Raw genomic sequence first — 45,504 nt, forward strand, 5'->3', positions numbered from 1 at the left:
GCGGCTGCGCCACGCGACGACGCGCCAACGGCACTGGCCACGGCCTCTTCCACAGCCTCGGCAGCCGGGGCGGCCTTGGCCCTGCCCGCCAAAAGTGGGCGTGCCTGCGGGCGGTTCGAATTACGCAAAAGCCCGCCCGAATCCCGGGCGGGCACAGCAGAACCGGCATTTGACTGAGCAGGAGGCGAATTGGCCGCGCGCAATGCCGCATCAACAGCGGTCGCATCAACATTGCCCCCGCCGCTTGCACGGCTACGTTCGGCCAATGCCGCGGGCGGACGCGCGGGGCGGGCTTCGGCAAATTGCGCGTTCCGCTCTTGCGGCACGAGATGGCGCGCTGTCACGTCAGCGCCAGGCAACTGGGCACGCAAATCGCGGATCAACCCGTCCAAGTGGCGCTGTTCGGCAGGGTCCAGCTGGCCGCCATCGTCACGCATATCCGGGGCAGATCCCTCGGGACGCGCGGGCGGGCGGTTCGAGCCACGCAACCCTGCCCCCGAAGCAGCCCGCGTCGTCGCCGCAGGAGCGGCTGACTGGCTTTGCTCGGCAGGCGCGGCACGCGAGGGCGCAGGGGTGGCAGCCGCCGGGGTTGCCTTGGGCGCGGGACGGTTGGGCGGACGCACGGCCGCCGGGCGCACGGGCTGACGCTGCGCTGCCTCATAGGGCAATGGGTTGCTGGGTACGCTTGGCGCTTTTTCCAGGCTTGGCTCGACAGCACGACGGCGCGGAGCCGTCGCGCTTTGCGGACGCGCCGAGCTGGACAAGGCGTTGCGACGCACAGGCTGTGGCTGCGCGACGGGCTTGGCAGCACTCGCCGTGGCCGCCGCAGGCTTAGAGGCGCCCGCCGCTACCGCAGGCTTATCGCCAGCGGGCTGCTGGCTTGGTGCGGGCCGCGAATCCACGGGTTTGGCAGTCACGGGCTTGACCACAGTCGCAGCCGCTTGCGAGGCGGTCTGGGACACGGCCTGTGCCGCAGCCTTTTCCGTAGCGCCTGCAGCATTGCCGGCCGAAGTCGCCTGCTCAGCAGGGGTCGGGGCAGCATTTACCACGGCTTCAGCCCCGGATCCTGCAGGCTGTTCAGTGGCAGGGGCCGTCGCAACGGCCTGCGCGGGCGCCTGACCCGCTGACGATCCATCCGCCGCGCCGTCCGCCGGACCGGTAGGGGTTGCCGCCGTTTGCGGGGCCGCAGTTGCAGGACGCGCCGCATCGACCGATTGTGCCAGAACCGCAGCCAATGGCCCGGTCGCAGCGGTGATCACGCTGGCTCGTTCTGCTGGCGACAGCGCCGATGCATCCGATGCCAAGGCGCCGTCAGCAGGGTTTGACGTGGTCGCGTTTCCTTGATCCGGTGCGCCCGCTGCCAAATCTGCCCCATCGGCCTGGGTGACACCGCTTGGCAAATCGCCATTCAGGCCTGTGCCGGTCGTGGTCAGGTCATTTGACGCCGTACCATTATCCGCGCCGGTTTGCGTGGCCACAGCCGGGCTTTGCGATCCATTGGACTCGACCGGCAAAGCGCCGCGTTCAGCGTCACGCAACGCGGTCAAAGCGGGGTTGTCGCGCGGCGACAGGAAAGCCCAAACCAGCAATAGGCCGACGACCAGCGCGCCGATCATCAACATCAGCTCGCTACGGTTGCTTTTGCTGCGGCTGAACTTGCGCGGCGCAGCCACTGGGCGGGAAACTTCACCGGGGTTACGACGCGCCTCGGCAGCGCGATCGCGCACGGCCTGCGCGCGCGCGTTCAGCCCCATCAAGGGCGGGGCGCCGTGGCGGACAACCTGCGGGCTGGCCCTTGCGGCATCTTCGGCCGCAGCGACTTCGGCAGCGGCCGCCGCCAAAGCGGCACGTTCCGCCTCGGTCAAATCATCATCTGCCAAATCATCATCTGCCAAATCATCAGCGGACATATCGCCTGCCAATTCACTTGCCGACAAATCATCTTCGATCTGCTCGACCTCGTCCAAAGCAGGATCGGTCAAGGACTGCGCCGGGACATCACCCTGCGACATATCCGAAACCGTCAGCTCTGCCTCGTCATCTGAGGCCTCGGCCACAGGTGCACCCGCGACGTCTGCAAGATCTTGGCTCAGGTCCTGAGGCACGGCTTCAGCCATCAGATCGCTGGTATCCAGCCCATCGGACGGGACCAGATCGGATGCGCCATCCTCTTCGCCGATAAGGTGATCTGCAAGGTGCTCTGCGGTTTCTGCCTGCTCTGTGGCCTCATTTTCGGGTTGGACCAAAGCCTCGGCGATAACCTCGTCCGAGGCCGATTGATCGAGGGCAGGAAATTCATCGGCTGCCGATTCCTCGACGCCCAGATCAGCGTGATCGCTAGATCCTGCGACGTGATCGCCTTGGGCGCCCTCGGTTGCGTCAGCATTGGGTGCGATGGTGGGGGTTGCGGCCAGATCGTGGGCGACGGCCTCGACCAAGTCTTGCCCCCCCTGCGCCGCAGCATCCCCGTCTTCTGCAGGCTCGATTTCTTCTGCGGACTGGGTCAGGCCCGCATCGGGTCGGGCATCTACCTGCTCGTTCGCGATTTCTGCGAAGCTGTCAGTGCTGTCATCGGCTGCAAGATCAGCATCGCTTGAAACATGTGAAACTGCGACCGCATCTGCTGAGGCCAAGGCTTGCTCGGCCTCATCGCTATGCGTCAGGGGCTCTGGCGTGACCTGATCGTGATCTTGGGTAACGGCAAGGTTGTCGTCGTCCGGGGTTGATGCCCCTTCTGCGGCTTCGGCAGCAGCAATGCCAAGCGGATCGTCTTGATCTAAGGGCAATGCCTCAGGCGCAGATGCAACGTCGGCCTCATCTGATGCCACATCGTCGGCCTGCGCGGTTTGGGCCGCATCTTGGTGATCTGGCTGGTGCTGATCGGAACCCTGCCCCTCGGCACCCAAGTGATCTTGATGCAAGTCGGGCGCGGCGGCGGGTGCCTCGTCCACAATATCGGCATCCAGATCCAGGTTCAGCTCTTCGTCGGAAAAGTCGAAATCGACATCGCCCAGGCTTTCATCGCTTGCCAGCTCATCCAAAGGCACAAGGCCAACATCGACGCCCTCATCTTCGGCAGCGCCGGCAAGGCCTGTGTCGGCAGCGCCTGCCTCGGCAGGGTCTTCGGGCGCGAGCCGGAAGACCGGAATGCCGGGATATTCGTCGCTGGTCGGGCGGGCCGAATATTCGACCCCCTCAAAGCCGTGCCGATTGGCGAATTCCTGCGCCTCAAGCAAGGTCTGGCGCGCGACGGCGGCCACACGGACCTCGTCACCCTCGCCGCGCCAATCATAGGCCAGCTGGTCAATCGAATAGGGCGTCAAACCGTCAAGAGCCTGACCGACCGCCTGGTCTCGCCCCCCCTCTGCCGGGATGTGCAGCTCGGTATACAGGATCTGATCATCTGGAATGACCAGAACCACCGGCAAGGGTGGCAATTCGTCTTGCGGCTGGACCGCATGGCGCAGCTCAGCCAGATCCTGACGAAAACTGGCCGAGGCGAACTCGGCAGAGCCCAGAACCTCCCAATCGGCATCGGGCTGCAATGTTGGCCTGCGACGCAGCAGATGGACCGCGTCAGCACTGAAGGATAGGGCGTGGTCAAGTCGGGATTCGGGCTGCATGTGACTGCTGATCGTCCGGATTTCTGAGTGCTGCTCTTATGATTAATTATCTTGGGAGTAGCGCAGAAATGAACGCGTGAAAAGCTATACACCAGATTGTTATGCAAACCTTGGCCTAGTTTTGGGTTCTTATCGTGAAAAAGCAGCTTTCCGCCGAAAATTACGGCGGTTTTTACCAAGGAGCTATTGATGAACCTTCATCCAAGCGCGCAGGCCAACAGCACCCAATTGTCATCCCGCAGCCCGTCGCAGGCCCAGGAGAGGGGCCTGAATCTGGGCCCGAACATGGCTTTGGGCATGGGCCGGTCCCGCGGCTTGCCCCAAGGTTTGACCCATCGTTTGACCGGGGGTCTAAGCGCTGCCGCAATGGCCTTGGCCCTGGTTGCATTTGGCCAAGCCGCCAGCGCCCAATCTGCGCCCCCAGCCAATGATGCCCCGACAGGAATGGGGGCAGGAATGGGCGCCCATCATCCTGGCCCTATGGCTCGGCTGACCGTCTCGGGCGAGGGCAGCGCCACTGCGCAACCCGATATGGCCTCGATCATGCTGGGCGTCTCGGTTCAGGCCGATACGGCCGCCAAGGCGATGTCCGAGAATGCCACACGCCAGCAAAGCGTGATCGACAAGCTGAAAGCCGAAGGGATCGAGGCTCGCGACATTCAGACCTCGGGTTTGAATCTGTCGCCGGTGCAAAGCTATTCGCAAGACGGCAAACCGCCGGTGATCACGGGCTATATGGCCCAAAACATGGTATCGGTGCGGGTGCGCGATCTGGGCAAGCTGGGTGCGGTTCTGGATATGCTGGTCGAAGCCGGTGCCAATGAAATCAACGGGATCAGCTTTACCCGAGAAGATGCCTCTGAGGCAGAGGATGCCGCCCGCGTTGCCGCGATCCAAGCCGCCCGTCGCAAGGCGGATATCATGGCCGAGGCAGCAGGCATGAAGCTGGGCCGGCTGATCTCGCTTTCAGACAGCATGATCGACAGCGGTCCGCGCCCGATGATGATGGCGATGGGGCGTGACGCCAAAGCCAGCTCGACCCCGATCGAGGCAGGCGAACTGGCGATTACGGCAAATGTCACCGCAACCTACGCGCTGATCCCAGCAAAAGATGAGGGTCAGCCTGAAGGCCTCGCCCCGAATGAAGATCCGCCCGCGCCAAATTGATCGAGCCTGAACCCTGCCGGAGAGGGCACAAGGCTCTTGTTCGGCAAGGTGGGCAGCGCGCTCGACTGGCATCAACGCAAAAGGGCAGGCATATCGCCTGCCCTTTCTGTTTTTGGTCACATCGTGATCCCGCGCTTATTGCGTGGCGGCGCTCAGAGCCTGATCCAGATCGGCAATTAGATCCTTGGGGTTTTCGATGCCGATCGACAAGCGCACCACATCAGGGCCTGCCCCGGCTGCGATCTGCTGGGCTTCGCTAAGCTGGCGATGCGTGGTCGAGGCCGAATGGATCACCAAAGAGCGCGTATCACCCAGATTGGCGACATGGCTGAAAAGTTTCAGGTTATCGACCAGCTTGACGCAAGCCTCGTAGCCGCCCTTGACCGCAAAGGTGAAAAGCGCGCCAGCGCCTTTGGGATAAACCCGTTGAGCGGTGGCATTCCAGGGCGAGGTTTCCAGACCGGCATAGGTGACTGCGCTGACCCGCGGATCGCGCTCAAGCCATTTGGCGACCTCGACGGCGTTTTCAACGTGCCGCTCCATCCGCAGACCTAGGGTTTCGATGCCCATAAGGGTGTAATGCGCCGCCTGCGGGTTCATGGTCATGCCCAGATCGCGCAGCCCAATGGCAATGCTGTGGAAGGTAAAGGCCAGCGCGCCAAAGGTCTCTTGGAACTTGAGGCCGTGATAAGCGGGCTCGGGTGCAGAAAGCGAGGGGAACTTGTCGCTGGCGGACCAGTCGAACTTGCCGCTGTCGATGACCGCACCGCCCGTCACCGTGCCATTGCCGGTGAGATATTTGGTCAAGCTATGCACCACCAGCGTCGCGCCCATCTCGATCGGCTTGCACAGATATGGCGTGGCAAGGGTATTATCGACGATCAAAGGCAGCCCGGCCGCATCCGCCACCGCAGCCACTGCGGGAATGTCGGTGACATAGCCGCCCGGGTTGGAGATCGATTCGCAGAAAATAGCGCGGGTGTCGTCGTCGATCGCCGCCTTCAGCGCATCCAGATCATCAAAGTCGACGAATTTCGCGCTCCAGCCAAAGCGGCGAATGGTTTGGCTGAACTGGGTGATGGTGCCACCGTAAAGCCGGGTCGAGGCGATGATATTGCGCCCCGGACCCATAAGCGGGAACAGCGCCATGATCTGGGCGGCATGGCCTGATGAGCAGCAAACGGCCCCTGCCCCACCCTCCATCGCGGCGATGCGGGATTGAAGCGCGCCAACGGTCGGGTTGGTCAGGCGCGAATAGATATAGCCAACCTCTTGCAGGTTGAACAAACGCGCAGCGTGATCGGCATCTTTGAACACATAGGCCGTGGTCTGATAGATCGGCACCTGGCGTGCACCCGTAGCCGGGTCCGGGGCCGAGCCCGCATGTATCGCCAGCGTGTCAAAGCCCCAAGCATCAGCGCCCGAATTCTCTGTCATAGTCCATCCCCCTAAACGGTTTGGCTCACCCTAGGGGGAGCGCCCTTGAGAGGCAATGCGGCTGTGCTGATCACGCCAAGAGGAGGCCTGAGCGCGGCGACAGACGAGACCATCAGCTCGGGGCGCTGCCCCGAACCCCGGGATATTTTTTCATGAAAGACAGGGCTCTGGCTGTTGGGCGCGGATCAAGGCTGCAAGGTGGCGCGTCGATGCGTCATGGCCGGGGATGTCCTTGCCTTCGAGCAGGGGCGCCACGTCAAGCGCCAGCTCTTTGCCAAGTTCAACGCCCCATTGATCGAAGCTGTTGATGCCCAAAATCACGCCCTCGACGAAGACCCGATGTTCGTAAAGCGCGACGATCTGACCAAGGGTATAGGGGGTCAGCTGGTGAATGAGCAGCGTCGTTGAGGGGCGGTTACCGGGAAAGACGCGATGACGGGCCTGACGTTCCAGCTCGTCCCCGCTTAAGCCTTTGGCGGCCATCAGCTCGCGCGCCTGAACCAGATTGCGGCCCCGCATCAAAGCCTCGGCCTGCGCGAGGCAGTTGGCGGTGAGGAGAAGGTGGTGATGGGCGAGCTCGGCCTCATGACCGCAGGCTGCAAGAATGAACTCGCAGGGGACAATTGCCGTGCCTTGATGGATGAGCTGATAGAAAGCGTGTTGGCCATTGGTGCCCGGCTCGCCCCAGACCACCGGGCCGGAGGGTAGGGTCAGATCCGATCCGTCCATGGCCACACGCTTGCCATTCGATTCCATCTCGAGCTGCTGGAGATAGGCGGGAAGGCGAGCGAGGCGGTTGTCATAGGGCAGCACAGCGCGCGTGGCATAACCGCAGATCTGATGGTGCCAGATGCCCACAAGCGCCAAAAGCGTCGGCAGGTTTTGCTGAGGTGGAGCATTTTGGAAATGTTGGTCCATTGCCGCCCCGCCGGCAAGAAAGCGGTCGAAATTCTCGGGGCCGATTGCGATCATCAGCGAAAGCCCGATCGGCCCCCAGACGGAATAGCGCCCCCCGACCCAATCCTCGAAACCAAAGACCCGATCCGCATCGATCCCCCATTGCGCGGTTTTTCCCTCGGCCGAGGACAGCGCCACGAATTGCGTTGCAGGGGCAGTGACCTGATCGGCCATCCAATCGCGCGCCGTCGCCGCATTGGTCATGGTTTCGATGGTGGTAAAGGTCTTTGAGGCCACGATTACCAGCGTCGTCGTTGGATCAAGTCCACGCAGGACATCGGCAATATCCGCCCCATCGACATTCGAGACGAAATGCACACGCGGGCCGTCGTGATAGGGCGAAAGGGCGCGCACAGCCATTGCCGGCCCCAGATCCGAGCCACCAATGCCGATATTCACCACATCGGTAATCGTCCCGCCTTGGCCCATATAGCGCCCGCTGCGGATGCGTCGTGCAAAATCGGCCATATGTGCATGGGTGTCGCGCACATTTGGCATTACATCGCGGCCATCGACAAGAACCTGACCATCCAGATTGCGCAAGGCCGTATGCAAGACGGCGCGATCCTCGGTCTCGTTGATCCTTTCGCCCGCGAACATCGCCTTGCGGCGGGCGGGCACGGCAGCTGCCAGCTCGAGCAAAAGATCACGCGCCTGAGCGTCGATCGTGGTCTTGGACCAGTCAAATACCAGCCCATCGGCCTGACAGGTGAATTCCACTACGCGCGCGTCATCATCTAAAAGGGTTTCGATGCGCAGATCGCCCTGAGATTGGCGATGGGCGGTCAGCCTGGTCCATAGGTCAGCGGAACTTGTCATGTCTGGCTTTCGTGTCACGCCGCCCAATGGACGGTAATATCACCCAAAAAGGCGCGGATAGGCGCATCGATCGGATCAAGCTTTTGCGCACGCTCAAAGGCATTGCGCTTGTCATTTCCTGTGATCAACAGATGCGAATGAATGACGGATTTCAACGCCGAGGCACTGAGTGAAATCCGTGGCTCCTCGCTTGCGCCCCGGATCGCAATCACGGGCGGCGCCTCGGGGGAAAGGCCCAGGATCGTATCGGAAAGGCCAGGAAACAGGCTCGCCGTGTGCATATCATTGCCCATGCCAAGCAGCAGAACTGTGATCGGTAGATGTGGGGCAATGCGCGCGCTAAGCCCAGGTGCAGCAAGATCTGGCGATTCATCCCCGGTATAAAGATCGATATATTGCGCAGCCTCGGCCCGATCGCGCAAAAGATGCCGATAAAGCAGGCGCGAGTTCGAACGCATATGCGTTCCATCCACCCAGCGCTCATCATTGAGAAAGACCGTCACCCGACCCCAGTCAAGCTCGGTGCCCGAAAGAATATCCAGGACTGGCGCGGGGGTCGTGCCGCCGGGCACGCAAAGCGAGGCCTGCTCGCTGACCCGCAACTGCTGGGCCAATTGACCCGCGATGATATTGGCCAGCGACAGCGACAGCATTTCACGATCGGGGTATTCGATGAACTCCAGCGTCATGATCGAATCTCCCTCCAGCGACGGTTGTCGCGGTGCAGCAGCCGCAGGGCCTCTTCAGGCCCGCTAGAGCCCGCATCGTAAGGCTCGGGCCGGCTGGGACCAACCTCCCAATCAGAAATGATCGGATCGGTCCAGGCCCAAGCCGCCTCCACCTCGTCACCGCGCATGAACAAGGTCTGATTGCCGCGAATCACATCCATGATCAGCCGCTCATAGGCATCGGGCATATCGCGGCCCTCCTGCCCCAAAGCATCGGCAAAACTCATATCTAAAGGAACCTGAACCAGACGCATCCCCCCTGGCCCCGGCTCTTTGATCATCACCGTCAGATGCATCCCCTCATTGGGCTGCAACTTGATCACCAGCTGATTGGCCTTGGGCGCATCTGCCTCGTCAAAAATCGAATGGGGCGGCTCTTTGAAAGTGACCACGATTTCGCTGGTGCGGGCGCGCAAACGCTTGCCTGTGCGCAGATAGAACGGCGTGCCCGTCCAGCGCCAATTTGCAATCGACAGCTTCAGCGCGACAAAGCTTTCTGTCCGCGAGCCCTGATTTTCTACATCATCCAAATACCCCGGCCCGTCCGGTCCCGCCAGATACTGACCACGAACAATATCGCTGGGTTTCAAGGGCTCAAGCGCGCGGATTACCTTCAGCTTTTCATCACGAACCGCATCGGGATCAAAATGATAGGGCGGCTCCATCGCTGTCAGACACAAAAGCTGCATCATGTGGTTCTGGATCATATCGCGGATCGCGCCCGAATGGTCGTAATATTCGCCCCGGCCGCCAACACCGACGGTTTCCGCCACGGTGATCTGAACGTGGTCGACATATTGTGCGTTCCACAACGGCTCAAACAAAATATTGGCGAAACGTACCGCCATCAGGTTCTGAACTGTCTCTTTGCCCAGGTAATGGTCGATGCGGTAAATCTGCCCCTCGTGGAAATAGCGCGCCAAAGTGGCGTTCAACTTGCGCGCACTTGCCAGATCGCGGCCAAAGGGTTTTTCAACGACGATGCGGCTGTTGTCATCGGCCATGCCATGGCCGGCCAGACGCTCGGCAATATCGCCAAAAAGCGCAGGCGCCACCGAAAAGTAAAAGGCGTGAACCGTGCCCGGACGGATCTTGGCCTTCAGCTCGTCCCAGCCAGCGGTGCCGCGTGCATCGATTGCCACATAGGACAGCAATTCGAGAAAGGCACTGATTTGGCTGGCGTCCGTGGTCTGGGGCAGGAATTCGCGAATGGCCGATGCCGCCTCAGCGCGAAAGGCCTCATCGTCTTGCTGGGTGCGTGCCGCACCAATGATACGTGCCGTGGCCGCGAATTGGCCGGCCACAAAGCGTCGATAAAGACTGGGCAAAATCTTGCGCCGCGCCAGATCTCCGGTGGCACCGAAAATGACGAGGTCGAAATCCTCGACCGGAATGACCCGCGAGACCATAGCTTCCTCCTGATTTGAAACCAAAGGTTTACCCATCGTTAGCGCTATCATCAAGCCTATCCTCCAAGATGCCGCTTTTACCCGGCCCCATTGCGATCCGTATCAGCGCCTTGTTTAGCCGCGGCAGCCGTGCCCGCGCCAGCATATCGCTTTGGCTCATGCTTGCGCCAGATGCCTGGGCACGCGCCAGCGCTGTGGCCACGGCAGCGCTGACCACCTGGCTGTGATCGCGCATAAGGCCTGTCAGGAACTCATCGGGGTGGACTGCCTGCACGCCAAATCGCGACAGGATACGTCGCGGAAAATCGCGCAGGTTCAGGGTGACGATGATCGGCGCGCGCCCATCCATTGCCGCACGAAGCACATGCAGATCCCCCGCATCAGGCAGATCGACAATCAACCCTGCCTCGTCTTGCGGTGCAATCATGGCGCGGGGAAACCGCAGCCGCATCAATGCAGCTTCGGCCCCCGCCACCGATTTTTGATCCGGGCCCAGTTTGGCACTGGAATGGACCCATTCCTCGATGATCCGCTCGGACCAAAGGGGTTCAAAGACACCTGCCTGCGCAACATCCAGCAGGATTTCGCGCAGGATCGTGGGAAAAATCACGCAGGCGTCAAGCAGCGCTTTCATCCATCCAACCGAAAGAACAGTGCCTTCAGATAGCCGGATTCGCTCAATTGCGGCAGCGTCGGATGGTCTGGTCCCGCCTGACCGCTGTGCAAAAGCTGCATTCGACGACCGCCCCGGCCGATGCCCCGGGCGCTTGAATTGCGGAACGAGGTCAGATCAGCAGCATGCGAGCAAGAGCACAGCCCCAGATAGCCCCCCGGCGCAACCAGTGCCGCCGCCAGTCGCGCCACGCGCTCATAAGCGCGCAGACCCGCATCCAGCGCCTGTTTGTTCGGTGCAAAAGCGGGCGGATCGCAAATGACCACGTCAAACTGCGCGCCCTCGGTCGCCAAGGCCTCCATCACGGCAAAGGCATCGCCCTGACGTGTTGTCAGTTTGGCCTCGGCGCCCATACGTTTGGCGCCTTCGCCCGCCAAGGCCAGCGCCGCGGCAGAGCCGTCAACGCAGGTCGCATGGCTTGCCCCGCCGGCCAAAGCCGCAAGACCAAAGCCACCGACATGCGAAAACACATCCAACACCCGTGCACCTTTGGACAGGCGTTGGCCAAAGGCATGATTGGGACGCTGATCATAGAAAAGGCCGGTTTTCTGGCCACCGATCAGATCGGCCATGTAGATCGCACCATTCATAGGCACGGCGATCGGCCCATCGATTGACCCTGCCAGCACCTCGGTACGCTCATCCAGCCCCTCAAGGCTGCGCGCGCGGCCCTGACCATTCAGCACGACATGACTGACGCCCACCACCTCGCGCACGGCATCAGCCAAGTCCTGGATCATCAATTCGGCCCAGGCCGCATTGGGCTGAATCACCGCGCAATCGCCAAAGCGATCAATCACGGTTCCGGGCAGACCATCCGCCTCGGCGTGAACCAGACGGTAGAATGGGGCATCAAACAGACGCTCGCGCAGCGCCAAGGCACGGGCGATTCGCGCGCGCAGCCAGGCGCCATCGATCACGGCCTGCGGATCGGCATCCATCATACGGCCGATAATTTTCGAGTTGGGATTGACCGTCACCACACCCAAGGGGCGACGCTCGCCATCCTCAAGCTGGGCAAAGCTACCCGGGGCAATGCCACGGGTGCGACGGTCCACCACCGCCTCATCAGCAAAAATCCAAGGAAAGCCGTGACGAATGGCACGGGCATTGGCCTTGGGGCGAAGTCGGATCGTGGGAAGTTCAGCGGACATTTTGGCCTCGGCTTTACTTGCAGAAGTGCCACGTGCGCGCCATGGCGGCAAGGGGCGAGAGGTTGCGTTGTTATCGCTAACGGACTAACAGTGACTTTAGCGAAAGGAAGGGTGCCATGATTTTGCATTCCACCATTGATCGCGTGACCGACCGGATCCGCAAAAGATCGGCAATCTCGCGTGCAGGCTATCTTGCAAAAATCGCGGCAGCCGCAGAAGACGGGCCGCGCCGCGCACATTTGTCTTGCGGCAATCAGGCCCATGCTTACGCGGCAATGGACCAAAAGCAAGATCTGGCCCAGACGCGCAAGCCCAATCTTGGCATTGTCACCGCCTATAATGACATGCTGTCCTCGCACCAGCCCTATGAGGTCTATCCCGAGCTGATCCGGCGCGCGGCTGCAAACGCTGGGGCAACCGCGCAGGTTGCGGGCGGCGTTCCGGCCATGTGCGACGGCGTGACGCAGGGGCGCGCGGGAATGGAGTTGTCGCTTTTCTCACGTGACGTCATTGCCCTTGCAGCGGCAGTGGCCTTGTCGCACGACACTTTCGACGCGGCGCTTTATCTCGGCGTCTGCGATAAAATCGTGCCGGGGCTGATGATCGCCGCCGCAACTTTTGGCCATCTGCCTGCGGTTTTTCTTCCGTCGGGGCCGATGGTCTCGGGCCTGCCCAATGATGAAAAATCCCGCGTCCGTCAGCAATTCGCCGCCGGAGAGGTCGACCGTAAGGCATTAATGGCCGCCGAAATGGAAAGCTATCACGCGCCAGGCACCTGCACATTTTACGGCACGGCCAATACCAATCAAATGCTGATGGAATTCATGGGCCTGCACCTGCCCGGTGCCAGCTTTGTCAATCCAGGCACCCCCTTGCGCGAGGCGCTGACCCAGGCAGCCGTCAGCCGTGCTGCAGAAATGACGCGGCTTGGGGCCAACTATCTGCCAGTCGGGCAGATCCTGGACGAGCGCGCCTTTGTAAATGGATTGGTTGGCCTGATGGCAACGGGCGGATCGACCAATCTGGTCATCCACCTGCCTGCGATGGCACGCGCCGCCGGCATCGTTCTCGACCTCGAAGATTTTCACGATATTTCCGAGGCGGTGCCCCTGCTGGCCCGCGTCTATCCCAACGGTCTTGCGGATGTGAACCATTTCCACGCTGCGGGCGGGCTGGGGTTCGTGATCCGTCAGCTGCTTGAAATGGGCCTGCTGCATGATGATGTCGCGACCATCGTTGGCAAAGGCTTAAATGATTACACCACCGAACCTCGCTTGAAATCCGACGGTCTGGCCTGGGTGGCTGGTCCCGAGGCCAGTCTGAACGAACGTGTCATCCGCCCACATAGTGACCCCTTTGCCCCGACAGGCGGCCTGAAACAGCTTGAGGGCAACCTTGGGCGAGGCGTGATCAAAGTCTCGGCCGTGGCCCCGGAGCGGCATATTATCGAAGCCCCTGCACGTATCTTTGACAATCAGGAGGCCGTTAAGACAGCCTTCAAAAATGGTGAATTCACGTCGGATTGTATTGTCGTCGTGCGCTTTCAAGGCCCCAGCGCAAATGGCATGCCCGAACTACATTCGCTGACCCCTACCCTGGCTGTACTTCAAGACCGCGGCCTGCGAGTCGCACTTGTGACGGATGGGCGCATGTCCGGAGCGTCAGGCAAAGTTCCGGCCGCGATTCACCTGTCACCAGAGGCTGCCCATGGCGGCCCCTTGGCACGGCTGCGTGATGGCGATCTGGTGCGTTTGGATGCAATCGCGGGGACGATTGAGTGTTTGACCGAGGGCTTCTCGGCACGTCCCCCAGCCCCATATGTCGAAACGGCTGATACGGCTCAGGGCATGGGGCGTGAGCTATTCGCGTCGTTTCGTCAGAACGTCTCGCAGGCGACTTCCGGCGCATCTGTCGTTGTGTGAAACCCACCCGCGTGCCCTTGAATACGGTTAAGCTGAAATTGAGCGTAAAAGCGATGCCGGATGATCTAGATGACATCCGGCATCGTGCATTTAACCGCCGGATCAACGCAGCACGCTGACCAAGCATCGCAAGCTTTGCCTTATGCGACCTGGCGGTTGCCCGGGCGAACTGCCGCACGGGCCAGCGGGGCCGATGCTTCTGCGCCGGTGTTAAAGCGATCCATCATCGCCCCCAGCTCTTCGACCTGAGAGGACAGCAATGCAGCCGCGCCTGCATATTGTTCAGACATCGAAAGGTTTGCCTGATTGACACTGTCGAGCTGTGACAAGGCCTGAGACACCTCGCGGACACCAGTTGCTTGCTCGGTGGTTGCATGGGCAATACCGGCGATATTTTCGACCATTCCGCTGACGGCCTCACGAATTTGGTTCAGCGAGTTGCCAGCATCACGCACCAATTTGACGCCCGCTTTTACCTCGGTCTCACTTTTACTGATCAGATCCGCAATGTTTTGAGAGGCTTTTGCGGATTGCTGAGCAAGGTTACGCACCTCATTGGCAACCACGGCAAAGCCACGGCCAACCTCGCCAGCGCGGGCAGCCTCGACAGCGGCATTGATCGACAAAAGGTTTGTCTGGAAAGCAAAGCCTTCGATCACTCGAGTAAACTCGCCCATCTGTTTCGTGTGCTCGTCAATGCGCTCAATGGCGGCAATCGCCTGCGCAACCACTTCGGCACCGCGCAAAACGACCTGCTGAGCATCACGTGCTGCCGCATCTGCCTCGTTTGCGGATTCGCTTGTCATCGCGATATTGCCCGAAATCTGTTCGACGGCCGAGGCGGTCTGCTCTAGCGAAGCTGCCTGGCTTTCGCCGCGCCGAGCCAGATCCCCTGCCCCTCGGGCAATTTCTCCGGCCTCGGTATTCATTGCTTCGGCTTGGCTGCGAATATCCTCGACCATCGAGGTGAAGGATTCGAGCGTCTGGTTGAAACTGTCGCGGACAGAAAGAAATTCCGAGCTGATACTTTCACTAATTCGCGGCGTCAGATCCCCATGCGCCAGCTTATCAAGGCCAACGATAAGTTCCGTCACCGCGCGCTTGCGAGGGGTCACGTCAGTTGCGTATTTGATAACGCTGGTCACATTCCCTTCTTCATCAAGAACGGGGTTATAGCTGGCGACGATCCAGACCTCGCGCCCCCCTTTTGCGATGCGGCGAAACTCGCCGGTTTGATAGCGCCCCCCTTCGAGTTCTTGCCAGAACTGACGATATTCGCTGGTCTGAGTGAAGGCAGGATCGCAGAACATGGAGTGGTGGCGCCCGACGATTTCAGGAAGCGTATAGCCAAGCGCGGTCAGGAAGTTTTCGTTCGCGCTCATGATCTCGCCGGTCGGCTTGAATTCGATGACCGCCTGCGATCGCGAAACCGCCGCCTGACGGGATTCAGCTTTTTCGAGCAGCGCCCGTTTGCGCGCCGTTACGTCAGCGGCATATTTGACCACACGCAGAACCTTGCCGCATTCGTCAACCACCGGGTTATAGCTGGCGACGATCCAGACCATCCGCCCACCTTTGGCGACGCGGCTGAATTCCCCGGCTTGGAAATATCCATTTTCAAGATCCGTCCAGAATTGGCGGTATTCCATCGAATTGGCAAAGGTCGAATCGCAAAACAGGCTGTGGTGGCGGCCTTTGATTTCGCCGGCCGTATAGCCAAATGTCTTAAGGAAATTCTCATTGGCGGACAGAATCTCACCGTTCGGCTTGAATTCGATCACCGCCTGCGAGCGCGATACCGCCCGTTGCAGCGCATCATGTTCTTTGGCGCGCAGGTTGGATTTCGTCTGATCCAGTGCAAAAATAATGACCTGTTCCAACTGGCCATCGGCATTCATCACCGGAACATGTGTCTCAAAAACCCAATAAGAGCTGCCGTCCTTGGCGATATGTTCGGCCTCTGTCTTTTGCGCAGCGCCGCGGCAGAGTGCGGACATGAAATCCGCAGGGGCAAGGCGGTCCGAGTCTTTGTTTTCATTTAGCAAAAACAAAGGCTGGCCGATCAGCTCTTCGCGGCGATAACCACAGATATCAAGGTAGCGTTGGTTCACATCGACGATGCGGCCATCAAGATCATAGACGAGAACGGCCTGCACCTTTTCCATCGTGGTCAAGGCCTGGCCTGGGTAGGGATGATTAATCGACATCGGCAACTCCTGTCCGGTTTCCCCCAGGATTTAGGCCTGAATGGATAAGATACCGTTAGCGATGCACGTGTCGGGCCGAACCAGCTATGCCAAAATAGCTAAAATGCTTTCAGGCGCCTGGGTCGTCAGGGGTGATCGGCGGGCCAAAACGCTCGATCATGCGGGTGCGGATTTGTTCACGGGTGACACGATAGGCCTCGAGTTTAGCCTCGCGCCCCTCGGCCAGGCCTGTCGGGTCCATGACCGGCCAGTACTCAACCTCAAGATGAAATAGCCTTGTCATTTCAAGCGCTTGACGCTGACTTCCTGGCGATAGGGCGACCACAAGATCAAAGCCGCCCAGATCATCGCCCCAGGCCTGCATCTCTTCGAAAGAGCGCGAGCGGTGCTGAGAAATTTCAACGCCAATCTCTTGGCTGACCGCGACAGCAAAGCCGTCGATTTCAAGATCATTCTTAACGCCGGCTGACTGCACATAGGCCGCCCGTCCGTAGAATTTCTTCATCATGCCCTCGGCCATCGGAGAGCGAATCGCATTATGGTCGCAGCAGAACAGAACCGAATGGGGTATCTGCCGCGCCACTTACTTCCCCGGTACCAAGGCGCAGATCAGGGTGAACAGACGCCGCGCAGTATCAATGTCGATCACCGCTTTGCCGTCTAGCCGGTCCTGCAAGGTACGCGCCCCCTCGTTATGGATGCCACGCCGCGCCATATCGATGACCTCGATCTGCGCCGGAGGCAGCTTTTTGACCGCATCATGATAGCTGGCACAGATCTGGAAGTAATCCTTCACCGTCTGGCGAAACGGCCCCAAAGATAGATGAAATTCAGCGATTTTGCGCCCCGGATCATCGGTGATGTCAAAGACAAGACGCCCTTCACGCAAAGCCAAAAGCAGCTGATAAGGGCCGGGCGGAACCTCGGCCCCGTCGCGACCGGGCAAGGCAAAGCTGTTATCCTCCAGCAGATCGAACACGGCGATGCGCCGCTCCTGCTCCATTTCAGGCGAGGGTGCTGAAAGCCCGTCCTCATCGATCTCGATCCGCGAGAGCCTGGCCGTCGTCTCGGTCATGCTGATTTTCCTGCCTCGTTCAGGGTCTCAAGCCGAGCCGAAACCGAAAGTCCGTGCGCGTCAAGCCCCTCTGAGGCGGCAAGGCGCACTGCCGCTGGCCCGATTGCCGCCAGAGCCCCCGGCGAAAGCTGGGCGATTGTCGTGCGCTTGAGGAAATCAAGCGTCGACAGCCCCGATGAAAACCGCGCCGAACGCGCTGTCGGCAAGACATGGTTCGGCCCCGAAACGTAATCTCCGACCGCCTCGGGCGTATAGCCACCCAGAAAAATCGCGCCGGCGTGGCGGACTTTTTGGGACAAGGCATCGGGATCGTCGACACACAGCTCTAGATGCTCGGGGGCGATACGATCCGAAAGAGCCGCAGCCTCATCCAGATCGCGGGTCACGATGACGGTGCCATAATCGCGCCAGCTGGCGGCCGCGATCGCCGCGCGTGGCAGGGTTGGCAAGATCCGCTCAAGCGAAGCCACGACCCGTGCGGCCAGCTCCGCATCCGGCGAGATCAGGATCGACTGCGCATCCGCGTCATGTTCCGCCTGCGCCAACAGATCAAGCGCCAGCCAATCGGGGTTTTGCTGGCCATCCGCAATGACCAGCACCTCGGAGGGGCCTGCAATCATATCAATGCCGACGCGGCCAAACACCTGACGTTTGGCGGCTGCGACATAGGCGTTGCCGGGGCCTGTGATCTTATCGACGCGGCGGATCGTATCCGTGCCATAGGCCAGCGCGGCAATTGCCTGCGCGCCACCGATACGGTAGATTTCATCAACACCCGCAAGCTGACAGGCCAGAATGACCAAAGGATTGACCACGCCATCGGGTGTGGGCACGCAAACCACCAAGCGCTCGACCCCGGCAACGCGGGCCGGAATGGCGTTCATCAAGACCGATGAGGGATAGCTGGCCTGCCCGCCGGGCACGTAAAGGCCCGCCGCCTCGACCGCGGTCCAGCGCCAGCCCAGCGTTGCGCCATCTGGATCGGTCCAGCGGGCATTTTCGGGCATCTGGCGTGCGTGATAGGCGCGAATGCGCCCGGCAGCCACCGTCAGCGCCGCGCGATCCTCGGCCGAGACACGGGCAATTTCGGTTGCAATTTCTTCGGGCGAGAAGGCCAGACTTTCCGGGGTCAGCGCCAGCCGGTCGAAACGCGCGGTCAGTTCGACCAGCGCAGCATCCCCCCTATGGCGCACCTCATGGATAATTCCCGCGACCACGTCATTCACATCGACGGAATCCTCACGCTTGGCGCTGAGCATTTCGGTGAAACGGTCTTCGAAGTCGCTTTGAGTCGTGGTCAGGGTGATGGGCATTCTCGGGCCTCCGGACAATTGGCCCTTTGTTAGCCCGTGGGACAGGTCGGCTCAACCCGCGAAGGCGCCTTTGCGCCCTCACGCCTTCAGTTAATGCCCCGCTGGCTTGTCCCCCGAAAGGTCAAGGATCATCTTGTATTCCGGATGGCCCATCCCGCTGACGATGCCGCTTTTGCCGCTGTCGACAAAGCCCAGCCGCTGATAAAGCCGCAAAGCCTGCGTATTTGTCGTCACTACATGCAGGCCCAGCGACGTCATTCCCTGCGCCGCTGCATCCTGAGCAATGTGCTGCATGACCCGATCGACATAACCGCGCCCGCGCGCCTCGGGCCGGGCATAGACGGACATGACCCAGCCGCAAAAAGGGTCCTCGCCGACCATTCCGGCCTGCCAGCAGCCGACCGCCAAGGGCTGTCCCTCGACCTCGCCTGCACCGAAATGGCGCGCATCACGAAGCCGCTGTTCAAAGCCCGCAGCCGGGACGTCGCACCAATCCTCGTAACGAGAGCCAAAGGCCTCGCTGTCAAGCCGCAGTGATTCCAAACGGATTTCGCGCCATTCCGCGGCGCGATCCGGGTCGATATGCCATAGCTTCATTCGGGGTGAACCGGCGCCTTACGTGACGGAGCAACATAGGGTCGCGTAACATCACGCAGATCAATATTCAGGCATTCGACATCGACCGACAGCGCACCATCGCCCGCGAACTGCAGCAGGATCTGACCGCTGCCATCCTCGGCGGGCAACCAGACGATATTGAGCAATTCAAGCACCAGATCCTGGTCCTTGCGATCAATGCCATCGCTGCGCACCCGCGTGACATCCGATAGAACCAGCAGGCTGCGCACGCGCTCATAGGGGCGCTGATCGCGCCGCGCCAGATCCGCATCCTCCCAGCGGAAGCGATTAAGCAGCAGCGCAAGAAAGCGCTGCTGGGAATCATAGCTGATTTCAGTCACGGGCAGGATGGCATCCTGCACCAAGGTCGACACGACCTGCAGATCCTCGGCATCCTGCGCCCGCAGGGCAAGCGGGCCCGGATCAGCATCCTCGAAACGTGCGTCACTCATCGTGGCTTGGCTCCTTGATCCGTTCGATCTGCGCACCGACACCGCGCAGCTTGCGCACGACCTTCTCATATCCGCGATCAAGGTGATAGACGCGGCTGACCACGGTTTCACCTTCGGCAGCAAGCCCGGCAAGAATCAGGCTGACCGAGGCGCGCAGATCGGTGGCCATGACGGGCGCACCTTTCAGCTTGGCAACACCAGTCACAGTAGCCCTGCCGCCGTGGACTTCGATATTGGCGCCCATGCGCGACAATTCCGGCGCATGCATGAAGCGGTTTTCGAAAATGCGCTCTTCCAGAACGGAAGTGCCCTCGGCCGTGCACATCAGCGCCATCATCTGCGCCTGCAGATCGGTCGGAAAGCCCGGGAAGGGTTCCGTCACCACATCAACCGCGCGGACCCGGCCATTCTTGCGAGACACCTTAAGACCACGTGCGGTTTCGACGACGTCGATCCCTGCCTCATCCAACTTTTCGCAGAAAGAAGCGACCAGGTCGATGCGACCGCCCAGGCATTCGACCTCGCCGCCGCAAATGGCCGGGGCAAGCATATAAGTGCCAAGTTCGATGCGATCGGTGACGACCGGATGGGTCGCGCCGCCAAGGCTGTCCACCCCCTGAATGGTAATGGTCGAGCTGCCCTCTCCCTCGATCTGGGCACCCATGCGACGCAGGCAGACCGCCAGATCGACGATCTCTGGCTCGCGGGCCGCGTTTTTGATCACGGTCGTGCCCTTTGCCAAAGCCGCGGCCATCAGCGCATTTTCCGTGGCCCCGACCGAGACAATGGGAAAGTCGATGACAGCGCCTTTCAGCCCGCCCGCAGGCGCCTTGGCCCAGACGTTGCCATCACGCAGATCAAGTTCAGCACCCATCGCCTCAAAGGCCTTCAGATGCAGATCAACCGGGCGCGCGCCAATCGCACATCCCCCCGGAAGCGAGACCACACCCTGACCATAGCGCGCCAAGAGCGGCCCCAGAACCAGGATCGAGGCCCGCATCTTGCGCACGATGTCATAATCGGCGGTCTGGCTGGTTAGGTCATGGCTCGACATGGCCAGAACCTGCCCCTCTTGCAGGCTGACGACCTCGGCCCCCAGCGATTGCAACAGCTGCGTCATCGTGCGGATATCCGACAGGCGCGGCGCATTGGTCAGCGTCAGCGGCTGGTCGGTCAGCAGGGTCAGCGGCATCAGCGTCAGACAGGCATTCTTCGCCCCGGCGATCGGAATTTCGCCATGGAGCGCACCGCCGCCCCGCACGATGATCTGGTCCATTTAATTCTCCTGACTGGGCTGCTCGGCCGAATCGTTTTCTGCGGCCTCATCCGCTTGCGCATCACCCTCGGCCGCACGCGCGCGCGTTTGCGCTTTGCGGCGGGCCAGGTTGGCACGCAAGGCTGCCCGCAACCGGTCGTCGCGGCTCGTGTTATTCGCGGGGGAATCCGGTCGTTTGCTCATGCCCTCTGATAAACACCTTGGTGCGAGCCGTAAAGCAGGCCTGCGCGAGTGGGCGGATCCTTGTAGCACACAGCGCGATAGCGTGGCCGGCAAGGAGATCGGGCACCGATCTTGTCAAATGCGTCAAAGAAGAGAAGGTTTTTGCAATTCCCCTCTTGCGCCCCCAGATCGTCCAGTCTAAATCGCCCTCATCGGCGCTGCAGTAGCTCAGTGGTAGAGCACTCCCTTGGTAAGGGAGAGGTCGAGAGTTCAATCCTCTCTTGCAGCACCATTTATCTCTTTAAATTGATTATGAAAAATCCCCAGCTTTCGCATGGGGATGATTTGGCATTTTCGGCGTATCGAATGTGGCGCAGGTTAGCCCTTGTGCTGTCCCCGCGCCCTCTGATGAACTGGTTACGGGCGGTTAACCTGACCCAGTTTGGGTTGAGATGGCACAGCCAGCAGCCCCGGCAGACGATAGGCCAACGCGCAATAGCTAAGATAGGCGACCAAGCCGCCCGCGCAGGTGTCGCTGAACCAATGCACTCCCAGCGCCATCCGGCTGATCGCAACCAGCGCAGCCGCCACAAGAAAGACGGGGCGAAATCTGGGCAAGGCCAGCCCCAAGGACAGCGCCAGCGCCACAGCCGTCGTCGTATGCCCCGACGGAAAGCTGGCCCAGGCCGAGGAATGGGTGAAGGGTGCAAAGGCAAGGTGATCGCCAAGCCCGACCGTGCCCGGACGCGCACGTCCGATCACCATCTTCAGCAAAACCGTGCTCAACCCCGAGACCATCAGATTCGCCAGCACGAAGAAGCTGGCATTGCGCCAGAAATGAACCTCGTCGTCATCGCTGAAGGTGCCAATGATCAGGCAAGCCAGCGCAATCGCGCCAAACAGCGCAAATGACCATGACGAATCCCCCAAATCGGTCAACCAGCGCATCACCATATGCAGCCCTGCAGGCAGTCCCTGCATCTGCTGGGCGATGGCCACGTCAAGAAAAGCCACGCCAGCCACGATTGCCGCAAGGAAAAGCCAAACCACCCGCCAGCTGAACGGGTTTGGTGTCGGGGTAATATCAGAAAAACGTGCCATGGCTTGATCCTCGAAGAAGAGGATCAAGCCCTAGTCCAGCAACCTTGCGAATAACTGAACAATGCTGACACCAAGCTGAACGCTCGCCGGTCGTCGACAAATGAAAAACGGCCGCCCTAGATCTGGCGGCCGCTTGCGGGTGGGTGTTCCAACATTCCTTGACCAAGCGCTTGTGCCAAAGGGTAAATTCCCTTTGGCGACACCCGCCCTGCCATCACGATCAATACAAAGGCACGCGGCGTCGGGGCGTGTGAAAAGCTTGGGTCAACGATCAGCTTTAGCTGGGTCGATGCAGGTCCGGCTCATGCCCCTTTGCAGGGTGCTGGACCTTGAAGCCCGCGCTATGTGCCGCATCCACAAAGGCGCTTCTGGCGGCCTGAATGGGCAACATGCATTCCATTGCACCCTCGATCTTGGACAAGGCGCGTTCGCAGGCTTTATCCGCTACAGGCCAATATTTGCGCAATGCGAATTTGGCTTGCTCGATGGTGGTGATTTTCCTTGTGTCGCCGTTTTCAGCGACGATTAACGTCAGGGGCTTTCCCCAATTTATTTCTATCATGACGTCAAGATGGTGGTGCAGCACACGAAATTCAAGATGCCGCCCTTGAACCGGCCTTGAGGTGCCAGCAGGCCGTCAGGACCAAGTCGCCGCGCGAGCTGTGAAAACCGGCGCAGCTTTTGGGTCCAAGACCACGGGTGACTATCCGAAAACAAAAGCTAGGGCCGTGATGCCAGCATCACAGCTGCCCTCGCCCGCGCTCGTCGGTCTTGCAGATTTCAAACGCCGTAGCTTGCGTTTTTTTCCACATCGGCGGCACGCTTGGCATCAAGCTGCATCTGCGCGCGCACCAAGAATCCGTCAAAACCTTACCGACATCGAAAACCGATTGATTACAATCGTCTCGAATATTCATGAGCAGTCGAACGATATGATGGTCAATTATCGTCACAAATCACCTGCAAATGACGCCTCAGAAGTTGATCACACCTACACGAACTCGCCAAGGTTGTAATCAGACATCGCTGCGTCGCGTGCGCATTTAGGCGCCAAGCCGCGTTCTCGACGAGATTTTGCCACGAAGGGCGGCTCAAGAGGTGACGAACAAGGGTGGGCCCAAACGCCGTCTGTCTATTTCGCCAGCTTCTCAAAACCTATACTTGTATAGTATCTCCAGGTTGTGGGCGTAGCATGCTCAGAGCTTTCCCGGGCTCTGACAACCAATCGGTAATCTGGCTTTGCTATTATACACGCTTGTGCTGACTGGTCAGGATGTGCTGTCGGAATTGACCGGTCAGCCAGGCGCAAGCGGCTGGCAGGCTCGCTCATCGCCGCAGCTATTGGATATATTGATGAACGACCGTCACCCGACCAGCGAGGCGGCGCACCTTATGGGCTCAGCGCAAATTGGCGGGCAGGCTCTCTGGCGCGCAATAGGTGAATTCACCCCGGATAGTGCCATCATAGAACCGAAACGACGTCGCGCTGAGCAGCGAGATGGTCCCCTCGTTCAGATAATCCAGTCTTTGCTCGGGATGGGCACAAGTACCCGCAAACGAGTAGTCGGTTTGATCGGTCTGCTCTAGATGCTCAAATTCGCAAAGCGCATTGGGCAGGTTCACGCCATTGGCGTGAACCAAGGCCACGTCTGCATCAGATGCCTCGCCGCAAGCAACGCCGTTTGCCACATAGTAGCCCTCTGGCAGCGGCAGACCCTCGGCTGCAAAGGACGCAACCGGTGCGAGCATCAGAATGGCAATCAAGCGTTTCATAGTCCCACCCTAAACAACTATTTCATATCCAGGACTTATTAACGAGTTGAGGCCCAATATGCTATCGCCCTGTGCGGATAGACGCGTGGCCACCACCGCGCCCCGCAAGGGCTGACCGGGATTACAGTCTGCGTCGCGCAATTGCGGATACAGTCACGCCTGCCAAGCAAGATGAATGGGGTTAACTTGGGCATCACATCGCATTCCCGTGGTGCAGAACGCCATTCTTAAGTCGTAGCCGTTACGAATGATCTGCCCATTCATTGCCACGAGAAAGAATTGGCACCGCCTGCGCCTAAGCGAGTCGCTTCAGCTGGTCACTTGGCCCACGTTCCCTCTTTAGCCGCCAGAAAAATCAGCCCTTGAAATCGCAATCGCATTTATAAAAAATATTTAATTTATGCACTGCACAGCGCACGGGCGCTCCCGGATATGCACTGAATGTGCGGATCCGTCCCCTTGTCGCCCCCTACCGCTCACCCAAATACCAAACTCGATGCGCAGAGATAGCGATCAGCCGCGTCCGCCTGACAGACCAAAGGCTTTTACCTGATAGGATTAGTTTATTGCGCCATTCACTCAACTCAACTAATAGGAGAGTAGGTTAATTTTTAATAACCTGTACGATGAGTTAACGCCGTCTGATTAAGCTTTCATACCAAAGCAGTAGGCGAAGTCGGCTCGTTGTGAGTTTGCGGTACGTTCAACTTTGGTGAGAGAATTGGCTACCTATAACATTTCCATTATTCCGATCGACAAGCTCTCCTCGTTTCTGGATGGAGTGCCCAACACGCCTTGGACCTCAAGCAATCATGCCACTGATGGCGGGCTGTGGAATTGGGCTACGCCTCGCACGATTTCCTACAACGGCGACGATGTTGTTCACGCCACGATAATCGACAATGACAGCGACCCCGACCACCTCAATGATGACAGTTGGTGGAAAGAGGGCAAATCGCTGCAGACGATCCAGAACGCGATCGGCTACGCCTCGCCGGGGGATGCAATCGCGGATGAATATGAAGTCAACTTCACCGCAATGGTCGATGGCGTTCAGAAAACCTACACTCTGGTTGCACTGACGGCATTCAAAGCGGCCGATAGTCGCCCTGATGCACATACGTTCATCGGCTTTACATTTGATGGTGAATGGCCGCCGTCGGGTGCCGAGCTGACCTATGTGCCAAACAGCAACGTCGATAGCGAAACCATCAGCATCATTGAGCAAGAAGTGGCCCCGTGTTTCGTCTCGGGCACGATGATCGAAACCGCTCACGGCGCAGTCGTGATTGATTCGCTCGCGGTTGGTGATCAGGTCTGGACCAAAGATAACGGCCTTCAGTCCGTGAAATGGATTGGAAACAGCCGCCTCTCGGCACGTGCTCTTGCTGCACAGCCCGAGCTGCATCCCATTCGGATTCAAGTCGGGGCGCTGGGTAATAATACGCCCACCTCTGATCTTTTGGTGTCGCCCCAGCACCGCATTCTGGTGCGCTCGAAGGTTGCGCAAAAGCTTTTCGCGACCGACGAAGTTCTGGTGGCTGCGAAACAGCTTTTGCAGGTTCAGGGCATCGACATCGCCAAAGATCTTACCGAGGTGGAATACTTCCACATCCTGTTCGACAATCACGAGGTCGTTCTTTCCAACGGCGCCGAAACCGAGTCGCTTTACACCGGCCCCGAGGCTCTCAAGCTCGTTGGACCTGCTGCTCGGGCCGAGATTTTCAAGCTGTTCCCAGAGCTTGCAGACCGTGATTACACGACACCTCCTGCGCGCCAACTGCTGTCTGGCAGGCAAGCTCGTAAGCTTGCAGTTCGCCATGTGCAGCATAACAGGCCATTGATCATGTAACTCGCTCACGTGAGCAAAAAGGGCCGTGAAAGCGGCCCTTCCCTCGTGAACCATTCCAATCGTCATGCCAACCGGGCGATCGCTTTCCACAAAGATTGTCACGATCGCCGCAAGATCAGTCGCCCGCCATTCCCACTTGCGAGACGATCGGACGCGCTGCGCTGATGGAAGCGACGCCCTCGACATCGTGACAGACTGTGGGCACACCACATGATCCACCGTTCGTCACGCCCCAGACGCTTGCCCCCCTGCACCGTGCCAACCGTTGGACTACAGGCAACAACGCATCATCCGCTGGCACGGCAAATCTGCCCGCAAGGGCGGTCAAACGTCCCATAAGTCTTGGGTAGGTCGTTAGCCATTCGTGGGACGGCAAAAGAAGAGTGGAAGGGTCAGACCATGCGCAGCGAGCCATCGCGTAACGGTCGCTGAAGCAGCCGCGCCTGATCCCACTCAAGACTTAGCCACGCTTTCCACTCATCCGGCTCGGTCAAAATGACAGGCATAGCCTTGGGATGGATCGCGGCAACCTCGGCATTTGGCGGACAGGTTAAAATTGCGAATAAATCATCCGTCGTTTCGCCGTCTTTAACCTTGCGAACCGAGACCCAGCCTTGAGTTTGAATGCCCGCAAAGAACATCGGCCGCTCATCCCTAAGGGCAAGCCACACAGGCGTGTGATCGGCCCCTGGCTCGCAGAATCGCACCATCGGAACGAGGCAACGATGCCCAGCCCCCAGCCAGCGCTGCCAATGTGGCGAGGCTGTGTTGCGCACATTGGTCACGCCGGGATCTCGGGCTGTCTTAAGATAGGTCGGCGGTGTCGGCATGCCCCAGCGTGCTTTGGCGATGACAAGCCCATCACCGTCGTTCCGAATAATCGGCGCGAGCCGATCTGGATAGACGTCCTCGGACCACGGCTCATTGCCAGCAAGATCGCGCAGATTGGCGGGAAAAGCCTGCGCAATCAGGTCAGCCGATTTGGCGGTTTGATAAAGGTTGCACATAGACCAAGGCTATCGCGTCAAAGCGATTCGCTCTAACGATGACACCTCTGCCCCATCCCAGCCGAGGGTAGCTGATCTCAACCCTGCCGATCTGTCGGGGTCTTGCGCCTTGGCGTCGCCCCCATCGGGGTCAATCGCCTGACCGGGCACGCTGCACTGGACGGTCTGATAGATCTGATTAATTGCTTCTTGCCCGGCCAGCGCACAGCAAACCACCCAATGCGCTACCCTTTGCAGCGCGCCTCGATCTCGTCACCACTGTTCCACACAGGCGGCGCAACCGATCCAGCCTGAGATCCAACCCAGATCAACGCGGCTGATTTCCAAGCCTTCAAGGTCACCACGGCTTGGATAAGATCCTAAAGCAAGGTCAGTCGAGCAAGTTCGCTTTAGCGATAGCGATGGCAATCACCAAGACCGCGCCTTGGCGTGAGGTCGCCGCGCAACTCTCAGAGCACTGATGCCAAAGCAGGTTCCAGAAGGAGAGCTTTTGCCGAGACCCTCCACGGGCTTTCCTCGCCCAAGTCGCCGCACTTGCACGCAACCAGCCCAGGTCATGGCGGCCAAGGGTCCGCTGCGGCTGGCTGGACACGCTTTGCTAAACCAAGTCGCCAGTTATGGCCGGGGTCACCGCATTGCCAACCCAAGCAGCAAATGCAAGCGGGATGCCCCATCTTTGCTACCTGTGGCTGTGGCACGGGTAAAATTTATCTCAAATCCAAATGTGCCCGAATGCGCCAATCACCTGCCAGTGGGTCACAACCCAGACCGCCGCACCCAAGAGGCAAAAGGGTAAGCTGAAAGGCTGGCGTCAGCGGATGGTGCGGCACAGCTGTGGCAAAGCCTCTTTCAGGCCGACGCCGATCCTAGGGAGTTGCCAAATATATGGGATGTCCCCTTGAATGCCTGACCAAGATCATCGAACGCCATACCCTGCGCAGAGCGCCGATAGATAGGCAATAACCTTGCCTTAAAGGCGCGGTCGAGCAAAAGGAGGAATAAGATGCCAACCAGACTGCAAACCAGATACGGAAATGTCAGCTAAGTTGTGGTCGGGGCGAGAGGATTCGAACCTCCGGCCTACGGTACCCAAAACCGTCGCGCTACCAGGCTGCGCTACGCCCCGAACTCGGCATGTCATAGCGGGTGAATTCGAAAGGGGAAAGGGTCAATCGTCACTTACATGAAATCGCGGCGTTATTTGCGGGCACCAGCGGATGGGCCATCGCCTGCCCCGGCGCAAGGCCGATGCGGGCAGCGTCGCCGCCGGGTAGCTCGACCACAAACAGTCGGTCCGTATCGCGATCATCGGGCGCATGTCCGGGAAGGGGTGTCTCATCCAAGGGCTTAGCCATTTCATGGATGTGGCGGATCACACCTTGCGCATCAAGATAAACAATATCCAGCGGAATCAGCGTATTGCGCATCCAGAAGCTGACCGGCTGAGGCGCTTGATAGACAAAGAGCATCCCCTTGCCTTGGGCAAGCTCTTTGCGAAACATCAGCCCCTTTGCCCGTTCGGCGGCGTCATCGGCAATTTCCACCTGGATCGACGCTGGACCCTTGGGGGTCTGGAAGATGACATGATCCATGTCGCAGGCAATTTCGGCCGCCGAAGCAGCCGAGGTCATCGCTAGGAAAAAGGGAAAAATCAGGCGCAAACGCGACCTCATAGGACTCCGGCGACAAGGCGCGGCTTCAGCAGCAACGGAATGCCCCCGGTAATGGTGGGTCGCTCGATCTCGACCACGCGGTCCCAGCTTAGGATCTGGGCCGCCATCAGCCCGCGCCGGCCATCGACCACGCGAATCGCAATCGCCTCGCCGACGATAAGATCGGCAAAGCCGCCGTGACGCAGGACTTCGATATGCAGGAATATATCGCCCTTCTGGCCGAATATCGTCGCAAAGCCAAATCCCTTGGCCTTGTCGAACCATTTCACTCGTGCGGGAAGCAGCGGCAGACGCTCGACATCTTCGGTGGCAGCGTTGCTAAGATCCGCAATGGGCGGCATGGCCCCGGTCGCCGGAGGCTCGATCGACAGAACTTCGATCGCCTGAAGGCCACGTGCGGTTTCCTGAGCGATCAGCTCGACCCGCGAGCCATCCGCCACTGAACTTTGCCCGAAGTTGCGCAAGACGTTGGCGTGCAGCAGCACGTCACAGCCCTCGCCCTCGACAACGGTCAAAAATCCAAAGCCCCGCGCTGCGTCAAACCATTTGATCACACCTGTGATCGGGCGTTTGGGGCCGCCAGTGTCGGTCATAATGTCACGCTTCCTCTATCGGCCCTACGCTCGTGAAAGACAATCATTCCAGAAATCTGGCACTCCAGAAAACAGGAAACTTCAAATTTTAGTTCCGGCCGGTTCAGAGACTAGATGGTCAGGTTTTCCTTACCATGAGTTCATTGCGTTCTGGAATCAAGGGCTAAGACGTGTCACAGTCCACAGCTTTTCACCCATGCCTTGTGCCGTTTGCGATAGTTCTCTGTTTTCACTGATGCTTTCATTTCGCACCCAGCGGAACCTATCATGCAACCGGAAGGCGCCATCGGCCCAAAACTCGATCTGGACAGGGCGAATGCGGTATCCGCCCCAAAAAGGCGGGCGACGCGGAGACAACCCGTGAATGAGGCCTTGGCGCGCAGCCTCGGCCACCAGTTCAGCCCGGCTTTCCAGCGGGCGGCTTTGCGCCGAGGCCCAGGCGCCGATGCGCGAATTCAGCGCGCGCGAGCGGTAATAGTCATCGGCCTGCGGCCCCTCTTCGCGGGTGACATGGCCACGAACCCGGATCTGACGACGCAAGGATTTCCAATGCAAAACAAAGGCCGCAACGCCGGTTTTTTCAATCTGGCAGCCCTTGGCGCTTTCGTAATTCGTGTAAAACACGAATGAACCGTCGGCCCCTGCCCCGTCGATTTCCTTGAGCAGCACCATGCGCACATCCGGCAGCCCCGCCTCGTCCACTGTCGCCAGCGCGATGGCATTGGGATCATTGGGTTCGGTCTTGGCGGCCTCGGCAAGCCAAGTGCGGGCGATATCAAAAGGATCGTTTCCGGCGAAAATGCCGCTTTGGTCGCTCATTTAGGGTCAGCTCCGAACACTTGATGCCCCTTCACTCTTGTCTTAATCCTTGCCTAATCGAAGAAAATCGCGAGGGACATCTTTATGTCAAGCAAGAGCGGGCAAGGATTGATGCAGGGTAAGCGCGGACTTATCATGGGTCTGGCGAATGACAAGTCAATTGCTTGGGGCATTGCAAAGGCGCTCGCTGATGCCGGTGCCGAGTTGGCTTTCTCCTATCACGGCGATGCGCTGAAAAAGCGCGTTGACCCACTGGCCGCACAAATCGGGTCGGATTTTGTCGTTGAATGCGACGTGTCCGATGAAAGCTCGGTGGCCGAACTGTTCCAAAAGCTGGGGCAGCGTTGGGACAATATCGACTTTGTCGTCCATGCGATCGGCTTTTCCGACAAGGATCAGCTGCGCGGGCGTTATGCCGATACGACGCGCGACAACTTCATGATGACGATGGATATTTCCGTCTATTCATTCACCTCGGTTGCACGTCACGCAGCCGCGATGATGCCAAATGGCGGAAGCCTGCTGACGCTGACCTATTACGGCGCCGAGCGGGTCATGCCGCATTACAACGTCATGGGCGTGGCCAAAGCCGCGCTTGAGGCCTCGGTGCGCTATCTTGCCGAAGATCTCGGCAAGGACGGCATCCGCGTCAACGCAATCTCGGCAGGCCCCATCAAGACATTGGCCGCCAGCGGCATTGGTGACTTCCGTTACATCATGAAATGGAACGAGCTGAACTCGCCGCTGCGTCGCAATGTCACACAGGATGAGGTCGGAAAATCCGCACTTTACCTGCTGTCGGACATGGGTTCGGCCGTGACGGGCGAAACCCATCATGTCGATGCCGGCTATCATGTCGTCGGCATGAAGGCGGTTGACGCGCCTGACATCGCGACCACGCACAAAGAATAAGCAGCTGGCGGCTGGCCGAAATGAACCTTGAGGAATTTCTGAAGTTGATTTCGGCCCTGTCGCTGGCCATTTTAACGCCTGGTCCGGCAATCATCGCGGCGATTCAGGCGGCTTTTCAATATGGCAGGGCACGCGCCCTGCCATATGCCCTTGGCCTTGCCACCGGGGCCTCGCTTTGGTGCATTTCCGCGCTGCTGGGCCTTGCGGTGATCTTTCGCCTTCATCCGACCCTTTTTGCCGCGATGAAGATCTTTGGGGGATTTTACCTGATCTGGTTCGCGGTGCAGCTATGGCGCGCCTCGACCATGCCCCTGCCCAAGGCTGCGGGCGGCGCAAGCGAGGGATTTTGGGGCGGGATCACGCTTAACCTCTCGAATCCCAAGCCCGTACTTTTTTATGCGGCGCTGATTCTGTGGGCCTTTCCCCAAGAGCTGGCACTGTCGCAGAAGGCGGTGATCTATCTGACCTGCCTTGGAACCGAGCTATTCTGGTATACGTTGATTGCCACCTCGATGTCGGCAACCATCATGCGTAACCGTTATTTCGCTGCGAAATTCTGGATTGACCGTGCAGCGGCACTGGCGATGGGCTTGCTTGGTCTGCTATTGGTCCTGAATCATTAATCAAGGATTCTTCCCATGACCGAGCGCCTCCCTCATGAAAAAGGCTTTCATGTCAGCTGGGACCAGATGCACCGTGATGCCCGCGCCCTAGCATGGCGGCTGGATGGGCGTGATTGGCGCGCTGTCGTCGCAATTACCCGCGGCGGCCTGGTTCCGGCGATGATCGTTGCCCGCGAACTTGATATCCGCACCATCGACACGATCTCCGTCAAATCCTATCACAAGCAGGAACAGGGCGGGCTTGAAGTGCTGAAATCACCCGATCCCGCGCTGATGGGCGATGGCGAGGGTATTTTGGTGATCGACGATCTCGTGGATTCCGGCCGCACGCTGGAACTGGTCCGCGAAATGTACCCCAAAGCCCATTTCGGCACGGTCTACGCCAAGCCAAAAGGCAAGCCGATGGTGCAAGATTATGTCACCGAGGTCAGCCAGGACACCTGGATTTTCTTCCCTTGGGATATGGCCTTGCAATATGTCCAGCCGCTGCGCGGCGAGGACTGATGATCGCGGCCAGCCGGCGTCTGCTGCATTGGGTCTTTGAAGCTTCGGTCCTTCTCAAAGGAATTTTCGCCAGCTTCGAGACCCTTTTCGGTATTTTGCTGCTGACGCCGCTTAGCCTGCGCGCGCTGCATTTCCTGCAACAGACAGGATTGCACCGCGCCGTGGCCGATCCCGATGACCGGTTGGCGCTTTTCCTGACCCATCACTTGAATGGCATGGCCAGTCAGCACCTGCACTTCTGGGCGATCTATATGATCGGCCATGGTATGGTGAAGCTGCTGGTGGTCTATGCGCTGGTACGCCAGTGGTATAGCGCCTATCCGATCGCGATGGTGGTGATGGCAGGCTTTATCGTTTGGCAGATGCTGGATTGGTGGCATACCGGCAGCATGGTCATGATCGCATTATCGGCCTTTGATGCTTTCATCATCTGGCTGACTTGGCGTGAATGGAAAGCGCGGGCCAGCTAATCGCCGCCCGCGCTCATCCGATTTCCCCTGACGGGGTCAGGCCTAGCAGTGCTTCCGGGGTCTGAAGCGTGCCCCAGCCCCCTGCAAGCGCCCCTGCTGAACGCGCCCTAGCCGTTGCCCCCGCGCACGAAACGCGCAGCCTCTTCGGCGGCGCGGCGCAGGGCGCGGCTTTTATTCTCGGTTTCTTCGAATTCAGCCTGGGCATCGCTGTCGTAAACAACCCCGCCACCGGCCTGAATATAAAGCGTCTCGTCCTTGACCACGGCCGTGCGCAACGCAATGCACATATCCATCTCGCCATTGGCAGCGAAATAGCCGACAGCGCCAGCGTAAACGCCGCGCTTTTCGGGTTCCAGCTCGTCGATGATCTCCATCGCGCGAACCTTGGGCGCACCTGAAACGGTGCCCGCCGGCATGCCAGCCAGCAAGGCCGAAAGCGCATCCTCGCCCTCACGCAGTTCACCCACCACATTCGAGACAATGTGCATGACATGGCTATAGCGTTCGATCGTGAACTTTTCGGTCGGACGCACCGTGCCGATTTTGGCAACACGGCCCACATCATTGCGGCCCAGATCAAGCAGCATCAGATGCTCGGCCAGCTCTTTTTGATCGCTCAGAAGATCTGCCTCGAGGGCGCGATCCTCGGCCTCGTCGGCACCGCGTTTGCGGGTGCCGGCGATCGGGCGAACCGTGACCTCTCCGTCACGCAGACGGACCAGAATTTCAGGGCTGGCGCCGACGATCTGAAAGCCGTCGAGGTTCAGGAAGAACATGAAGGGCGATGGGTTGGTGCGGCGCAGCGAGCGATAAAGCGCAAAGGGTGGCAATGGGAAATCCATCGACCAGCGCTGGCTTGGCACAACCTGAAAAATATCACCCGCGCGGATATAGTCCTTGGCCTTTTCGACCGCAGCCAGATAGCCCTCGCGCGTGAAGTTCGAGCGGGGCTCGCCGACCTTCATATCCTTGCCCAATGTGCGCGGCTCATAGGGCTGGCGATCAAGCGCGCGCAACGCCTCCATCACACGCTCGGCAGCCTGGGCATAGGCTGCGCGGGCGGGAATGCCGTCCTGATACCATGCGGGTGCGCAAAGCGTGACCTCGCCTTTGACACCATCCAGAACTGCGACGACCGTAGGGCGCAGCAGCATTGCATCCGGCAGGTTCAAGGGGTCCGGGTTCACATCGGGCAGATGCTCGACCAGACGGATCATGTCATAGGCAAGATAGCCAAAAAGCCCTGCGCCGACCGGCGGGACACCCTCGGGCATCTCGATCCGGCTTTCGGCAATCAGCGCACGCAGGCTATCAAGAGGCGCGCGGTCATCGGGCTGAAAGTCTTTGCTGTAGCGGGCATTGCGGTTCACGAATGCCTTGCCATCACGGCATTCCCAAATCAGGTCGGGCTTCATGCCAACGATCGAGTAACGCCCACGCACCTCACCGCCGGTGACGCTTTCAAGCATAAAGCTCATGGGCGCCGCTTCGGCCAGTTTCAGCATCAGGCTGACGGGCGTATCCAGATCCGCCGCCAGCCGCAGGGTCACCAGCTGGTTCAGACCCTTAGCCCAGCCGCGTTCAAATTCGCCAAATTCCGGGGCCAGATCCATCTGTCACATCCGCGCATTGACTGCGTCAATCGCAGCCTGATTAATCGTGATCCCCTGCGCGGCCTGAACCGCACGGGCGTAATAGTCAAAGAAATCCTGCTTCATCGCATCGCCCAGTCGGCCCTGCACACCGCCCAGAACTTGCTGAGCGCGATCGGATTTCAGATCGGCCTTATTGATCGCATCAAGGCGAACCAGAAAGACGCGATTTTCCGCAGTCACGACATCGGCGTCACCCACCTCTTTGAGATCGAACGCGCCAGTGACCAAGGCCTGGGGCGTCCCCTCGATAAAGCCGTCACGCGCCAGATCGGGCACAACATGCCATTCGGCCGCCGCGACCGGCGCAGTGGCGCCCGAGGCGTCAGTGCCTGCAACCGCGCCATTGCCAGCTTCTGGGGTCACAGGTGCCGCTGTCGCATCTGCGTCAGCTGCAGGTTCCGTGGCAGGGGTTGCGCCGTCGGTTGCGGCCTCTTGGGCTGCGGCATCTTGCTTGGACATGGTTTCAGCCATTGCCGCCAGCTTGCGCTCGGCGCCAAGGGCCAACAACTGGCGATGGGTCTCGCTGGCAATCCAATCGTCACGCACGCGGTCGCTGACCTCGGCAAAGGGGATCAGGCTGGGCGGCACGATTTCGTCAAGACGCAGCGCAAAGATACCGCCATCGTCCAGATCATGCAGCTCGGGGAAATCCTCGGGCGTCAGGTTCAACGCATAGGTGCGGAAGTCAGGATAGGCGGCGATGCTGCCATGTTGCGGCTGATCCTTGTCGGTCCATTCGATCTGGCCAAACTCAAGTTCGGTGTCCTTGGCCACATCCTCAAGCGAGGCACCCCCGGCGATCAAATCATCAACCTGGCTGCGCAGATCATCGATCTGGCGACGGGCGCGATCCAATGCAGCCTCGCCGCGCAGCTCGGATTTGGCCTGCTCGAAGGGAATGTCCTGCGGCTCGAGGATGGCATTCATCGAATAAAGCGCAGCACCCAGATCGATTTTGACGGGACCAACCACGCCGGGCTGTTCGGGTGCAAAGACGGCATCCCCGGCCGCACCCAGCTCGGCCTTGGTGACCTCACCCAGATCGATGTCGCTTAGGTTCAGGCCACGCTCATTGGCCAAAGCCTCAAAGCCGATCTCGCCTTTATCAAGGCGCGCTTTAGCGGCCTCGGCCTCGGCTTCGTTTTGAAAGACCAGACGCTCGACCATGCGGCGCTCGGGTTTTTGGAACTCGGCAATCCGTTCCTGATACAGATCGCGCAGTGCCTGATCGTCGATCTGAACCTTGTCCTCGATCATCTCGGGGGTCAGCCAGACGTAAGAGATCTTGCGCGCCTCGGGTTTGGTAAAGCGGTCTGCATTGGCCTGATGCCAAGCCTCGAGCGTCGCCTGATCCGGCGCAACGATGGGCGCGGACAGATCTGCGGCAACCAGTTCCTGCCATGCGACATTGCGCGTCTCAAGCATCCAGGACGCGCTGAGGTTCGAGACCACATCCGGCGCCTTCACGCCCGAAACGGCGGCGCGCTGCAAGATCATGCGGGCTGCATCCATGCGCAGATCGTTTTCGAACTCGCGCACAGTCAGCCCTTCACGGCGCAGCACATCTGCGTAGATCGCGGGATCGAACTGGCCGTTCAGGCCCTTGAATGCCCCTGCATCGACCAGCTGATCGGCCACGGTCTTGTCACCAACCGAAATCCCAAGCCGCTTTGCCTCATCTTCAAGCGAGGCAGACAGAACCAGACGAGACAAAACCATCTGAGGAAGGCCCACGGATTGGGCCTCTTCTTTGGTCAGGTTGCGGCCAGTTTGGGCGGCAAAGCCCTGCATCTCGCTGCGCAGGCCACGGGCGTAATCATCCGAGGAAATCGTGATGCTTCCGACCTTGCCGATATCAGCGCCCGAGCTGGTGAAGTTTTCGACGCCGAAACCTCCCAGCCCCAAAAGCAGCATCCCCATCAAGATCCAGACGATCGTGGATTTGCCTTTGCTCCGGATCTTGCTCATGTTTTGTGCTGCCTGTCTGTTCTGTGTCGGGCTGTGTGTAGGGCGCTCTGCTTGGCGCGGCAAGTGTTCTGGGGCAAACCCCCTAAGGCTGAAAGCCCGCGAGGCGCTCCATAAGATCGCTGATTTTGGGCGCGGTGACATTGGCAAAGGCAATGCGCACATGGCGAGGCCCCGCCGGATCATCGACCGGCATGAACATCGTACCGGGCAAAAGCAGGACCCCCGCCTCGCGTACCAGACGCTTGGCCAGATCCGCCGAGGACATGCCCCAAGGATGCTCGGCCCAGGCGAAATAAGCACCGCAGCCCTTCAGCTTCCAGCCGGGCAGCGCCGCCATTCCCGCACGCATGGCATCACGGCGCGCCATCACCTCGATACGCTCGCCCGCCAGCCATTCACCCAGATTTGCCATGCCCCAGGCCGCGCCGATCTGGCCCAACTGGCCAGTCGAGATCGCGACCGTATCCAGAAACTTCTCGACCTCGACCATGCGCGCGCGGCTGGCAATCAATGCCCCAACGCGGTGGCCGGTCAGGCGGTAAGCCTTGGAGAAAGAGTAAAGCTGGATCAGCGTATCGCCCCAATCGGGGTCGGTAAAAAGATCATGCGGCGCATCGTCACGGCTGTCGAAGTCGCGGTAGGTTTCATCCACGATCAACGAAAGACGGCGCCCACGCGCCAGTTCGAAAAAGCCGCGAATCGTTTCCGCGGGATATTCCGCCCCTGACGGGTTGTTCGGCGTGACCAGAACAATGGCGCGTGTGCGGGCGGTAATCAGGCGCGCGGCCTCATCGGCGTCGGGGATCATGCCGGGGCCGCAGGTCAGCGGCACCGCCTTGATGCCCTGCATATCCAGCCACATCTTGTGGTTGAAATACCATGGCACCGGAATGATCACCTCATCGCCCTGCCCTGCAACCGTAGCAATCGCCGCGCAAAAGGCTTGGTTGCATCCCTGCGTGATCGCAACCTCTTCGGGGGAAACCGGACCGTGATAGGCGTGGCTCCATTCTGACGCCACCGCCTCGCGCAGGTCACGATTGCCAAGAACGGGGCCGTAAAGATGGGCCTCGGGGCGGTTCAGGGCCGCATCGGCAATGACGCGGCGCAGTCCCTCGGGGGGCGGGTCCAGGGGGGCGGCCTGACTGACGTTGATCAGGGGGCGGGATTCAGGAAAGTCGACGCCTTCCAACCACCGGCGCGCCTCCATGACCGGGGGGCGGAAGGTCGCGGCAACTGCAGGATTCAGCGGATGCATGTCAGGCCTAAGGTTCAAGGACGGGAAACAAGACCCAGCCCGCCCAGATCCGGCGGGGTGGAAAGATCAAGCGCTGCGGGGCGCGGCAGCTGTGTCGCAGCACCTGCGGGCAAAAGCACCGGCGCGGGCTGCCGCGCAGTGGATGCCGGGGTCGTGCTTTGCGCCACGACAGCTTGCGGCGCGGCATTATGAGCAGCATGAGCCGCGCCTGAATCGGACGGATCGGCACCAACCGTTGCGGCGGGCGCCCCAGCCACGGCCAATTGCGGCGGTTTGGGCGCATTGGGCGTATGGGGGCGTGGGTCACGATCTTGCGGGTTTTGCGACGGGGTCTGGGGCAAACCTTCATCAGCCCCGGCCAGTGTTTGACCAAGCCCTTCGGGCATACGATCAAGCGCAGGTGTCACCACGCGACCAGGCGGCGCGACCGGGATCGGGGCCTCATGACTGGGTGCCGCTGGCAGTTCCAGATTCTCGCGCACGGGGCTTAGCACCAAAGGCGCGCCGGGGGCCTGCGTCGCCATTTCGGGGCGCAGTGCCGTCGCGGTCGCAAGGCGTGGGGCGGTCTCATCGGCTGGAACCTGAACGATGGGCGCGTCGCCCAAAGCCGCCATTTCCGGTCGTGTCAGCGGTGCAGGGCTGATGGGCTGCATATCGTCACTGCGCGCAAATTCCGAACCGACCGGCAGCTCCATATTGGCTGCATCAGGTCCGGGCGCCGAGCGCGCATTGCTGCCGACAGGCATCGTGGAATCGGGTATGGGCAAGGCCAGCGACAAAGCCGCCAGCGCCGCACCACAGAGGATAGCCCCCTGAAACAGACCTTTTGCGAAGCCCCGAGCCATTGGTCCTGCCTGTATCCGTCCCTGTTTTTCTTACCCCCGCGGGGTTGACCCCGGGCGTTGCTTTGGCACATCTATAGCCGCAGAATTCCCGGGGTTCACCCCCCAAAGCAAGGCACCGCCATGATCCTGCTCATCGACAACTACGACAGCTTTACCTGGAACCTCGTTCATTATCTGGGCGAGGCCGGCGCAGAGGTCGTTGTCCGCCGCAACGATGCCCTTACGGTTGAGGAGGCCTTGACGATGGGCGCCTCGGGCATCTTGGTCTCGCCGGGGCCCTGTGACCCGGCACAGGCGGGGATCATCGTACCGCTGATCCGGGCCGCAGCCGAACGTGGGACCCCGCTGTTCGGGGTTTGCCTTGGCCATCAGGCGATTGGCGAGGCCTTTGGCGGCAAGGTCATCCGTGCCAGCCGTGTGGTTCATGGCAAGACAGATGACATCACCCATGACGGCACCGGCGTTTTCGCGGGCCTGCCCTCGCCGTTCAAGGCAACGCGCTATCATTCGTTGACGGTGGATCCTGAAACCCTGCCCGACGTTTTGCGCGTCACGGCCACCAGCGCGGATGGCACGATCATGGGCCTGCAGCATCGCAGCCTGCCGATCGAGGGGGTCCAGTTCCACCCTGAATCCATCGCCTCGGAACATGGCCATGAAATGATCGCGAATTTCCTGCGTCGCACCACCAATAAAACCGGGGCCGCCGCATGAGCATCGTGCAAGATATTCGCCCTTTGATCTCGGTCGCGGCCAGCCGCTCGCTGACCGGCGAAGAAGCCGAGGCGGCCTTTGCCGCCTTGTTCAACGGCGCCGCGACCCCCGCCCAGATTGGCGGGCTGCTGATGGCGCTGCGGGTGCGCGGCGAAACCGTCGAGGAAATCGCCGCCGCCGCCCGTGCCATGCGCGCAGTCATGAACCGCATCACCGCCCCCGAAGGCGCCATCGACATCGTGGGAACGGGCGGTGACGGCAAGGGCACGCTTAATATTTCGACCGCATCGGCACTGGTTGTTGCAGGCGCAGGCGTCGTGGTTGCCAAACATGGCAACCGGAACCTGTCCTCGAAGTCAGGCTCGGCGGATGCGCTGACGCATCTGGGTATCAATGTGCTTAGCACGCCCGATATTGCACAAGCCGCACTGCGCGATGTCGGCATCGGCTTTATGATGGCCACGGTGCACCACCCGGCCATGCGCCATGTTGGCCCAGCCCGCACCGAGCTTGGCACGCGCACGATTTTCAACCTGCTTGGGCCGCTGACCAACCCCGCGGGCGTCAAGCGCCAGTTGACGGGCACCTTCCATCGCGACTGGAACCGCCGCATGGCTGAAACCCTGCAAGCCTTGGGTTCTGAGCAGGCATGGCTGGTACATGGCAGCGATGGCACGGATGAGCTGTCGATTGCCGGAACCAGCTGGGTTGCCGAGTTGAAAGACGGCGTCATCACCGAATTTGAGATCTCGCCCGAGGATGCCGGCCTTCCCGTCCATCCGTTCGAAGAGATCGTTGGCGGTGAGCCGGCCCAGAATGCAGCGGCGGCCCGCGCCATTCTTGCAGGGGAAAAGAACGCATATCGCGATGCAGTTTTGCTGAATTCCGCAGCCGCCCTACTGATCGCGGGACGGGCTGCAAATCTGCGTGAAGGCGTTGAAATCGCGGCGGATTCCCTAGATTCCGGCAAGGCGCAGGCCAAACTGGACGCTTTGGCCGGATATACCGGCCCACCCGAGCTATGAAGCCGCCCCAAAGCTGGCTGGATCTGCCCTTTTTCACGCAGGACTGGCCGGCAATCGAGGCCCGGCTTCAGGGTCTGAACTGGCTGCCCGGACCTGATCGCGTCTTTGCCGCGCTGGCGTTGACGCCCCCCGAGAGGGTGCGCGTTGTGATTTTGGGCCAAGACCCCTATCCAACGCCGGGCCATGCCAATGGCCTTGCCTTTTCGGTGACTCCTGAAACCGCGCTGCCGCGCTCGCTGGCCAATATCTATAAGGAAATGGACAGCGACCTGGGCGCAACGCCCAGCAACGGCGATCTTAGCCATTGGGCCCGGCAAGGTGTCTTGCTGCTCAATACCTCGCTGAGCGTCCCCCCCGGCGAGGCGGGTGCCCATGCGAAATGGGGCTGGGATCGACTGGCTCGCCAAGCGGTCATCAAGGCGCAAACCCAACGTCCCCTCGCTTTTCTGCTTTGGGGCGCCCATGCGCAGAAAGCCGTCGCAAATCTGCCGCGCGACTGCGATCTGACGCTTGCGACCGCCCATCCCTCGCCCTTGTCCGCACGCCGAGGCTTTTTCGGCTCGCGCCCGTTCAGCCAGATCAACCAATGGCTGGCCCGGCAGGGTGAACCCATCATCGACTGGACGGGGCTTTCCCCGAATCCCCCTCAAGGTTAGACTCTCTCCATGGATATTCTTGATCGCATCAAAGCCTATAAGCTTGAAGAAATTGCTAAAGCCAAAGCCGAGCGCCCGCTTTCGGGCATCGAGGCTCAGGCCCGCGACGCTGGCCCCCTGCGCGATTTTGCAGGCGCACTCAGCGCCAAAGCCGCAACGGGCCATGCGCTGATTGCCGAAATTAAAAAGGCCAGCCCCTCGAAAGGGCTGATCCGGCCCGATTTCAACCCGCCCGCACTGGCCCAGGCCTATGAACAAGGCGGTGCCGCTTGCCTTTCGATCCTGACCGATGGCCCCAGCTTTCAGGGCGCACCCGAGTTCCTGACCGAAGCCCGCGCTGCCTGCAATCTGCCGGTTCTGCGCAAGGATTTCCTTTATGATACCTATCAGGTCGCCGAGGCGCGCGCCTGGGGCGCCGATTGCATCCTGATCATCATGGCATCGGTTGATGATGTTCTGGCCGCCGAGCTTGAGGATGCCGCGCGCCATTGGGGAATGGACGCGCTGATCGAGGTCCATAACCGCGACGAGCTGGACCGCGCATTGGCCCTTAAATCGGCGCTGGTGGGCGTGAATAACCGCAACCTCAAGACCTTCGAGGTTTCGCTGGATGTCACGCTAGAGCTGGCCCCCCATATTCCCGCCGATCGCGATATCGTTTGCGAAAGCGGGCTGTTCACACCGGCCGATCTGAATGTGATGGCTGATGCCGGTATCAAGCGCTTCCTGATTGGCGAAAGCATGATGCGTCAACAAGATGTCGCAGCAGCGACCCGTCAAATCCTGGGCCTTGCGCCATGAGCCTGACCCATTTCGATGATCGCGGTCAGGCGCATATGGTCGATGTCTCGGGCAAAGCGGAAACCGCACGGACCGCGATCGCCGAAGGGCAAGTGATCATGTCGGCACAAACGCTGGCCTTGGCACGTGCCGGCGCGGCCAAGGGCGATGTCTTGGGCGTGGCGCGTCTTGCAGGGATCATGGGGGCCAAACGCACCTCGGATCTGATCCCACTTTGCCACCCGCTGCCAATTTCCAAGGTCGCGATCGAACTTGAAGTTGACGATCAGCTGCCCGGCATTCGCATCACCGCAACCGTTTCGACCACCGGACGCACAGGGGTCGAGATGGAGGCGCTGACCGCCGTATCGACGGCCTGCCTGACGGTCTATGACATGCTCAAGGCCGCACAAAAGGACATGCGGATCGAGGGCATCCGGCTTTTGTCGAAAACGGGTGGTAAATCTGGGGACTTCATAGCGACATGATTAGCGTTGATGAGGCGACCCGGCTGGTTCTGGCATTGGCGCGCCCGCCCCAATCCGAAGAGATCGCAATCGAGGATGCGCTTCACCGCGTCATGATCGCGCCAGCTGTCGCGCAGATGACCCAGCCGCCCTTCGATGCAGCCGCAATGGATGGCTACGCCCTGCGCGGCGCTGACCTGCCCGGCCCGTTGCGCGTGATCGGAACCGCCGCCGCTGGCGCGCCCTGGTCCGGCAGCGCCCAGCCGGGCACGGCTATTCGCATCTTCACGGGGGCTCCGGTCCCTGCGGGTTACGACCGCGTCGTCATGCAGGAAATCGTCAGCCGCGAGCAAGACGAGATCACCGTTACCGCCACGACCACCAACCCCAATATCCGCGCCAAGGGCAATGATTTCGCGCAGGGCTTTCACTTTCAGCCACCGCGCCCGTTGGCCCCTTCCGATTTGGCGCTGCTGGCAGCGATGAACGTCGCGAAAGTGACCGTGGCGCGTCGTCCGATTGTCGCGGTCCTTGCGGGCGGAGACGAGCTGGTGCGCCCGGGCACCCAGCCGGGTCCCGGTCAGATCATCTGCTCGAATGATATCGCGATTGCTGGTCTTGCGCGCGAAGCAGGTGCCGAGGTTCGCATTCTTCCCATTGCCCGCGACACCGAAGAAAGCCTGCGCTCTGGGTTTGACGCCGCGCGCGGCGCCGACCTTTTGGTGACGATCGGCGGCGCATCCGTCGGCGACCATGATCTGGTCGCAAAAGTCGCGGCCGATATGGGGCTTGAGCGATCCTTTTATAAGCTGGCAATGCGGCCCGGAAAGCCATTGATGGCGGGGCGCATCGGGCAAAGTGCGATGTTGGGGCTTCCTGGAAACCCTGTCTCATCCATCGTTTGTGCCATCTTGTTTCTTCAGCCCTTGCTGGCCGCGATGCAGGGGCTGGATCTGCCGCGCAAAATCCTGCGCGCGCGTCTGGGCGCTGAGCTTTCTCGCGAAGGTAACCGTATGCATTTCCTGCGCGCAAGCCTGAAACCTGGCTTGGATTTGCCGGAAATTGTGGCCTTTGCTGACCAGGATTCCGCAAGGCTTGGCATTTTGGCACAGGCCGATGCCCTGTTGATCCGCCCCGCCGACGATCCGGCGCGACAGGTGGGCGAGATGGTCGAATACCTGCCCCTGCGGTCCTGAAGCCCGGAAATGCAGCGAGATTAACCTTTTGTTCACGCGAATCGGTTCATCTCGTTGACGGAATTGCTGCACGAAGATAGAACATAAGCTGAACATAAATTGTCGCGCTGATCGGGGATCACCATGCTGACCAAGAAACAGATCCAGTTGCTCGAATTCATTCAAGCGCGATTGGCGCGTGACGGCGTTCCGCCCTCTTTCGACGAAATGAAGCTGGCGCTGGATCTTCGCTCGAAATCAGGCATCCATCGTCTGGTGACAGCCTTGGAGGAACGCGGCTTTATCCGCCGCCTGCCCCATCGCGCGCGTGCACTTGAAATCGTACGCCTGCCCGATGCTTTGGTCAAAACGTCAGAGTTCAGACCACGCGCCATTGACGGGGGCAAGGCCGCCCCGCGCCCGGCGCCCCCGAAAAATGCAATGCCGGTCAGCGAATCCGCAGCAGTCGAGCTGCCGGTCATGGGTCGCATCGCAGCTGGCGTCCCGATCGAAGCGATTTCCGAGATTTCTCATCACATTGCGGTACCGGGCAGCATGCTGTCGACCCGCGATCACCATTACGCCCTTGAGGTGCGGGGCGACTCGATGATCGAGGCCGGCATCAATGATGGCGATGTGGTCGTGATCCGTGAACAGGATACGGCCGATAACGGTGATATCGTCGTCGCGCTTGTCGAAGGACATGAGGCCACGCTGAAACGCTATCGCCGCCGCAACGGCCTGATCGCGCTTGAGGCTGCAAACCAGGCCTATGAGACGCGGCTGCTGCCCGAAAACATGGTCAAGGTTCAGGGACGGCTGGTTGGGCTGATCCGCAGCTATTAAGCGCTTTCGCGCGCTGGTATTCTCAATGCGCGGCCCTTCAACTTCCGCAGATTGTCGGAAAAGCCGCTGTGACAGCTTCACTTCCCTGAATTCCTTGGGCGCCGCCGTTGCGGCGTGCCCCCCTGTGCTATAGTCATACTGCCAAAAGCGACAGGCAAAGGACTTTTCATGCGCGCCCTTATCCTTGGCATCTGCGCCCTGCTCTCGATGGTTGCCCCTGCACTGGCTTTCGACACCAATGCCCGAGCGGCATGGGTCTATGATGTCGAGACGGGTACGGTCCTGATGGAAAAAAACGCCGATGAGGCGCTTCCACCGGCCTCGATGTCGAAACTGATGACCATCTATATGCTGTTCGAAGCTGTCCATGAGGGTCGCGTTCAGCTTGATTCGCGTTTGCCGGTCTCGACCAAGGCCCGGCAGATGCAGGGCTCGACCATGTTCCTGAATGAAAACGACCGCCCAACGGTCGAAGAGCTGATCAAGGGTATGATCGTGCTGTCAGGCAATGATGCCTGCGTCGTCGTCGCCGAGGGGCTTGCCGGCACCGAAGAGGCATTTGCCCGCCAGATGACCGAACGCGCCAAGGCGATGGGTTTGACCAACTCGCATTTCGTCAATGCTTCGGGTTGGCCCGCACCTGGCCATCAGATGACGGCGCATGATCTGGGCATCCTGGCCCAGCATCTCATCATCGACTTCCCCGAGATGTATAAATATTTCTCGATTGAAGAATTCCCCTATGACAACCGCGCCCCTGCGAACCGCTATAACCGCAACCCGTTGCTCAAACTGGGGATTGGCGCAGACGGGTTGAAAACGGGCCATACGCAAGAGGCAGGCTTTGGTCTGGTTGGCTCTGCGGTGCAAGCCGGTCGCCGGGTCGTTTTTGTGATTGCCGGTCTGCCTGACGATAAATCCCGCGCCGAGGAATCCGAGCGTATCGTGAACTGGGCCTTCCGTCAGTTCACCATGCGCACCGTGGTGCCCAAGGGTGAAATCGTGGCGCAAGCCCCTGTCTGGTTGGGAAATCGCAGCCGCGTGGGCCTGACGACAACCGATGGGGTCAAGGTTTTGATCCCCGCAGGCACCCAATCCGGCATCACCGCCGAGGCTGTTTTTGACGGCCCGATCGAGGCGCCGATCAAGGCTGGCACCCGCGTGGGCGACTTGCTGATCACCATCCCCGGCACCGGTGAATCGCGCATTCCGCTGATCGCGGCTTCAGATGTCGATACCGCTGGGGTCTTTGGCCGCCTTCAAAGCGCCGCTGCCCGCCTCGGACGCAAGGCGCTCGACGCAACAGGAAGCTGATCGCCTTATGTTCATCAGCTTTGAAGGCATCGACGGTTCGGGAAAAAGCACGCAAGCGCGCCGTCTTGCCGATGATCTGCGCGCAACGGGTCGGGACGTCGTCCTGACCCGCGAGCCCGGCGGCAGTCCAGGCGCCGAGGAAATCCGCAAACTTTTGGTCGAGGGTCGAACAGAGCGTTGGTCCCCCGAGACCGAGCTATTGCTTTTCAATGCCGCGCGCCGCGACCATCTTGAGCGCACGATCCTGCCCGCGCTTAGCCAGGGCGCGACCGTAATCAGCGACCGTTACGTCGATTCAACCCGCGTTTACCAGGGGGCGGCACGGGCGGATTTGCGCGCAACCGTTGATCAGCTTCACCAAATGATGATCGCGGTCGAAACTGATCTGACCTTTATCATCGACATCGACCCCACTGTGTCGCTGTCACGCGGCCAGGCACGCAATACCACCGAAGATCGCTTTGAGGGCATGGGCCTGGATT

The 45,504-nt window shown here is 60.2% G+C and carries 42 protein-coding genes and 2 tRNA genes; 17 read left to right on the forward strand and 27 right to left on the reverse strand.

All coding sequences use genetic code 11. The features are described from left to right. Positions 1-3,623 (reverse strand): hypothetical protein (locus RTS12_RS06290; protein WP_409455670.1); only part of this gene is annotated, 3,623 nt, incomplete at its 3' end. A gap of 189 nt (positions 3,624-3,812) precedes the next feature. Between RTS12_RS06290 and RTS12_RS06295 the strand changes: the two genes are divergently transcribed. After that, positions 3,813-4,790, forward strand: a complete 978-nt coding sequence (locus RTS12_RS06295; RefSeq protein ID WP_312526571.1) for an SIMPL domain-containing protein — start codon at positions 3,813-3,815, stop codon at positions 4,788-4,790. 135 nt (positions 4,791-4,925) lie between these two features. On the opposite strand, the gene RTS12_RS06300 is transcribed toward RTS12_RS06295, so the two are convergent. From RTS12_RS06300 to RTS12_RS06325, 6 genes are all read right to left on the reverse strand, one after another. Next, a complete protein-coding gene (locus RTS12_RS06300) occupies positions 4,926-6,227 on the reverse strand; it encodes an O-acetylhomoserine aminocarboxypropyltransferase/cysteine synthase family protein (protein WP_312526574.1) in 1,302 nt (433 codons plus the stop codon). 150 nt (positions 6,228-6,377) lie between these two features. Further along, complete coding sequence (pgi, locus tag RTS12_RS06305; RefSeq protein ID WP_312526577.1) at positions 6,378-8,003, reverse strand: glucose-6-phosphate isomerase; 1,626 nt, start codon at positions 8,001-8,003, stop codon at positions 6,378-6,380. A 14-nt stretch (positions 8,004-8,017) separates the two neighbouring features. Then, positions 8,018-8,692 carry a 6-phosphogluconolactonase gene (pgl, locus tag RTS12_RS06310; RefSeq protein WP_312526579.1) on the reverse strand — a complete coding sequence of 225 codons (675 nt, stop codon included), beginning with the start codon at positions 8,690-8,692 and terminating at the stop codon, positions 8,018-8,020. Next, entirely contained in the window at positions 8,689-10,140 is a 1,452-nt protein-coding gene (gene zwf, locus RTS12_RS06315; protein WP_312526640.1) for a glucose-6-phosphate dehydrogenase, read from the reverse strand. The genes pgl and zwf overlap by 4 nt, the downstream gene beginning before the upstream one ends. 28 nt (positions 10,141-10,168) lie before the next feature. After that, positions 10,169-10,774 carry an RSP_2648 family PIN domain-containing protein gene (locus RTS12_RS06320; RefSeq protein WP_312526581.1) on the reverse strand — a complete coding sequence of 202 codons (606 nt, stop codon included), beginning with the start codon at positions 10,772-10,774 and terminating at the stop codon, positions 10,169-10,171. After that, positions 10,771-11,967, reverse strand: coding sequence for an RSP_2647 family RNA methyltransferase (locus RTS12_RS06325; protein ID WP_312526583.1), 1,197 nt, complete (start codon positions 11,965-11,967; stop codon positions 10,771-10,773). Before RTS12_RS06325 ends, RTS12_RS06320 begins: the two co-directional genes overlap by 4 nt. A 116-nt stretch (positions 11,968-12,083) precedes the next feature. On the opposite strand from RTS12_RS06325, the gene edd reads away from it, so the two are divergent. After that, complete coding sequence (gene edd, locus RTS12_RS06330) at positions 12,084-13,889, forward strand: phosphogluconate dehydratase (RefSeq protein ID WP_312526585.1); 1,806 nt, start codon at positions 12,084-12,086, stop codon at positions 13,887-13,889. A gap of 140 nt (positions 13,890-14,029) precedes the next feature. Here edd and RTS12_RS06335 read toward each other — a convergent pair whose 3' ends face one another. The 8 genes from RTS12_RS06335 to RTS12_RS06370 all read right to left on the reverse strand — a co-directional run bounded on the left by RTS12_RS06335 (position 14,030) and on the right by RTS12_RS06370 (position 21,013). Continuing rightward, positions 14,030-16,096: a PAS domain-containing methyl-accepting chemotaxis protein gene (locus RTS12_RS06335; RefSeq protein ID WP_312526587.1), complete on the reverse strand. Its 2,067-nt coding sequence runs from the start codon at positions 16,094-16,096 to the stop codon at positions 14,030-14,032. Positions 16,097-16,205: 109 nt separating this feature from the next. After that, entirely contained in the window at positions 16,206-16,679 is a 474-nt protein-coding gene (locus RTS12_RS06340; protein WP_312526589.1) for a low molecular weight phosphatase family protein, read from the reverse strand. Then, entirely contained in the window at positions 16,680-17,171 is a 492-nt protein-coding gene (locus tag RTS12_RS06345) for a UPF0262 family protein (protein WP_312526591.1), read from the reverse strand. It abuts the gene before it with no gap. Further along, complete coding sequence (hisD, locus tag RTS12_RS06350; RefSeq protein ID WP_312526594.1) at positions 17,168-18,484, reverse strand: histidinol dehydrogenase; 1,317 nt, start codon at positions 18,482-18,484, stop codon at positions 17,168-17,170. Before hisD ends, RTS12_RS06345 begins: the two co-directional genes overlap by 4 nt. 90 nt (positions 18,485-18,574) lie before the next feature. Beyond that, positions 18,575-19,081: a GNAT family N-acetyltransferase gene (locus RTS12_RS06355; RefSeq protein WP_312526596.1), complete on the reverse strand. Its 507-nt coding sequence runs from the start codon at positions 19,079-19,081 to the stop codon at positions 18,575-18,577. Then, positions 19,078-19,554 (reverse strand): DUF2948 family protein, encoded by a 477-nt coding sequence (locus RTS12_RS06360; RefSeq protein ID WP_312526598.1) that lies wholly within the window; start codon positions 19,552-19,554, stop codon positions 19,078-19,080. The genes RTS12_RS06355 and RTS12_RS06360 overlap by 4 nt, the downstream gene beginning before the upstream one ends. After that, the gene (gene murA, locus RTS12_RS06365) at positions 19,547-20,830 is read right to left on the reverse strand and encodes a UDP-N-acetylglucosamine 1-carboxyvinyltransferase (protein WP_312526600.1); all 1,284 of its coding nucleotides are present in this window, start codon (positions 20,828-20,830) and stop codon (positions 19,547-19,549) included. Before murA ends, RTS12_RS06360 begins: the two co-directional genes overlap by 8 nt. Next, complete coding sequence (locus RTS12_RS06370; RefSeq protein ID WP_312526602.1) at positions 20,831-21,013, reverse strand: hypothetical protein; 183 nt, start codon at positions 21,011-21,013, stop codon at positions 20,831-20,833. It abuts the gene before it with no gap. Between the two features lie 196 nt (positions 21,014-21,209). On the opposite strand from RTS12_RS06370, the gene RTS12_RS06375 reads away from it, so the two are divergent. Continuing rightward, positions 21,210-21,284: transfer RNA gene (locus RTS12_RS06375), tRNA-Thr, on the forward strand. Between the two features lie 125 nt (positions 21,285-21,409). Here the strand turns inward: RTS12_RS06375 and RTS12_RS06380 are convergent. The 3 genes from RTS12_RS06380 to RTS12_RS06390 form a co-directional block, all read right to left on the reverse strand. Further along, positions 21,410-22,093 carry a phosphatase PAP2 family protein gene (locus RTS12_RS06380; RefSeq protein WP_312526604.1) on the reverse strand — a complete coding sequence of 228 codons (684 nt, stop codon included), beginning with the start codon at positions 22,091-22,093 and terminating at the stop codon, positions 21,410-21,412. A 277-nt stretch (positions 22,094-22,370) separates the two neighbouring features. Continuing rightward, a complete protein-coding gene (locus RTS12_RS06385; RefSeq protein ID WP_312526606.1) occupies positions 22,371-22,655 on the reverse strand; it encodes a DUF982 domain-containing protein in 285 nt (94 codons plus the stop codon). Between the two features lie 836 nt (positions 22,656-23,491). After that, positions 23,492-23,866, reverse strand: a complete 375-nt coding sequence (locus tag RTS12_RS06390; RefSeq protein ID WP_312526609.1) for a hypothetical protein — start codon at positions 23,864-23,866, stop codon at positions 23,492-23,494. 721 nt (positions 23,867-24,587) lie between these two features. Between RTS12_RS06390 and RTS12_RS06395 the strand changes: the two genes are divergently transcribed. Further along, positions 24,588-25,718 carry a Hint domain-containing protein gene (locus RTS12_RS06395; RefSeq protein ID WP_312526610.1) on the forward strand — a complete coding sequence of 377 codons (1,131 nt, stop codon included), beginning with the start codon at positions 24,588-24,590 and terminating at the stop codon, positions 25,716-25,718. A gap of 392 nt (positions 25,719-26,110) precedes the next feature. Here RTS12_RS06395 and RTS12_RS06400 read toward each other — a convergent pair whose 3' ends face one another. The 5 genes from RTS12_RS06400 to pdxH form a co-directional block, all read right to left on the reverse strand. Then, positions 26,111-26,725 carry an SOS response-associated peptidase family protein gene (locus RTS12_RS06400; protein WP_312526611.1) on the reverse strand — a complete coding sequence of 205 codons (615 nt, stop codon included), beginning with the start codon at positions 26,723-26,725 and terminating at the stop codon, positions 26,111-26,113. Positions 26,726-27,774: 1,049 nt separating this feature from the next. Continuing rightward, a tRNA-Pro gene (locus RTS12_RS06405) sits at positions 27,775-27,851 on the reverse strand. Between the two features lie 49 nt (positions 27,852-27,900). Beyond that, complete coding sequence (locus RTS12_RS06410) at positions 27,901-28,398, reverse strand: DUF192 domain-containing protein (RefSeq protein ID WP_312526613.1); 498 nt, start codon at positions 28,396-28,398, stop codon at positions 27,901-27,903. Next, the gene (locus RTS12_RS06415) at positions 28,395-28,991 is read right to left on the reverse strand and encodes a cold shock domain-containing protein (RefSeq protein WP_312526615.1); all 597 of its coding nucleotides are present in this window, start codon (positions 28,989-28,991) and stop codon (positions 28,395-28,397) included. Before RTS12_RS06415 ends, RTS12_RS06410 begins: the two co-directional genes overlap by 4 nt. A gap of 156 nt (positions 28,992-29,147) precedes the next feature. Next, a complete protein-coding gene (gene pdxH, locus RTS12_RS06420; RefSeq protein ID WP_312526617.1) occupies positions 29,148-29,810 on the reverse strand; it encodes a pyridoxamine 5'-phosphate oxidase in 663 nt (220 codons plus the stop codon). Positions 29,811-29,894: 84 nt separating this feature from the next. On the opposite strand from pdxH, the gene fabI reads away from it, so the two are divergent. Genes fabI through RTS12_RS06440 form a run of 4 tightly spaced genes read left to right on the forward strand, consistent with a single transcriptional unit; the run spans position 29,895 to position 32,319 of the window. Then, a complete protein-coding gene (gene fabI, locus RTS12_RS06425) occupies positions 29,895-30,722 on the forward strand; it encodes an enoyl-ACP reductase FabI (protein ID WP_312526619.1) in 828 nt (275 codons plus the stop codon). Between the two features lie 20 nt (positions 30,723-30,742). Next, the gene (locus RTS12_RS06430; RefSeq protein ID WP_312526621.1) at positions 30,743-31,345 is read left to right on the forward strand and encodes a LysE family translocator; all 603 of its coding nucleotides are present in this window, start codon (positions 30,743-30,745) and stop codon (positions 31,343-31,345) included. A 15-nt stretch (positions 31,346-31,360) separates the two neighbouring features. After that, the gene (gene gpt, locus RTS12_RS06435) at positions 31,361-31,849 is read left to right on the forward strand and encodes a xanthine phosphoribosyltransferase (protein ID WP_312526623.1); all 489 of its coding nucleotides are present in this window, start codon (positions 31,361-31,363) and stop codon (positions 31,847-31,849) included. Then, on the forward strand, positions 31,849-32,319 hold the full coding sequence (locus RTS12_RS06440; RefSeq protein WP_312526624.1) for a DUF2127 domain-containing protein: 471 nt from the start codon (positions 31,849-31,851) through the stop codon (positions 32,317-32,319). Before gpt ends, RTS12_RS06440 begins: the two co-directional genes overlap by 1 nt. Positions 32,320-32,426: 107 nt before the next feature. Here RTS12_RS06440 and trpE read toward each other — a convergent pair whose 3' ends face one another. From trpE to RTS12_RS06460, 4 genes are all read right to left on the reverse strand, one after another. Continuing rightward, a complete protein-coding gene (gene trpE, locus RTS12_RS06445; RefSeq protein WP_312526625.1) occupies positions 32,427-33,932 on the reverse strand; it encodes an anthranilate synthase component I in 1,506 nt (501 codons plus the stop codon). A gap of 3 nt (positions 33,933-33,935) precedes the next feature. Beyond that, complete coding sequence (locus RTS12_RS06450; RefSeq protein WP_312526626.1) at positions 33,936-35,942, reverse strand: peptidylprolyl isomerase; 2,007 nt, start codon at positions 35,940-35,942, stop codon at positions 33,936-33,938. Between the two features lie 82 nt (positions 35,943-36,024). Beyond that, entirely contained in the window at positions 36,025-37,200 is a 1,176-nt protein-coding gene (locus RTS12_RS06455) for an aminotransferase (RefSeq protein WP_312526628.1), read from the reverse strand. Positions 37,201-37,214: 14 nt separating this feature from the next. Beyond that, positions 37,215-38,045, reverse strand: a complete 831-nt coding sequence (locus RTS12_RS06460) for a hypothetical protein (protein WP_312526629.1) — start codon at positions 38,043-38,045, stop codon at positions 37,215-37,217. Positions 38,046-38,165: 120 nt separating this feature from the next. Between RTS12_RS06460 and RTS12_RS06465 the strand changes: the two genes are divergently transcribed. From RTS12_RS06465 to tmk, 9 genes are all read left to right on the forward strand, one after another. Continuing rightward, entirely contained in the window at positions 38,166-38,759 is a 594-nt protein-coding gene (locus tag RTS12_RS06465; RefSeq protein ID WP_312526631.1) for an aminodeoxychorismate/anthranilate synthase component II, read from the forward strand. After that, positions 38,756-39,784: an anthranilate phosphoribosyltransferase gene (gene trpD, locus RTS12_RS06470; RefSeq protein ID WP_312526632.1), complete on the forward strand. Its 1,029-nt coding sequence runs from the start codon at positions 38,756-38,758 to the stop codon at positions 39,782-39,784. Before RTS12_RS06465 ends, trpD begins: the two co-directional genes overlap by 4 nt. Continuing rightward, on the forward strand, positions 39,781-40,440 hold the full coding sequence (locus tag RTS12_RS06475; protein WP_312526633.1) for a uracil-DNA glycosylase: 660 nt from the start codon (positions 39,781-39,783) through the stop codon (positions 40,438-40,440). The genes trpD and RTS12_RS06475 overlap by 4 nt, the downstream gene beginning before the upstream one ends. 9 nt (positions 40,441-40,449) lie before the next feature. Next, the gene (gene trpC, locus RTS12_RS06480; protein WP_312526634.1) at positions 40,450-41,241 is read left to right on the forward strand and encodes an indole-3-glycerol phosphate synthase TrpC; all 792 of its coding nucleotides are present in this window, start codon (positions 40,450-40,452) and stop codon (positions 41,239-41,241) included. After that, positions 41,238-41,708 (forward strand): cyclic pyranopterin monophosphate synthase MoaC, encoded by a 471-nt coding sequence (gene moaC / locus RTS12_RS06485; protein WP_312526635.1) that lies wholly within the window; start codon positions 41,238-41,240, stop codon positions 41,706-41,708. The genes trpC and moaC overlap by 4 nt, the downstream gene beginning before the upstream one ends. Beyond that, positions 41,705-42,883 carry a gephyrin-like molybdotransferase Glp gene (gene glp, locus RTS12_RS06490; protein WP_312526636.1) on the forward strand — a complete coding sequence of 393 codons (1,179 nt, stop codon included), beginning with the start codon at positions 41,705-41,707 and terminating at the stop codon, positions 42,881-42,883. Before moaC ends, glp begins: the two co-directional genes overlap by 4 nt. Before the next feature lie 123 nt (positions 42,884-43,006). After that, positions 43,007-43,708: a transcriptional repressor LexA gene (gene lexA, locus RTS12_RS06495; RefSeq protein WP_312526637.1), complete on the forward strand. Its 702-nt coding sequence runs from the start codon at positions 43,007-43,009 to the stop codon at positions 43,706-43,708. Between the two features lie 168 nt (positions 43,709-43,876). Then, complete coding sequence (locus tag RTS12_RS06500) at positions 43,877-45,022, forward strand: D-alanyl-D-alanine carboxypeptidase family protein (protein WP_312526638.1); 1,146 nt, start codon at positions 43,877-43,879, stop codon at positions 45,020-45,022. 7 nt (positions 45,023-45,029) lie between these two features. Further along, on the forward strand, positions 45,030-45,504 hold a 475-nt coding region (gene tmk / locus RTS12_RS06505; RefSeq protein ID WP_312526639.1), incomplete at its 3' end, for a dTMP kinase.

The organism is Paracoccus sp. (in: a-proteobacteria), assembly GCF_032007265.1.
Taxonomy (GTDB): domain Bacteria; phylum Pseudomonadota; class Alphaproteobacteria; order Rhodobacterales; family Rhodobacteraceae; genus Paracoccus.

Coding starts and splice junctions, on each gene's coding strand:
- RTS12_RS06295 (WP_312526571.1), top strand. CDS start 3,813: ATGAACCTTCATCCAAGCGCGCAGGCCAACAGCACCCAATTGTCATCC.
- RTS12_RS06300 (WP_312526574.1), bottom strand. CDS start 6,227: ATGACAGAGAATTCGGGCGCTGATGCTTGGGGCTTTGACACGCTGGCG.
- pgi (WP_312526577.1), bottom strand. CDS start 8,003: ATGACAAGTTCCGCTGACCTATGGACCAGGCTGACCGCCCATCGCCAA.
- pgl (WP_312526579.1), bottom strand. CDS start 8,692: ATGACGCTGGAGTTCATCGAATACCCCGATCGTGAAATGCTGTCGCTG.
- zwf (WP_312526640.1), bottom strand. CDS start 10,140: ATGGTCTCGCGGGTCATTCCGGTCGAGGATTTCGACCTCGTCATTTTC.
- RTS12_RS06320 (WP_312526581.1), bottom strand. CDS start 10,774: ATGAAAGCGCTGCTTGACGCCTGCGTGATTTTTCCCACGATCCTGCGC.
- RTS12_RS06325 (WP_312526583.1), bottom strand. CDS start 11,967: ATGTCCGCTGAACTTCCCACGATCCGACTTCGCCCCAAGGCCAATGCC.
- edd (WP_312526585.1), top strand. CDS start 12,084: ATGATTTTGCATTCCACCATTGATCGCGTGACCGACCGGATCCGCAAA.
- RTS12_RS06335 (WP_312526587.1), bottom strand. CDS start 16,096: ATGTCGATTAATCATCCCTACCCAGGCCAGGCCTTGACCACGATGGAA.
- RTS12_RS06345 (WP_312526591.1), bottom strand. CDS start 17,171: ATGACCGAGACGACGGCCAGGCTCTCGCGGATCGAGATCGATGAGGAC.
- hisD (WP_312526594.1), bottom strand. CDS start 18,484: ATGCCCATCACCCTGACCACGACTCAAAGCGACTTCGAAGACCGTTTC.
- RTS12_RS06355 (WP_312526596.1), bottom strand. CDS start 19,081: ATGAAGCTATGGCATATCGACCCGGATCGCGCCGCGGAATGGCGCGAA.
- RTS12_RS06360 (WP_312526598.1), bottom strand. CDS start 19,554: ATGAGTGACGCACGTTTCGAGGATGCTGATCCGGGCCCGCTTGCCCTG.
- murA (WP_312526600.1), bottom strand. CDS start 20,830: ATGGACCAGATCATCGTGCGGGGCGGCGGTGCGCTCCATGGCGAAATT.
- RTS12_RS06370 (WP_312526602.1), bottom strand. CDS start 21,013: ATGAGCAAACGACCGGATTCCCCCGCGAATAACACGAGCCGCGACGAC.
- RTS12_RS06380 (WP_312526604.1), bottom strand. CDS start 22,093: ATGGCACGTTTTTCTGATATTACCCCGACACCAAACCCGTTCAGCTGG.
- RTS12_RS06385 (WP_312526606.1), bottom strand. CDS start 22,655: ATGATAGAAATAAATTGGGGAAAGCCCCTGACGTTAATCGTCGCTGAA.
- RTS12_RS06390 (WP_312526609.1), bottom strand. CDS start 23,866: ATGAAACGCTTGATTGCCATTCTGATGCTCGCACCGGTTGCGTCCTTT.
- RTS12_RS06400 (WP_312526611.1), bottom strand. CDS start 26,725: ATGTGCAACCTTTATCAAACCGCCAAATCGGCTGACCTGATTGCGCAG.
- RTS12_RS06410 (WP_312526613.1), bottom strand. CDS start 28,398: ATGAGGTCGCGTTTGCGCCTGATTTTTCCCTTTTTCCTAGCGATGACC.
- RTS12_RS06415 (WP_312526615.1), bottom strand. CDS start 28,991: ATGACCGACACTGGCGGCCCCAAACGCCCGATCACAGGTGTGATCAAA.
- pdxH (WP_312526617.1), bottom strand. CDS start 29,810: ATGAGCGACCAAAGCGGCATTTTCGCCGGAAACGATCCTTTTGATATC.
- fabI (WP_312526619.1), top strand. CDS start 29,895: ATGTCAAGCAAGAGCGGGCAAGGATTGATGCAGGGTAAGCGCGGACTT.
- RTS12_RS06430 (WP_312526621.1), top strand. CDS start 30,743: ATGAACCTTGAGGAATTTCTGAAGTTGATTTCGGCCCTGTCGCTGGCC.
- gpt (WP_312526623.1), top strand. CDS start 31,361: ATGACCGAGCGCCTCCCTCATGAAAAAGGCTTTCATGTCAGCTGGGAC.
- RTS12_RS06440 (WP_312526624.1), top strand. CDS start 31,849: ATGATCGCGGCCAGCCGGCGTCTGCTGCATTGGGTCTTTGAAGCTTCG.
- trpE (WP_312526625.1), bottom strand. CDS start 33,932: ATGGATCTGGCCCCGGAATTTGGCGAATTTGAACGCGGCTGGGCTAAG.
- RTS12_RS06450 (WP_312526626.1), bottom strand. CDS start 35,942: ATGAGCAAGATCCGGAGCAAAGGCAAATCCACGATCGTCTGGATCTTG.
- RTS12_RS06455 (WP_312526628.1), bottom strand. CDS start 37,200: ATGCATCCGCTGAATCCTGCAGTTGCCGCGACCTTCCGCCCCCCGGTC.
- RTS12_RS06460 (WP_312526629.1), bottom strand. CDS start 38,045: ATGGCTCGGGGCTTCGCAAAAGGTCTGTTTCAGGGGGCTATCCTCTGT.
- RTS12_RS06465 (WP_312526631.1), top strand. CDS start 38,166: ATGATCCTGCTCATCGACAACTACGACAGCTTTACCTGGAACCTCGTT.
- trpD (WP_312526632.1), top strand. CDS start 38,756: ATGAGCATCGTGCAAGATATTCGCCCTTTGATCTCGGTCGCGGCCAGC.
- RTS12_RS06475 (WP_312526633.1), top strand. CDS start 39,781: ATGAAGCCGCCCCAAAGCTGGCTGGATCTGCCCTTTTTCACGCAGGAC.
- trpC (WP_312526634.1), top strand. CDS start 40,450: ATGGATATTCTTGATCGCATCAAAGCCTATAAGCTTGAAGAAATTGCT.
- moaC (WP_312526635.1), top strand. CDS start 41,238: ATGAGCCTGACCCATTTCGATGATCGCGGTCAGGCGCATATGGTCGAT.
- glp (WP_312526636.1), top strand. CDS start 41,705: ATGATTAGCGTTGATGAGGCGACCCGGCTGGTTCTGGCATTGGCGCGC.
- lexA (WP_312526637.1), top strand. CDS start 43,007: ATGCTGACCAAGAAACAGATCCAGTTGCTCGAATTCATTCAAGCGCGA.
- RTS12_RS06500 (WP_312526638.1), top strand. CDS start 43,877: ATGCGCGCCCTTATCCTTGGCATCTGCGCCCTGCTCTCGATGGTTGCC.